The 55,125-nt window shown below is 56.5% G+C and carries 58 protein-coding genes; 27 read left to right on the plus strand and 31 right to left on the minus strand.

The window, feature by feature from the left end:
- Positions 1-145 precede the first annotated feature (145 nt).
- Positions 146-436, plus strand: a complete 291-nt coding sequence (locus EST62_RS11220; protein ID WP_129052172.1) for a DNA-binding transcriptional regulator — start codon at positions 146-148, stop codon at positions 434-436.
- A 93-nt stretch (positions 437-529) separates the two neighbouring features.
- On the opposite strand, the gene EST62_RS11225 is transcribed toward EST62_RS11220, so the two are convergent.
- Complete coding sequence (locus tag EST62_RS11225; protein WP_167599328.1) at positions 530-748, minus strand: DUF2442 domain-containing protein; 219 nt, start codon at positions 746-748, stop codon at positions 530-532.
- A gap of 406 nt (positions 749-1,154) precedes the next feature.
- On the opposite strand from EST62_RS11225, the gene EST62_RS11230 reads away from it, so the two are divergent.
- Positions 1,155-1,442 carry a nucleotidyltransferase family protein gene (locus EST62_RS11230; RefSeq protein ID WP_129052173.1) on the plus strand — a complete coding sequence of 96 codons (288 nt, stop codon included), beginning with the start codon at positions 1,155-1,157 and terminating at the stop codon, positions 1,440-1,442.
- The gene (locus tag EST62_RS11235; RefSeq protein ID WP_129052174.1) at positions 1,435-1,812 is read left to right on the plus strand and encodes a DUF86 domain-containing protein; all 378 of its coding nucleotides are present in this window, start codon (positions 1,435-1,437) and stop codon (positions 1,810-1,812) included. Before EST62_RS11230 ends, EST62_RS11235 begins: the two co-directional genes overlap by 8 nt.
- Positions 1,813-1,866: 54 nt before the next feature.
- Here EST62_RS11235 and EST62_RS11240 read toward each other — a convergent pair whose 3' ends face one another.
- The 4 genes from EST62_RS11240 to EST62_RS11255 form a co-directional block, all read right to left on the minus strand.
- The gene (locus EST62_RS11240) at positions 1,867-2,067 is read right to left on the minus strand and encodes a DUF2442 domain-containing protein (RefSeq protein ID WP_129052175.1); all 201 of its coding nucleotides are present in this window, start codon (positions 2,065-2,067) and stop codon (positions 1,867-1,869) included.
- On the minus strand, positions 2,064-2,564 hold the full coding sequence (locus EST62_RS11245; RefSeq protein WP_129052176.1) for a GNAT family N-acetyltransferase: 501 nt from the start codon (positions 2,562-2,564) through the stop codon (positions 2,064-2,066). Before EST62_RS11245 ends, EST62_RS11240 begins: the two co-directional genes overlap by 4 nt.
- 8 nt (positions 2,565-2,572) lie before the next feature.
- Positions 2,573-3,001 carry a DUF1778 domain-containing protein gene (locus tag EST62_RS11250; protein ID WP_129052177.1) on the minus strand — a complete coding sequence of 143 codons (429 nt, stop codon included), beginning with the start codon at positions 2,999-3,001 and terminating at the stop codon, positions 2,573-2,575.
- 135 nt (positions 3,002-3,136) lie between these two features.
- Positions 3,137-3,541 carry a type II TA system antitoxin MqsA family protein gene (locus tag EST62_RS11255; protein ID WP_209019437.1) on the minus strand — a complete coding sequence of 135 codons (405 nt, stop codon included), beginning with the start codon at positions 3,539-3,541 and terminating at the stop codon, positions 3,137-3,139.
- 271 nt (positions 3,542-3,812) lie between these two features.
- Here EST62_RS11255 and EST62_RS11260 point away from each other — a divergent pair, with 271 nt between their 5' ends.
- The 3 genes from EST62_RS11260 to EST62_RS11270 all read left to right on the plus strand — a co-directional run bounded on the left by EST62_RS11260 (position 3,813) and on the right by EST62_RS11270 (position 5,615).
- Positions 3,813-4,586, plus strand: a complete 774-nt coding sequence (locus EST62_RS11260; RefSeq protein WP_167599329.1) for a cache domain-containing protein — start codon at positions 3,813-3,815, stop codon at positions 4,584-4,586.
- A gap of 70 nt (positions 4,587-4,656) precedes the next feature.
- On the plus strand, positions 4,657-5,103 hold the full coding sequence (locus EST62_RS11265) for a nucleoside deaminase (protein WP_129052179.1): 447 nt from the start codon (positions 4,657-4,659) through the stop codon (positions 5,101-5,103).
- A 53-nt stretch (positions 5,104-5,156) separates the two neighbouring features.
- Positions 5,157-5,615 carry a UPF0158 family protein gene (locus EST62_RS11270; RefSeq protein ID WP_245153613.1) on the plus strand — a complete coding sequence of 153 codons (459 nt, stop codon included), beginning with the start codon at positions 5,157-5,159 and terminating at the stop codon, positions 5,613-5,615.
- Positions 5,616-5,707: 92 nt separating this feature from the next.
- Here EST62_RS11270 and EST62_RS11275 read toward each other — a convergent pair whose 3' ends face one another.
- The 6 genes from EST62_RS11275 to EST62_RS11300 all read right to left on the minus strand — a co-directional run bounded on the left by EST62_RS11275 (position 5,708) and on the right by EST62_RS11300 (position 11,301).
- Entirely contained in the window at positions 5,708-6,427 is a 720-nt protein-coding gene (locus tag EST62_RS11275) for a cell division ATP-binding protein FtsE (protein WP_129052181.1), read from the minus strand.
- Positions 6,428-6,433: 6 nt separating this feature from the next.
- The gene (gene pdxA / locus EST62_RS11280; protein WP_129052182.1) at positions 6,434-7,435 is read right to left on the minus strand and encodes a 4-hydroxythreonine-4-phosphate dehydrogenase PdxA; all 1,002 of its coding nucleotides are present in this window, start codon (positions 7,433-7,435) and stop codon (positions 6,434-6,436) included.
- A gap of 2 nt (positions 7,436-7,437) precedes the next feature.
- Positions 7,438-7,902: a DUF4293 domain-containing protein gene (locus tag EST62_RS11285; RefSeq protein WP_129052183.1), complete on the minus strand. Its 465-nt coding sequence runs from the start codon at positions 7,900-7,902 to the stop codon at positions 7,438-7,440.
- 117 nt (positions 7,903-8,019) lie between these two features.
- Entirely contained in the window at positions 8,020-9,444 is a 1,425-nt protein-coding gene (locus tag EST62_RS11290) for a tetratricopeptide repeat protein (protein WP_129052184.1), read from the minus strand.
- Positions 9,441-9,704, minus strand: a complete 264-nt coding sequence (locus EST62_RS11295) for a hypothetical protein (RefSeq protein ID WP_129052185.1) — start codon at positions 9,702-9,704, stop codon at positions 9,441-9,443. Before EST62_RS11295 ends, EST62_RS11290 begins: the two co-directional genes overlap by 4 nt.
- Positions 9,705-9,909: 205 nt before the next feature.
- The gene (locus tag EST62_RS11300) at positions 9,910-11,301 is read right to left on the minus strand and encodes a 3-deoxy-D-manno-octulosonic acid transferase (RefSeq protein WP_245153615.1); all 1,392 of its coding nucleotides are present in this window, start codon (positions 11,299-11,301) and stop codon (positions 9,910-9,912) included.
- 48 nt (positions 11,302-11,349) lie between these two features.
- Between EST62_RS11300 and EST62_RS11305 the strand changes: the two genes are divergently transcribed.
- From EST62_RS11305 to EST62_RS11325, 5 genes are all read left to right on the plus strand, one after another.
- Complete coding sequence (locus EST62_RS11305; protein ID WP_129052186.1) at positions 11,350-11,751, plus strand: archease; 402 nt, start codon at positions 11,350-11,352, stop codon at positions 11,749-11,751.
- On the plus strand, positions 11,751-12,332 hold the full coding sequence (gene thpR / locus EST62_RS11310; RefSeq protein WP_129052187.1) for an RNA 2',3'-cyclic phosphodiesterase: 582 nt from the start codon (positions 11,751-11,753) through the stop codon (positions 12,330-12,332). Before EST62_RS11305 ends, thpR begins: the two co-directional genes overlap by 1 nt.
- A 326-nt stretch (positions 12,333-12,658) precedes the next feature.
- Positions 12,659-14,578 carry a DEAD/DEAH box helicase gene (locus EST62_RS11315; protein WP_167599330.1) on the plus strand — a complete coding sequence of 640 codons (1,920 nt, stop codon included), beginning with the start codon at positions 12,659-12,661 and terminating at the stop codon, positions 14,576-14,578.
- 155 nt (positions 14,579-14,733) lie between these two features.
- Positions 14,734-16,143, plus strand: coding sequence for an MBL fold metallo-hydrolase RNA specificity domain-containing protein (locus tag EST62_RS11320; RefSeq protein WP_129052189.1), 1,410 nt, complete (start codon positions 14,734-14,736; stop codon positions 16,141-16,143).
- A gap of 15 nt (positions 16,144-16,158) precedes the next feature.
- Positions 16,159-16,614, plus strand: a complete 456-nt coding sequence (locus tag EST62_RS11325; RefSeq protein WP_129052190.1) for a DUF2721 domain-containing protein — start codon at positions 16,159-16,161, stop codon at positions 16,612-16,614.
- A gap of 81 nt (positions 16,615-16,695) precedes the next feature.
- Here the strand turns inward: EST62_RS11325 and serS are convergent, their stop codons facing one another.
- The 3 genes from serS to EST62_RS11340 all read right to left on the minus strand — a co-directional run bounded on the left by serS (position 16,696) and on the right by EST62_RS11340 (position 19,359).
- Positions 16,696-17,979 carry a serine--tRNA ligase gene (serS, locus tag EST62_RS11330; protein WP_129052191.1) on the minus strand — a complete coding sequence of 428 codons (1,284 nt, stop codon included), beginning with the start codon at positions 17,977-17,979 and terminating at the stop codon, positions 16,696-16,698.
- Between the two features lie 21 nt (positions 17,980-18,000).
- Positions 18,001-18,459 carry a GatB/YqeY domain-containing protein gene (locus tag EST62_RS11335; protein WP_129052192.1) on the minus strand — a complete coding sequence of 153 codons (459 nt, stop codon included), beginning with the start codon at positions 18,457-18,459 and terminating at the stop codon, positions 18,001-18,003.
- Between the two features lie 165 nt (positions 18,460-18,624).
- Complete coding sequence (locus tag EST62_RS11340) at positions 18,625-19,359, minus strand: SDR family oxidoreductase (RefSeq protein ID WP_129052193.1); 735 nt, start codon at positions 19,357-19,359, stop codon at positions 18,625-18,627.
- A gap of 147 nt (positions 19,360-19,506) precedes the next feature.
- Here EST62_RS11340 and EST62_RS11345 point away from each other — a divergent pair, with 147 nt between their 5' ends.
- Positions 19,507-19,800, plus strand: a complete 294-nt coding sequence (locus EST62_RS11345; protein ID WP_129052194.1) for a cold-shock protein — start codon at positions 19,507-19,509, stop codon at positions 19,798-19,800.
- Positions 19,801-20,006: 206 nt separating this feature from the next.
- On the opposite strand, the gene radC is transcribed toward EST62_RS11345, so the two are convergent.
- The 9 genes from radC to ilvD all read right to left on the minus strand — a co-directional run bounded on the left by radC (position 20,007) and on the right by ilvD (position 30,581).
- Positions 20,007-20,675, minus strand: coding sequence for a DNA repair protein RadC (radC, locus tag EST62_RS11350; RefSeq protein ID WP_129052195.1), 669 nt, complete (start codon positions 20,673-20,675; stop codon positions 20,007-20,009).
- A 152-nt stretch (positions 20,676-20,827) separates the two neighbouring features.
- A complete protein-coding gene (cimA, locus tag EST62_RS11355) occupies positions 20,828-22,432 on the minus strand; it encodes a citramalate synthase (protein WP_129052196.1) in 1,605 nt (534 codons plus the stop codon).
- Between the two features lie 8 nt (positions 22,433-22,440).
- Positions 22,441-23,013: a 3-isopropylmalate dehydratase gene (locus EST62_RS11360; protein ID WP_129052197.1), complete on the minus strand. Its 573-nt coding sequence runs from the start codon at positions 23,011-23,013 to the stop codon at positions 22,441-22,443.
- 37 nt (positions 23,014-23,050) lie between these two features.
- Positions 23,051-24,346 (minus strand): 3-isopropylmalate dehydratase large subunit, encoded by a 1,296-nt coding sequence (locus EST62_RS11365; RefSeq protein ID WP_129052198.1) that lies wholly within the window; start codon positions 24,344-24,346, stop codon positions 23,051-23,053.
- A 164-nt stretch (positions 24,347-24,510) separates the two neighbouring features.
- Positions 24,511-25,566, minus strand: coding sequence for a 3-isopropylmalate dehydrogenase (gene leuB / locus EST62_RS11370; RefSeq protein ID WP_167599336.1), 1,056 nt, complete (start codon positions 25,564-25,566; stop codon positions 24,511-24,513).
- 11 nt (positions 25,567-25,577) lie between these two features.
- Positions 25,578-26,570 (minus strand): ketol-acid reductoisomerase, encoded by a 993-nt coding sequence (gene ilvC, locus EST62_RS11375; RefSeq protein WP_129052228.1) that lies wholly within the window; start codon positions 26,568-26,570, stop codon positions 25,578-25,580.
- A gap of 43 nt (positions 26,571-26,613) precedes the next feature.
- Positions 26,614-27,093: an acetolactate synthase small subunit gene (ilvN, locus tag EST62_RS11380; protein ID WP_129052200.1), complete on the minus strand. Its 480-nt coding sequence runs from the start codon at positions 27,091-27,093 to the stop codon at positions 26,614-26,616.
- A 9-nt stretch (positions 27,094-27,102) separates the two neighbouring features.
- Positions 27,103-28,824, minus strand: coding sequence for a biosynthetic-type acetolactate synthase large subunit (gene ilvB, locus EST62_RS11385; RefSeq protein WP_129052201.1), 1,722 nt, complete (start codon positions 28,822-28,824; stop codon positions 27,103-27,105).
- A 74-nt stretch (positions 28,825-28,898) separates the two neighbouring features.
- Entirely contained in the window at positions 28,899-30,581 is a 1,683-nt protein-coding gene (ilvD, locus tag EST62_RS11390; protein ID WP_129052202.1) for a dihydroxy-acid dehydratase, read from the minus strand.
- Between the two features lie 500 nt (positions 30,582-31,081).
- Here ilvD and EST62_RS11395 point away from each other — a divergent pair, with 500 nt between their 5' ends.
- From EST62_RS11395 to ybgF, 8 genes are all read left to right on the plus strand, one after another.
- A complete protein-coding gene (locus tag EST62_RS11395) occupies positions 31,082-32,665 on the plus strand; it encodes a DUF92 domain-containing protein (protein ID WP_167599331.1) in 1,584 nt (527 codons plus the stop codon).
- A gap of 21 nt (positions 32,666-32,686) precedes the next feature.
- Positions 32,687-33,346: a protein TolQ gene (gene tolQ / locus EST62_RS11400; RefSeq protein WP_129052203.1), complete on the plus strand. Its 660-nt coding sequence runs from the start codon at positions 32,687-32,689 to the stop codon at positions 33,344-33,346.
- A 14-nt stretch (positions 33,347-33,360) separates the two neighbouring features.
- The gene (gene tolR, locus EST62_RS11405) at positions 33,361-33,780 is read left to right on the plus strand and encodes a protein TolR (RefSeq protein WP_129052204.1); all 420 of its coding nucleotides are present in this window, start codon (positions 33,361-33,363) and stop codon (positions 33,778-33,780) included.
- A gap of 15 nt (positions 33,781-33,795) precedes the next feature.
- Positions 33,796-34,704, plus strand: coding sequence for an energy transducer TonB (locus EST62_RS11410; RefSeq protein ID WP_129052205.1), 909 nt, complete (start codon positions 33,796-33,798; stop codon positions 34,702-34,704).
- Between the two features lie 187 nt (positions 34,705-34,891).
- Positions 34,892-36,196, plus strand: coding sequence for a Tol-Pal system beta propeller repeat protein TolB (gene tolB, locus EST62_RS11415; protein ID WP_129052206.1), 1,305 nt, complete (start codon positions 34,892-34,894; stop codon positions 36,194-36,196).
- Between the two features lie 36 nt (positions 36,197-36,232).
- Positions 36,233-36,688 carry a peptidoglycan-associated lipoprotein Pal gene (pal, locus tag EST62_RS11420; RefSeq protein ID WP_129052207.1) on the plus strand — a complete coding sequence of 152 codons (456 nt, stop codon included), beginning with the start codon at positions 36,233-36,235 and terminating at the stop codon, positions 36,686-36,688.
- A gap of 214 nt (positions 36,689-36,902) precedes the next feature.
- Positions 36,903-37,271, plus strand: coding sequence for a peptidoglycan-associated lipoprotein Pal (pal, locus tag EST62_RS11425; RefSeq protein WP_371414697.1), 369 nt, complete (start codon positions 36,903-36,905; stop codon positions 37,269-37,271).
- 154 nt (positions 37,272-37,425) lie between these two features.
- Positions 37,426-38,178, plus strand: a complete 753-nt coding sequence (gene ybgF, locus EST62_RS11430; protein WP_245153617.1) for a tol-pal system protein YbgF — start codon at positions 37,426-37,428, stop codon at positions 38,176-38,178.
- Positions 38,179-38,296: 118 nt separating this feature from the next.
- On the opposite strand, the gene pscD is transcribed toward ybgF, so the two are convergent.
- Entirely contained in the window at positions 38,297-38,728 is a 432-nt protein-coding gene (gene pscD, locus EST62_RS11435; protein WP_129052210.1) for a photosystem P840 reaction center protein PscD, read from the minus strand.
- Positions 38,729-39,024: 296 nt separating this feature from the next.
- Here pscD and EST62_RS11440 point away from each other — a divergent pair, with 296 nt between their 5' ends.
- From EST62_RS11440 to EST62_RS11470, 7 genes are all read left to right on the plus strand, one after another.
- Positions 39,025-41,472 (plus strand): DUF4062 domain-containing protein, encoded by a 2,448-nt coding sequence (locus tag EST62_RS11440; protein ID WP_129052211.1) that lies wholly within the window; start codon positions 39,025-39,027, stop codon positions 41,470-41,472.
- A gap of 41 nt (positions 41,473-41,513) precedes the next feature.
- Positions 41,514-41,966: a C-GCAxxG-C-C family (seleno)protein gene (locus tag EST62_RS11445; RefSeq protein WP_129052212.1), complete on the plus strand. Its 453-nt coding sequence runs from the start codon at positions 41,514-41,516 to the stop codon at positions 41,964-41,966.
- A 282-nt stretch (positions 41,967-42,248) separates the two neighbouring features.
- The gene (locus EST62_RS11450) at positions 42,249-42,635 is read left to right on the plus strand and encodes a hypothetical protein (protein ID WP_129052213.1); all 387 of its coding nucleotides are present in this window, start codon (positions 42,249-42,251) and stop codon (positions 42,633-42,635) included.
- A 73-nt stretch (positions 42,636-42,708) separates the two neighbouring features.
- A complete protein-coding gene (locus EST62_RS11455) occupies positions 42,709-44,034 on the plus strand; it encodes a DUF389 domain-containing protein (RefSeq protein ID WP_129052214.1) in 1,326 nt (441 codons plus the stop codon).
- Positions 44,035-44,081: 47 nt separating this feature from the next.
- Entirely contained in the window at positions 44,082-44,447 is a 366-nt protein-coding gene (locus EST62_RS11460) for a hypothetical protein (protein WP_167599332.1), read from the plus strand.
- A 99-nt stretch (positions 44,448-44,546) separates the two neighbouring features.
- Entirely contained in the window at positions 44,547-44,840 is a 294-nt protein-coding gene (locus EST62_RS11465) for a type II toxin-antitoxin system Phd/YefM family antitoxin (RefSeq protein WP_167599333.1), read from the plus strand.
- Entirely contained in the window at positions 44,819-45,100 is a 282-nt protein-coding gene (locus tag EST62_RS11470; protein WP_129052216.1) for a Txe/YoeB family addiction module toxin, read from the plus strand. The genes EST62_RS11465 and EST62_RS11470 overlap by 22 nt, the downstream gene beginning before the upstream one ends.
- 624 nt (positions 45,101-45,724) lie before the next feature.
- Here the strand turns inward: EST62_RS11470 and EST62_RS11475 are convergent.
- The 7 genes from EST62_RS11475 to EST62_RS11505 form a co-directional block, all read right to left on the minus strand.
- Entirely contained in the window at positions 45,725-47,716 is a 1,992-nt protein-coding gene (locus EST62_RS11475; protein ID WP_129052217.1) for a DUF3732 domain-containing protein, read from the minus strand.
- A complete protein-coding gene (locus EST62_RS11480; RefSeq protein ID WP_129052218.1) occupies positions 47,716-48,204 on the minus strand; it encodes a three component ABC system middle component in 489 nt (162 codons plus the stop codon). Before EST62_RS11480 ends, EST62_RS11475 begins: the two co-directional genes overlap by 1 nt.
- Entirely contained in the window at positions 48,201-49,388 is a 1,188-nt protein-coding gene (locus EST62_RS11485; protein ID WP_129052219.1) for an ABC-three component system protein, read from the minus strand. Before EST62_RS11485 ends, EST62_RS11480 begins: the two co-directional genes overlap by 4 nt.
- Before the next feature lie 349 nt (positions 49,389-49,737).
- Positions 49,738-50,304 (minus strand): molecular chaperone, encoded by a 567-nt coding sequence (locus EST62_RS11490; RefSeq protein ID WP_129052220.1) that lies wholly within the window; start codon positions 50,302-50,304, stop codon positions 49,738-49,740.
- 76 nt (positions 50,305-50,380) lie between these two features.
- The gene (nrfD, locus tag EST62_RS11495) at positions 50,381-51,304 is read right to left on the minus strand and encodes an NrfD/PsrC family molybdoenzyme membrane anchor subunit (protein WP_129052221.1); all 924 of its coding nucleotides are present in this window, start codon (positions 51,302-51,304) and stop codon (positions 50,381-50,383) included.
- 17 nt (positions 51,305-51,321) lie between these two features.
- Positions 51,322-51,921: a 4Fe-4S dicluster domain-containing protein gene (locus EST62_RS11500; protein WP_129052222.1), complete on the minus strand. Its 600-nt coding sequence runs from the start codon at positions 51,919-51,921 to the stop codon at positions 51,322-51,324.
- An 18-nt stretch (positions 51,922-51,939) separates the two neighbouring features.
- Positions 51,940-54,729 carry a molybdopterin-dependent oxidoreductase gene (locus EST62_RS11505; protein WP_129052223.1) on the minus strand — a complete coding sequence of 930 codons (2,790 nt, stop codon included), beginning with the start codon at positions 54,727-54,729 and terminating at the stop codon, positions 51,940-51,942.
- Positions 54,730-55,125: the final 396 nt, after the last annotated feature.

A 55,125-nucleotide genomic window follows, 5' to 3' on the forward strand; every position in this document is an offset into this window, starting at 1 on the left:
CAAGGTCGAGAAATTGAGTATAAAAAGTTGCATTCACAGCAGCTCCAACTCTTCTAAATACCTCGAAGCTCTGCTTCGAGGATCCTTTATTTGAGAGAAATTTTGGGCTCGATTGCCGAGGCCTATAGAGTTGGAGTGAAACGCAATGTCAGAGGCAGGAAGTAAACTGATCAGTTCGGCGCGGCAAGCACTGGCCTATGCCCGTGGCGAAGCAAAGGAAGGTTTTGTCGCGCATGTGCCGGAAGAGGTGGATGTTAAGGCGATCCGCAAGAGTCTCGGATTGACGCAACCGGAGTTTTCCTTGCGTTTTGGTTTCGATATTCGTGCCGTGCAGGATTGGGAGCAGAAACGCCGCAAACCGGAACGCTCGGCGCGAGTGTTGCTGACGGTCATCGCCCGCGAACCCGAAGCCGTCAGCCGGGCATTGTCGGAGTGAACGCCTGATTGATGTTTTCAGCGGTTCCGAGACGTTGAGCCTTTGCCATACTTCCTTTGTTGATCCTTCGGCGATCCCACGAAAACCCACAATTCATTGCCGCACCCCACATTCCCGGTTTTGTTCTTTTTGCAGGAGTTGTTCGTAGAGGGATTCGGGAGCAACATCCGCTCCGTTGGGCCAAGCGACGCTTCCGCCGTCGATAAAAGCTTTTCTGAAAAAGCCAGGCTCTTTGAGAGTAGCGAACACCGGGCCTTTTTGCGGGTACTCTGAAAAATCGACATCACCAAGCCAGTTCTCTCCTCGAATCACGAGAACTCGTCATAGCGAGTAACGACCTGTCGGGATGTGGCGATCCATCTTTTACTGCCTTCGCCGATTCCGCATGGATTGCCACGTCGCTACGCTCCTCGCAATGACGGGATAACGATAATCGCAGAAGTACGTTATCCCGATCACATCATTCAGGTTCCAAATGGTGCACTCTTCAGTTTAAAGGTTCGCCAGGCATCATCTCCTTGCTCGATCCGGCAAGCTCCCAATCTGCCAAAAGCTCGTTGGTATCACTGAATATCAGGGCCGTTAATCCGTTGCCGCAAATTTTTTCGTTGATCCTTCGGCTCATCGGGCCATGCCTGAAAGATATTGCAAAGAATGAATGGCCGTCATATACTTCAAAAGAGCAACCTCAAACTGCATTTCAGCAACAGGCAGAACAATGCAAAAGGAACAGGTACTACAGATTATCCGTGAACACAAGCAAGAGCTTGCTGATAAATATCACGTAAAAAAAGTCGGCATCTTCGGTTCCGTCGCCAATGACACTGCCAAGCCTGACAGTGATATTGACATTGTTGTTGAAATGGAGCCTAACCTGTTACTCCAGGCAGAATTACAGGCGACTCTCGAATCGCTTCTGATGAGAAAGGTTGACGTGATTCGCTACTGGAAACGCATGAACCAGTACCTCAAAGCGCACATTGACGAGGAAGCGCTTTATGTATAACACGCGCCTTCTTGCTGAAAAACTCAGTCAGATCGATGAGGCGCTCGGCAGAATCGAGCGGCGAGCCGCTTCGATCAAAACGGTTGACGATTTTCTCGACAGCGAACACGGTCTCGACATGCTCGATTCGATTGCCATGATGCTCATTGCGGTTGGCGAAAATTTCAAGAAAATAGACAAGGAAACTGACGGCAACCTGCTCAAGGATTACCCGAACATCAACTGGACAGGCGTGAAAGGTATTCGGGATGTGCTTTCACATCAATATTTTAACATCGACGCTGAAGAAATATTCAATATCTGCATTCATGAACTCCCGGAATTGCGACAAGCTGTACTCTCCATGATCGAGACGACTCAACGTTTGTAGTCCCATGCCGAAAGTCCTCGGAACTCGGGATTGATGCACGACACCTTCCCGCTTTCATTCTTTTTGCAGGAGTTTTTCGTAGAGGGATTCGGGAGCGACATCCGCTCCGTTGGGCTGAGCGACGCTTCCGCCATCGATAAAAGCTTTTCTGAAAAAGCCCGGCTCCTTGAGAGGCGCGAACACCGGGCCTTTCTCCGGGTACTCTGAAAAATCGATCTCACCATGCAACCCATCGTCGAAGGTGACATGTCTCACAACTTCCCAATGGTTCCCAGCGGCAGGAAGAGGGTTTGAGGTCTGCCGAGACAAGGGATGAAACCGTGGTGCTGGTAAAATGCCGTGGCGTTGTGATCTTTTGCATCGACCAGCAACGCATAAACCCCCATCGCGGTGTTCGACGATTTTTTCAGGGCATCGGCAATAAGTACGCTGCCAAGACCTCGTCCCTGATAGCGTTCGTCAACCGCCAGCCGCCCGATTCTCGACGCGGGGATAGCGTCGTAACGAGGCATCTTTCTGGCAAGCTGATCGGGCACCTCCAGCAACGGAATCTGAGCTGCGGAAAGCGTGTAATATCCAGCTATTCTCTTTTCTTCATTGTCGATAGCTACAAAGCAGCGGGCGAGATTTCGTTTGATATCCTGACCGGCGCGTTCAGCAAAATAGCGGTCGAGGAGTTCAACTCCGCAGCAAAATCCGGCTTTCGCGTTTTCGCGGCTGAAGGAGACTATCGAGAATGGCGAAGTGCTCATGATCTCGTTTAGCCGTTGTTCCCGATCAATTCAGCGTGTTTGTCAAACGCTTTTTTCAGCGCTTCATTCGGCTCCGGCGGGTTCAGGAGCGCCTCCGCAAACGCCGTTTGCCCTTCAATCGACAACTGGATAACGTGGCTCCCCTCAATCGTTTTGGTAGCGGCTTCGAGCGCGGCATGAACGACAAAATCGGTCACCGTCCTTCCCTGAATTTCGGCGGCTCGCTTGATCGTCGAATGAACCTGACTGCTGATTCTCGCTTCAAGCCGAGCTTTGCTATCGGCTTTTTGTTTTGAGGCTTTTTGAGGTACTGTGAGGAGACATTTTACACTTGTGGCTTTTTTAAATGACGATTCTCCTTTTCCGGACTTGTTCCAATTCGTTTTGGAAAGCGTATCGGTTACCGATTTATTTTTTGGATTGAGCGTCGTTTTCATAATGAGTCAAGTTTTGTACGGCAATTTACCGGAATATAAGAAAAAGATCGGTTTGAGTTAGCAAGGGTAAAGCTTTTATGGTAGCTTCGTTCAGGGCAAGTACTTTGGATTTCTCCTTCGAGGCGCTTCCGCTCATCACAACTTCTCAATCTCCTCAAGCAAATCTGGATGCCGGTCGATGAGTTTGAGCAATTTGAGAAGCGGCGCAGGCGGTTTGGTTTCTCCGCGCTCGTAACGCGAGAACGCAACTTTGCCGACGCCGAACGATGATGCGAGTTTTGCTTGGGTCAGCTTCAGCTTTCTGCGGATGCGCCGGATGTCTGCCGCCGGGTCGCCTTTGATTGCCCGTACCAAACCTTCCTGAGCCTCCGTATAGCGTCGGTAGCTCTCTTCATCCCAAATCCCTTCGCCACATTCCGGGCAGAACTGGCCGTGCATGTCATGCAACGTCATCGATTTGCCGCCATACGTGAGCGTTTCCTCCAAAACCTTGTCGATCATACCGCTGTGACCGCAAGAGGGACATTTCTTCGTATTCATAATCACCCTTGTTCCTTTTTCATTTATACTTATCAATTTGATAAAATTATCCAATTATATGTCAAATAAACTTCACTTAACAGTAGATCTGAATTGTTTTGCGCTTGCAGGGGCACTATTTCTTTCCACTTCCTTGATTCTCACCCCGGATATTCTGAACTTTAAAGAGGCGGCTCGGCTGGTGTGGCGCGGCTGCATGTTCCTGTTCTGTTGAAGTGTTGGGGTCTTGTAGTTCATGGTGTTTCTCAAACAACTTGAAAGGAGGTCTCGCATGTCCAGGTTCATTTCAATTTTGATGTCCGCCGCGCTGGCGCTGTGTCTGCTCACGGTTCGCGCGGAAGGAAAAGGGGTTTCGGTCAAGCTTGAACCCGAGGTCGCACTTGGCGCGTTCACCGGGCTGGTCGAAGATCATCTCGCGGGCATTCTTCGCACAGAAAAAGCCATTGCCGTTTCAAAAGAGGCGAAGTCGGCCAAATGGGACGAAGTCAAGCCATTGCTCGACCGCTTCAGTCAGGATCTGCCGACCAATGCCACGGTGTGGTTCATGATGCCCGATGGCAGCTACTACTCCACCGCGAAGGGCGGACTCGCTGAACAGAGTCTCCGTGACCGCGCCTATTTCCCGAAACTCGCGGCGGGCAAGGAGGTGCTTGGCGAGCTGGTCATCAGTAAATCGACGGGGCAGCGCTCGATTATCGTCGCCGTTCCGGTGGTCGCCAGCGGCAAGGTGATTGCGGCGGTTGGCGTTTCGGTCGATGCGGTCAAGCTTGCCGAACTTGTCGAATCCCGCATGACGCTGCCGGACAACGCCTACTTCTACGCGCTTGATGCCAAGACCAAAGTCACGCTGCACCGCTATCAGGCCCGGACGTTCAAAACGGTTTCCGAAATCGGCAACGAAAGCCTTGGCGACGCTTTCAAAAAGGTGATGGGCAAGGATCGGGGCGTTTTCAATTATTCGCTCGACGGCAAGAAGATGACCTCGATTTTCCGCAAATCCGAGCTTCTCGGCTGGTACTTTTTCATCGCCCGGCAATGCAAATAACCGGTCACGCTGTCATTTTTCGCTTCGCCCAGAATGACCGTCAGGCGTAATCTGAAATATTATCGATACTATGGACAGAGACCGTGAGTTTATGGCGCTGGCCCTCGAACAGGCCCGGAAGAGCTACGAAGAGGGCGGCGTGCCGGTCGGGGCGGTGATGGTCGAAAATGGCGAGGTGATCGCCGCCGGGCACAACCAGCGCGTGCAGCAGGGCGACCCGATCGCTCACGGCGAGATGGACTGCATCCGCAAGGCGGGCCGCCGCGCCCGGTACAGCGACGTAACGCTCTACACGACGCTCTCGCCGTGCATGATGTGCGCGGGCGCAATCGTCCAGTTCGGCATCGGGCGGGTCGTCGTGGGGGAGGAGCGGAACTTCCGAGGCAACGCCGGATTCCTGCGCGAGCACGGCGTCGAAGTCACGCTTCTCGACGACGCCGGATGCCGCAGCCTGATGGACGCATTCATCGCCGAACGCCCCGACCTCTGGGACGAAGACATCGCCGGGAACGGGTGAGGGCGCTTCCGGCATCCATCAAAGACTCCAACCATTTTATGAAGGCAACGAATATGAGCTTGATTATCCGGCTGAAAGATGTCGTTGAGGCTATAGGCCAGGCTGATGAAGAGCAGCGGGCGTTTCTGAATATCGGGACGGGACGGATTGTGACGTTTAGCCGCGATGCGCTGGATGCGGCGGAGTTGGGCAGCGCTGTCCGGGCGGGGGAGGAGGCGATGGTGCGGGAGGCCGGCGTGGCGCTGAATTCCGGCGATTACCGCGAGTTGCCCGATCAGTTCGACATCGATGACTGTTCGATCATGCGGCGATTCTGCCAGACGGTTGAAAACGACGAACTGCGGCGCGGGTTGCTGCGGAGCATTCAGGGGCGCGGAGCATCGATGCGCATCAGGAGCACGGCGGAGGCGTTCGGGGTTTCGGAGGCGTGGAGCGCCTTTCGCGACAAGGCGTTGCGGGCCATCGCCATCGATTGGCTTGAAAAGCAAGAGATTTCCTACGCCGGGGAGTAGCCAAAAAAGGCGCGGTTCACAACAGCATGAACTTCACATCGCTCCGCCATCCCGTCCACCTCCTCCACGCTGTCCACCTTCAGCCGTAAACCTCACGACGCCTGCGCTTCCGCCTTCGGCACTGGTCGCCAGCAGGTGTCGGCGGGGGCGGTCTCGATGGTGCATTCTACCAGATTCATCTCCTTGATCATGAGTGTGCGCGAAGGGTGGTGGCGCACCAGCTCGTAGTCGTGCGTGCCGACGATGACGCTGATGCCTTTGGCGTTGATCTTCTTGAGGTATTCGAGGATTTCGAGCGAGGTTTCCGGGTCGAGGTTGCCTGTCGGCTCGTCGGCGATGATGGCGAGCGGCTCGCCGACCAGCGCGCGGGCGATTACCACGCGCTGTTGCTCGCCGCCGGAGAGGTTCTGCGGCATCTCTTTGGCGGCCTGTTCGAGGCCGACCTCCTTCAGCGCGGTCATCACCTTCTCCTTGATGAGCGAGTGCTTGGTGCCCGTCACCTTGAGCACGAAGGCGAGATTGTCATAGACGCTGCGGTCTTCGAGCAGCCGGAAGTCCTGGAAGACGATGCCGAGCTTGCGCCGGAGCATCGCGATTTTGCCCTTTCTGATCTTCCGCGAGCTGTAGCCGTTGACGACGATTTCGCCCTTCACCGGCCTCGTCTCCATGTAGAGCGACTTGAGCAGCGTGGTCTTGCCGCTGCCGCTCCGGCCCACGATATAGACCAGCTCACCCGGCTGGATCGAAAAGTTCAGGTTCCGGAAAATGGGTTTTTTCCTGATGTCGATATCGGCGTTGACGAAGGCGATCATGGGTTTCTAAGTGGTTTGCGTTCTGTTCGTTGCGATGGTGGCGGCAAGCTTTGCCGCTTCGAGAAAACTGCGTTCGGAGGCCGTGCCCTTGCCCGCCTTGTCGAAGCCGGTGCCGTGGTCGGGCGAGGTGCGCACAATGGGCAGGCCGAGCGTGACGTTGATGCCCGTGTCAAACGCGAGCACCTTGAAGGGCAAAAGCCCCTGGTCGTGGTACATGGCGACGACGAGGTCGTAGTCGCGGTAGCGTTTCGCGCCAAAAAAGCCGTCCGCCGGAAACGGGCCGTCGATCTGCATCGACGCCGCCAGCCGCTCGATAGCCGGGCGGATCACCGTGGCCTCCTCGCTGCCCATGACGCCGCCGTCCGAGGCGTGCGGGTTGAGGCCAAGCACGGCGATCTTCGGCGCGTCGAGCCGGAAGTCGCGCCGCATCGACGCGGCGAGCGTGGCGAAAAATCCGTCGAGATCCATCGCCCGCACCAGCTCCGGCACCTTTGCGAGCGGCTCGTGAATCGTCGCCAGCGCCACCTTGAGGCCGGAGACGGGATCGACAAAGAGCATGATCTGCGACGAGACGCCGAAAAAGTCGGCCAGAAAATCGGTGTGGCCGGTGTTGCGGTATCCGGCAAGTGCAATCGCCTCCTTGTGCAAGGGCGCGGTGACGAGGGCGTCGCAGAGGCCGCTACGGCAGAGCGAGGCGGCGGCTTCGAGCGAGCGCATGGCGATTTCGCCCGCGCTTGCCGAGAGTGCGCCCGGCTGGATCGCCTCCGGCTCGGCGACGCTCAGCACGTGCAGCACACCCGCTTCCGGCACGATCTGCGCGATGTCGCCCGGACTGTCAATCCGGCGCAGCTCCACCGGCAGGCCGAGCCGGTCGCGGTAGAATTCGAGCGCCTTGAGCGATCCGGCGGCGACGTAGCACTCCTCTCCCGAAGGCAGCGCGAGGAGGCTTTTCAGGATGATCTCCGGCCCGATGCCGTGAATGTCGCCGATTGAAAAGACGATGCGCATGGTCAGAGCCTCTTGTACGCGGTCGCGATCTTTTCGTCCTTCTTCACGCCAAGCGAGGCGAGCCAGAAGAGCACCGGTTCGGGCAGCAGCATGAACAGCCCGCTGCCGGGCGCGAAGCTCACGGAGGTTGACTGCGTTTCGAGGTACTGCTTCAGGAAGTGCCCGCCCGCAAGCCCGGCAAGCAGGTCGGCCACGAACAGCACAACGCAAAGCGAGATCAGCGTTTGCTGGAGTTTGCGCTTCGAGAACATGAAGATGGTCACGAGCGCCACGATGCCGGTAAGCGGCGAGAGAATGCCGCCAGCGACGCTTCCGGCGGTGACGATCACGCCCGCGCCCTGCACGTCCATGAAGTCACCGAAAAGAATGAGCGTGTCGGTCGTGAAGCTCCAGAACGGAAAGGCCATGCTGCCGAACGCGAGCAGCGCGGCAAGGAAGAGGTAGAGGCTTTGGATTCTGCTTAACATGATGGACGAGGTTTAGGTTCGTTGCATGATATGCCCTGAATATACGGAAATCAGGAATTCGGGGCAGGGTTCTTTGTTGGCAGGGGTGGATGAATCGGCTTGCCGCGATGGTGAGGCTCACTGCTTTTTCTTCGCCAGCAAAGCGTTCAGATTGTTTCTGTATAATACTGTAGTTGGATGATTGGGGCCAAGCGCTTTTTCATCGATAACGAGAGCGCGCCGAAAGAGCGGTTCAGCGTCGTCATACTTGCCCTGACCATAGAGTAAGCTTGCCAGATTGTTCAGGCGAGTGGCAACGTTTGGATGATTTGAGCCGAGAGCTTTTTCATCGATAACAAGAGCGCGTCGATAAAGCGGTTCGGCTTCAGCGTACTTCTCCTGATCAGAGAGCAAAAGCGCCAGATTGTTTAGGTCTGTAGCAACATCAGGATGATTTGAGCTGAGAGCTTTTTCATCGATGGCGAGAGCGCGTCGATAAAGCGGTTCGGCTTCAGCGTACTTCTCCTGATCAGAGAGTAAAAGCGCCAGATTGTTTAGGTTTGTAGCAACATCAGGATGATTTGGGCCGAGAGCTTTTTCATTCATGGCGAGAGCGCGTCGGAAGAGCAGTCCAGCCTCGTCATACTTGCCCTGAGTTTTCAGCAAAAGTGCCAGATTGTTTAGGTCTGTAGCAACATCAGGATGATTTGGGCCGAGAACTTTTTCCCTGATAGCAAAAGCACGACGAAAAAGTGGTTCGGCTTCGGTGTAGTTACCCTGATCAGAGAGCAATACCGCCAGATTGTTCAGGCTTGCGGCAACATCGGGATACTCTGGGCCAAGAGTCTTTTCTCCGATAGAAAGAGCGCGTCGAAAGAGTGGTTCAGCTTCGGCGTAACGCCCCATTTTCCAGAGTATTCCAGCATGGGTATTGAGATAGAGCGGGTTCTCGTCCTCGATGGCGGCGGCTTTTTTGTAGTAGCGCTCGGCTTCGGGGTAGTTGATTTGCAGCTCGTAGGTCTGGCCTTGCAGATAATGCACTTTTGCAAGGTCTTGCTGCAAATCGTTGTGTTTGTTGCGGAACTCGGCGAGCAGGCGATTGACCTCGTCGTAGTTGAAGTTGTCTCTGGCGGCTTCGATTTTTGGAATCAGCGCTTTCAGTTCAGCGCCGACGGAGCCTTGCTGAAACAGCTTTTGCGCGTCGGCATCCGCCTGCACCACCTTGTCGAGGAAGTTTGAGAGGTCTTCCCAGAATTTCGCCCGGCTGTAGGCATCGAGTTGCTCGACCTCCTTGCCGCCATGAGCGGCGCGAACCAGCTTCCTGAACGCGGGATTCTCTTTGGTCGCCTCCCAGTCCTGATGCTGGATGGATTTTCTGTACTCGGCCAGTTGCTTTGGACTCAATCCGCGATAGACTGTAACATTCCCGTCAGCAACGATGTTTTCATCTCCGTTGATGGTGGTTTTCACCTGGGCGGCAGACAAAGAGGGTTGCGCGGTGAGCGTGAGAATGGTGATCCCGGCAATGACGGTGCCCGCGAAACGATGTATGGTTGATCTCATCTTTGCTCTTCTCCCTGAATCGTGACGTTGCCACCAGCACTGATGTTGTTGTCACCGTTGATGATCGTGACGTTTCCTTCATTCTTCTCAACGGATTGTGACGGCGGCGTAGCAGGCTGTGTTGCAGGAGCCGTTACGGCAGGTGCGACCGGAGCGGGTTCCGTTTTCCTTGAGTTCAGATAACCGAACGCGCCGGTTATGACTGCGACGATGATCGCGACAATGCCGCCGATGATCGCCACTTTCACTTCTTTTTTCATTGGCAGTGGGGATGGGGGTGAAACTGCAAAATCTGTATGCCGAAAGATACTGCGGAAATAGTGCCGGGGCAATTGGTTGGGAGCGATTACAGGGGTTGAGAAGAGGGCTGGCCCGATGGGTCGAGAGCATCCCGACGAAAGATTGTTCAGGAATCAGAATATGCCGAGCAGGCGCTCGGCGTTCCCAGGGTGTTATCCCGCTCCGTCACTTTCTGCGGCAATGCTGCGCTATATCTCTGGCGATAATCACGGTGGCGCCGAGACGGGCGTTGACGAATCCGCTTGCCTTTTCTCCGGCCTTTTTCAGTTGCCCGGCATTTTCGACAAACGCGGTCAGCGCCTCACGGAGTTCCGGCTCGCCGGTGACCACCGTGGCCGCTCCGGCTTCGACGAGGCCGGTGGCTTCGGGCGAATTGCCGTAGATCGGGCCGAAGAGCACCGGAATGCCATGCGCGGCCGGTTCGATGGTGTTGTGCACGTTCACGCCGAAGCCGCCGCCGACGTAGGCGATCGAGGCGATGGCGTACAGCTCGGCGAGGTAGCCGGTCTGGTCGATCACCAGTACCTGCCGGGCCGGGTCGAAGGTTTCGTCCATCTCTGAAATGGTCACCGCTTCGATGTCGCGCTCCCGCAGATTCTCCAGCAGCCGCCCGATGTTCTGCCGATCCACCTTGTGCGGCACCAGGACGAGGCTGAGTTTCCGGCGGAGAGAAAGCCACGCGGGAACGAGGATCGCCTCGTCCGGCTCCCAGGTGCTGCCGCCGACCAGCACCATCCGGTCGCGGAAGAGCGGCTTGAGCCGCGCCGCCCGTTCGTCGCTTTTTTTCCGGCGCTCGACAACCTGGTCGAATCGCGGATCGCCCGCCGTGATGACGTTCTTGCAGCCGAATTGGTTCAGAAACGTTTCACGGCCTTCGGCGTCGATGGTGTAGATGACGTCGAAAAGCGAAAAAAGGTCGCGGTAAAATCCTCTCAATCCGCGCTTGAGGTAGGGTGATCCGGGCGGGAGGGCGGCGGCGGCGAGGAGCATTCGCGCCCCGCTTCGCTTGATCGCTTCGAGATGGTTCGGCCAGAAGTCGTAGCGCATCAGCATGAAGATGTCCGCGCCGACGAGTGCCGCGAGTTGCCGGGCGTTCTCCGGCGTGTCGAGCGGCAGGTAGAAGACCGCCGCCGCGTCGGGGTAGTGCTTCCGCGTTTCGTAGCCCGAGTCGGAGAAGAACGACACCACCACATCCATCTCCGGAATCTGCTCGCGCAACTCCGCAATGATCGTGCGGGCCTGCTCGAACTCGCCGACCGACGAGGCGTGAATCCACAGTCGGCACGACGGTTCCGGCAGCGCGGCGAGGCGCGATTCAAGCTCCTCGAACAGGTTCGTCCGCGCCTCCGCGAAAGTTTTCAATCTCGGCTTGCGCGACGCCAATAGCCGGAGCAGATGCGGCTGGAGCGGAGAGAGCAACCGGTATGCGGCCAGGACGAGTGAGACCATGATTTTGTTGGGCGATGAAGAGCTGTCGTTGTCGAAAATAATAAAAAATGAGACAAGAGTCGCCGTGCGTTCCGGTCGGGCGGCATCGTTCATTTTCGTTGCGTACATTGTCTGTATGAAGCTCTGCCGAACGATTCATCACGGAGATTCCGGAACATGCCGTACCGCCAGCTCGACCATACCGCCGACCTCTGCTTCGAGGTGAGTGCCGCGAGCTTCGCGGAGCTGGCGGGCGAGGCGTTGCGGGCGATGATGGCGTGGACTGGCCCGGAGTGGACGGATGTGCGGGTCGAGCGTCCGTTTCGCGTCGAAGCGCCCGACCGCACGGCGCTGCTCATCGATCTGCTCAACGAAGCGCTCACGCTCTCGCAGATTCACCACGAAGCCTACGACGCGCTCGCAATCCGCTCGGTCAGCGACGAGTTCGTCGAAGGCTCGTTTCTCGGCAGGGCGATTTCCGGCGCGAGGGATGAAATCAAGGCGGTCACGTATCACGGCGCGACGGTCGAAGAGCGGGCTGACGGTTCGTGGGTCGCAATCTTGTTGATGGACATCTGATGGAGGGCACGAGAGTTTTTGTCGGCCTGCCCGCTTGCCGCGAGCTTGTTGAAGCAACTCAGGCGTATCGGCGGGCGCACGCCGGGCTGACGGTACGGTGGGTGAGGCCGGAGAACCTTCATCTGACGCTGGTTCCGCCGTGGCAATGCCTCGATGTCGATACCGTCTGCCGCGCATTGAGCGAGGCGGCGGCGCGGCAGTCGCCGTTCGAGGTCATCTTCGAGCAGATATCGTTCGGCCCCGACCCGCGCCGCCCGAGGCTCATCTGGGCGACCGGCGCGGCTCCTGCCGGACTGCCGGAGTTCGCGCGGGGGCTCCTTGCCGCGACCGGAGCGCCGGGCGAACCGCGCAAATCATTCCTCCTGCACCTCACCATCGCCCGCTTCAACTCCCGTGATCTCGATGCGATGGGCCAGCGCAAACTGCGCGAACCGGTGTCGTGGCGCGGAACGCTCGACGCGCTCTGCCTCTACGAATCGCTGCTCAAGCCCGGCGGCGCACAGTACCGCGAACTGTGCCGGATCGGGCTTGGGCGGGCGGCTGATCTCTGCGCGGTTGATGCAAGCGCTTGTCATCATTGAAAAATAAATTCGTCTTTGGTCAGATAAAATCGTACTATTCAAATCAATTTTTATTGTGGTGATGATGCCAAGAAAGAGTCAGAAAATATTGACGGCTGATTGAGCCGCGTTTTTCTGCTGATTGTGATGGATCGATGGCCGGCCTTTGGCTGCCTCAGGACTGACGTGAGACTTCCCCCCTTCATTTCTCTTCTTTCCAGCATTGCGACCACGTGCGCCCCGACAGGGTTTTTTCGTGTACCGTTAACGAATAATGCCATCGTTCCGATTGCTGTCGGGATCGCCGGTTATTGACGGTGCTTTCAACAATGACATGGAAGGAGACTATGAGCGAACAACAGCAAGATCAATCTTTGAATTTCCGCAGCCTTGCACTGGCTGAACCGCTGCTTCAGGCCCTCGAAGCGGTGGGCTATGAAACCCCGACGCCCATTCAGGCCAGCACCATTCCGCTGCTTCTCGAAGGGCGTGACCTGCTCGGCCAGGCGCAGACCGGCACCGGCAAGACGGCGGCGTTCGCTCTGCCGATATTGTCTAACATCGATCTCTCATTGACCGATCCGCAGGCGCTCGTGCTCGCGCCGACCCGCGAGCTGGCGATCCAGGTTGCCGAGGCGTTCCATACTTATGCCGAGTTCATGCCTGACTTTCATGTACTGCCGATCTACGGCGGCCAGGATTACGGCGTGCAGATACGCAATCTCAAGCGCGGCGTTCATGTGGTGGTCGGTACTCCGGGCCGCGTGATGGACCACATGCGCAAGGGGACGCTGAACCTCGACAGCCTGAAGTGCCTGGTGCTCGACGAGGCCGACGAGATGCTGCGCATGGGCTTTATCGACGACGTCGAGTGGATTCTCGAACAGACCCCCGATAACCGCCAGGTGGCGCTCTTTTCGGCTACCATGCCGCAGCCGATCGTGCGCATCGCCCGCAAGTACCTGAAAGCGCCTGCCGAGATTTCCATTCAGAGCAAGACCACGACGGTCGAAACCATCCGCCAGCGCTACTGGATGGTCGGCGGCCACCACAAGCTCGACGCGCTGACGCGCATCCTCGAAGTCGAGCCGTTCGATGGCATCATCATCTTCGTGCGCACCAAGACCGAAACCGTGGCGCTGGCCGAAAAGCTTCAGGCGCGCGGATATGCCGCCGCCGCGTTGAATGGCGACATGGTGCAGTCGGCTCGTGAGCGCACCATCGAGCAGCTCAAGGATGGCACGCTGAACATCGTCATCGCCACCGACGTCGCCGCGCGCGGCCTCGATGTGGAGCGCATCAGCCACGTCATCAACTACGACATTCCGACCGACACCGAGTCCTACGTGCACCGCATCGGGCGCACGGGTCGCGCCGGACGCAGCGGCGAGGCGATTCTGTTCGTCTCTCCGAGGGAGCGCGGGATGCTCTTCGCCATCGAGCGGGCCACCCGCAAGCGCATCGACAAAATGGAGCTGCCCTCGACCGAGACGGTCAACGACAAGCGCATCGCCAAATTCAAGCAGCGCATCACCGACGCCATCGCCGCCGAAGACCTCGAATTCTACATCGGCCTGGTGGGGCAGTACTGCCTGGAGCACAACGTCTCCGAACTCGAAGCCGCTGCCGCTCTGGCCCGGCTCTTTCAGGGCGACGAACCGTTTCTGCTTTCCGCCAAGCAGGAGCGAGAGCGTTCAGAGCGCCGGGACCAAGACCGGGAACCTCGTCGCGATTCGTTCCGTGACGACGACCGCCGGGAGCGCGAGCCGCGCAGACAGAGCAAAGGCGGCCTCTATTCCGACGAGAAGAAGGAGACCTACCGCATCGAAGTGGGCAAGATGCACGACGTCAAGCCGGGCAACATTGCCGGTGCGATCATCAACGAAATCGGCCTCGACCCGGAAGCGGTTGGCAAGATTGTCATCAACGACCAGTACAGCACCGTCGAGCTTCCTGCGGGAATGCCGAACGATGTGTTCCAGGAACTCAAGAAGGTCAGGGTTTGCGGACGCCAGCTCCGGGTCTCGAAAATGGATGGCAGTCAGGGTGGCTACGGCGACCGTCACGACCGTGGATTCGGCGGTGATCGCGGCGGCAATCGCAGTTACGGAAGTGACCGCGGAGGCGAGCGTGGTGGCGACCGTGGATTTGGCGGCGACAAAAAGAAGAGCTACGGAAAACCCTCCGGTGAAAAGCGCAAAAAAGATGCCGGCGGTTTCTTCACCGGCTTCTCTTCCGGCAGAAAAAAGAAGCGGATGGGTGACTGATTCGCTACTCGTTTCACGATTTGAAAGCCTGACGCGATGGTTCCCGTTGCGTCAGGCTTTTTTGGTTTTCATCCGGCAGCGTCTAAATTTTGATTACGTGCATCTGACTTATCCGGCTGGTTGCGATACCGGTTCACCAAAATACGGGGGCGATCATGGAAATTGAATTCTACGGGGCGACGCGGCGGGTGACGGGTTCCTGCCATATTCTCAGGGCGAACGGGTTGACGGTGCTGCTCGATTGCGGACTGGTGCAGGGGAGCCGGGAGGTCGAGGCGCTGAACCGCGAGCCGTTTCCGTTCGAGCCGTCCGAAATCGACGCCGTGGTGCTCAGTCACGGGCACATCGACCATTCGGGCCGCCTGCCGCTGCTGGTGAATCGCGGCTTTCGCGGGCCGATTTTCACGCATCACGGCACCATCGATTTGTGCCGGATTCTGCTGCGCGACTCGGCGATGCTTTCGGAGAGCGACGCGCGGTTCATGCAGAAGCACGGGCAACGCAACGCCGAGCCGCTCTACACGGTCGAAGAGGCCGAGCGGTGCGTCAGCTCCATGACGGGTCTCGGCTACGGCGAGCGGCGGGAGATTCTGCCGGGCATCGCCGTGACGCTTTTCGACGCGGGCCACATCCTGGCCTCGGCGTTCGTCAAGCTCGAAGTCACGGAGGGCGAAACCACCCGCACGCTGGTGTTCAGCGGCGACCTCGGGCAGTACGATTCGCCGATCCTGAACGATCCCGAAGCGATTGGCCAGGCCGACACGGTGATCGTCGAAAGCACCTACGGCGACCGGCTGCACCGCGATTTCGAGAGCACCCTGGACGAAATCGGCGAGATCATCAAGACCTCGCGGCGCGACTGCGGCAACATCCTGATTCCCGCCTTCTCGATTGGCCGCAGCCAGGAGCTGCTCTACCTGTTCGGCGAGCACTACCATGAGTGGGAACTCAACAAGTGGCAGGTGTTCCTCGACAGCCCGATGGCCATCGAAGCGAGCCGTATCTACTGGCATCACGAGGAGTTATGGGACGACGAGGCGCGCCTGTTCCGACGCCAGATGCGCAAAATGCCGCCCGTCGGCAACCTGCACCTGACGCGCAGGGTGGAGGAGTCGATGAAGATCAACGAGTTCCACGAAGGCGCGATCATCATCGCCGGAAGCGGCATGTGCAACGGCGGGCGCATACTGCACCACCTGAAGCGCAACATCGGGCGGCCCGAATGCCACATCATCATCACCGGATTCCAGGCCGAGGGCACGCTCGGACGGGAGATCGTCGAAGGGCGCAAGGAGGTGTGGATGCACGGGCGGCAGTTCGCGGTGCGCGCCCAACTGCACACCGTCGGCGGCCTGTCGGCGCACGGCGACCGCAACGACCTCTTGCGCTGGCTGAAGAGCCGGGAAGGCTCGCCGCAGATAGTGATCGTGCACGGCGAACAGAGCGTCAAGGAGTCGTTCAGAGGAGTTCTGCGCGACGAGATTGGCGCCGATGCGCTCATTGCCCAACCCGGCGACCGGCTTAACCTTGTGTCGAACGAACTGCGAAAGGCAGAGATAGAATAACAGTAAAAAAAACGTATGATTATCAAGACTATCCACGAGCTTGTGCCCGTCCTGCAAACCGCCATCGGCCCGGTGATCCTGATCTCCGGACTTGGCCTGCTTTTGCTCACCATGACCAATCGCCTGTCGAGGGTCATCGACCGCTCGCGCGAGCTGCTCGACGAGAGCGACAAACTCTTCGGCGTTGACCGCACCCGCATCGACCGCGAGATCGACGTGCTCTGGCGGCGCGCCCGCTACGTGCGCAACGCGATTTTGCTGGCGGTAGCAAGCTGCCTCGGCGCGGCCACGCTCATCATTCTGCTCTTCCTCACCAGCTTGTTGCACTTCGATTTACCGCTGCTGGTTTCGACGGTGTTCATCATCAGTATGCTCTGCCTGATCGGCTCGCTCGTGCTCTTTCTGTTCGACGTCAACCTCACGCTTTCAGCGTTGCGCATCGAGTTCGAGGGGCACAGGAAGAAGAATTGATAATGAAAGAGGCGCGGTGTTTTGCCGCGCCTCGTTTTTCTGTCCTGTCCACGTTGTCCACTCAGTTTACAACGTCCACTCTCACCCGATCACCTCGAAACCGGTGTAGGGCCGCAGCACTTCCGGTACCATCACTTTGCCGTCGGCGGTCTGGTAGTGTTCGAGCAGCGAGACCATGAGTCGTGATGTCGCCAGCCCGGAGCCGTTCAGCGTGTGCACGAACTCCGGCTTGGCCTTGCCGCCGGGCTTGAAGCGGATGTTCGAGCGGCGGGCCTGGTAGTCCTCGAAGTTCGAGACGCTCGATGCTTCGAGATATTTGTTCTCGGCGGGTGACCACACCTCGATGTCGTAGCACTTGGCGGCGTTGGCGCTGATGTCGCCGCTGCACAGCGTGATGACGCGGTAGGGAATCCTGAGTGCGACGAGGATCGCTTCGGCGTGGCCGAGAATCTCTTCGAGCGCTTCATACGACTCTTCGGGACGGGTGAAGCGCACCATCTCCACCTTGTTGAACTGGTGCACCCGCAAAAAGCCGCGCGTGTCCTTTCCGTAGCTGCCCGCCTCGCGCCGGAAACAGGCCGAGTAGGCGGCGTAGGCGATGGGCAGGTTCGCCGCGTCGAGCATCTCGCCGCGATGCAGGTTGGTCACCGGCACCTCGGCGGTCGGGATGGCGTACAGCCCGTCCTCCGGCATGTGATAGACCTGGTCGGCGAACTTCGGCCATTGGCCGGTTCCCCGGAGCGACTCCTGGTTCACCATGAAGGGCGGGAACACCTCGGTGTAGCCGTGGCTGGTGCTGTGGGTGTCGAGCATGAAGTTGATGAGCGCCCGCTCCAGCCGCGCACCTTTTCCGACATAGACCGGGAAGCCAGCGCCGCTGATCTTCGCGCCGCGCTCGAAATCCAGCAGACCGAGGCTTTTGCCGAGTTCGAGATGGTTCTTGACCGGGAAATCGAGATCGTGCCCGAACGAAACCGGCCCCTTGCAGAGCACGTTGTCATCTGCCGAACGCCCTTCCGGAACGCTTTCGTGCAGGCGGTTGGGCAGGGTGAGCAGCAGCTCCTCCATGTCGGCTTCGAGGGTCGAGAGCGCCAGATCGAGATCGGCGATCTGGTCGGAGACCTCCTTCATCTGCCGGATCAGCTCCTCGCCTGAACCCTGTCCGGTGCGCTTGATGTTGGCGATCTCTTTGGAGACGCGGTTGCGCAGCGCCTTGAGGTCGTCGGTGCGCTGCACCATCGCCTTGCGTTCAGCGTCGCGTTCGAGCAGGCGGTCAACCTTCGGCGCGTCGTCACTTTGCTGGCGACGGCGCAGCATCTCTTTCACATCATCCGGATTCTGGCGGATGTACGTAATATCGAGCATAAATCGTTTAAAAAATGATGGTTAGGCTGAGAGGAGCGATTTGACGAGGTTCTGGACTTTGCCGCCGTCGGCTTTGCCCTTGAGCGCTTTCATGGCGAGGCCCATCACCTTGCCCATCTCTTTGATGGATGTCGCGCCGGTTTGCGCGATGATTTCACGGATGGCTGCTTCAACCTCTTCGTCCGGGAGCTGCTGCGGCAGATACTCTTCGAGCACCTTCAGCTCGGCGGCCTCGGTTTCGGCGAGGTCAGGGCGGTTGCCCGCCGTGAACTGCTCGATGGCGTCGCGACGCCGCTTGGCCAGCCCCATCACCACTTCGAGTTCCTGTTCCTCGTTCAGCTCGGCCTTGCCGCCGACCCGGATGGAAACCTCTTTTTCGAGCAGCGCGGCCCGGATAGAGCGGATCGCGTTCAGGCGAATCTTGTCGCCGCTTTTCATGGCTTCTTTCAGTTCGCGGTCGATTTTTTCCTTGAGGCTCATGGTAGTAAAATGGTGCGGTTCGTTGGTGGTTTTTCAAGAACCGGAAGATAAGAGGAATAGTTGATAATTGATAATTGACAATTGACAATGGATAGTGAAGAAGAAGCCTCAAAGGCTCACAACCGTTCTTGCAACTATCCATTATTCATTAGCAATTATCCATTGCTACTCCTCCTGCAAATCGCCGCTGGTTGGCCGCAGCACGATCGCTTCGACCGTGGTTCTCGCCGGTTGAAGGTACGCCTGCACCACCGGGACGGCGATGTCCTCCGGCATCATCATGAGCGCCTGCATTTCGTCGTTCACTTCACCCCACATTGGTGTCATCGCTGCTCCTGGCTGAACGTCGGTGACGCGCACGTTGCACTTCCTGGCGTACAGGCGCAGGGTTTCGACCAGGCCTCGCTGGCCGAATTTGGACATGCAGTAGAGCGATGAGTGTTTGAACGCTTTCGTTGCGGCCACCGAGGTGATGAAGAAGATGTGTCCCGAGCGCTGACGTTCCATGACGGCGAAGAGTGCTTGCGTCAGGAAAAAAGTGCCCTTCAGGTTGGTGTCCATCGTGTAGTCGAAATCCTCTTCGCTCATGTCACCCAGCGTTCCGAAGCGGCCAACGCCCGCGTTGTTTACCAGACAGTCGATGCGCCCGTGGCGCTCGGCGATGTGAGCGGCGAGCCGCCGTACATCGGTTATGTCGGAGATGTCCGCAGTAATGGTGTCGGTCAGGGCGCCTTCGGCGCGGCATTCGAGCGAGATGGCGTCGAGGTCTGCCGCTGTGCGCGAACAGAGAACGAGCACCGGCTCGAAATCAGGATGGTGCCTGACGGCCCTGGCGAATTCAAGCGCGATCGCCTGGCCAATACCTTTGCCTGCGCCCGTGACAAGAATAATATGTTTCATAACTACGCCATGAAAATGGTTACAGGTTTTCTATTGAGTGTATTTAATGCGAAATGGTTTCAACTATTGCGCCATTTGACGAAATAATCTATATTAAAAATTAAAGTTAAGTTTTCATTTTTTTAACCCTAACCTTCAGGTGTCATCATGGCTAAAAGCAAGGTTAAATGGTTTGATGGCAAAAAAGGGTACGGTTTTATTCTGAACCCTGATGGCGGCGAAGACATCTTTGTTCATTTCTCGTCGATCATTTCCGACCAGGGATTCAAGGTACTCAATCAGGATGCTGAAGTCGAATATGATCTCGAAAAAACGCAGAAAGGCTATCAGGCCAAGAGTGTTCGTGAGTTATCAGCTCCTTTGGACGCGGTTATTCCCGGCGTCGTCAGTTCCACGGTAAGGGGGGTGGTGCAAAACGAGTTCAATACGGCGCATCACTAAGCCGGTTTCAGGCGATTCTTTTCCAGTCGTTTCCAACAATCTCTCTCATGATTCAATAACCCCGCAGCAAGCTACGGGGTGCGAATTTATCTTTTATCGATGCTTTTCCGAAGCAGCGTTTCGAGGAGTGTCTTCATACGTTTTGATGCCGGAATTCCGGTTTCGGGATCGAACTCTTTTCAACAGCGCTTAACGCGCAATACCGGTCAAAGCAGGGAGTGATCCCTGAAGCTGAACCAGTCACTGTTTCCAACAATCACATGGTCGAGCAGTTCGATCTGGAGGAGGTCTCCGGCCTTTTTCAGGATCGAGGTGACCTGCTTGTCGGCGTTGCTTGGCTGCACGTCGCCCGAAGGGTGGTTGTGCACCAGAATGATCGAGTGCGCGCTTTCGCGAATCGCCGCCTTGAATATCTCTCTCGGATGGATGAGCGATGCGGTGAGGGTGCCGATGGTGATGGTTTCGTGACGCAGAATCCGGTTTTTCGTGCTCATGAACAGCACGAACAGATGCTCTTTGGTTTCGTCGGGGACGCGCCCCTGCATGTACTCGAAGACGTCACGCGCACCCTGTACCTTCCGGTTCAGATTGCGCGCAAAGCGCAGCCGCCGCTGAAGCTCGAAAATCGCGGCGATCTGCATTGCCTTGGCCTCGCCGATACCGGGCGTTTGCTGCAACTCTTGAATCGACAGCTCGGCGAGGCGTTCGAGGCCGTGCTCCGAAATAAGGCTGTTGCAGGTGTCGATGATGTTGAGTCCGGCGGTGCCGGAACGCAGGACCAGCGCCAGCAGCTCCGCCGGGCTGAGGGACTCCTTGCCGGAACGCAGAAAGCGCTCCCTCGGCCGGTTGTCCGGATCGATGTCGTGAATGCGCATGAAGGGTATCCTGTTAGGGGTCAGGTTTGCAAGAGTTGCAAGTTACAATTTTGTGGGGAGTTTTCTGCTTTCTGCGAAGTGAAAGCCTATAGGACTTATAGGTCGTATAAGTCCTATAGGAAAAAGAAAGAAGAGGCTTGCAGCCCTGCGATTTATCCGTTTAGCGTCTCGCTGGTTGAGGCTTGTTCTGCGGCTTTCGACTGGTTGTTGAACAGGTAGTAGTTCAGGCTGTCTTTGAGCGCCTGGAGGCTGGCTTCAATGATGTTAGTCGAAACGCCCACCGTGCCCCAGGTGGTTTGCCCGTCGCTGGTTTCGATAAGCACCCTCACCTTGGCGCTGGTTCCCTGCTTCTCTTCGAGTACGCGAACCTTGTAGTCGATCAGTTTGATGGTTCGGATTTCCGGATAGAAAGCCACGAGCGCCTTGCGCAGCGCCTTGTCGAGCGCGTTGACCGGGCCGTCGCCGTCCGAAACGGTCATTTCGAACTCCTCGCCTACAGCCACCTTCAATACGGCCTGATCGACCGGTTTGACATCCTGTCCGTTCTGGATGACCACCTTTGATTCAAGCACCTCGAAGTAGGGGGTGAACTCGCCAAGTTCGCGGCGCAGGATCAGCTCAAAGGAGGCTTCGGCGCCATCGAACTGGTAGCCCTGGTGTTCGAGCTTCTTGACGTGGTTGACCAGATTCCGGAACAGCGCATTGTCCTCCGGCAGCGGAATGCCAAGCTCCTTGGCCTTGTAGCGAATGTTGCTCTGCCCGGCCAGCTCCGAGACCAGCACCCGCTGGCGGTTGCCGACCAGCGCCGGATCGATGTGCTCGTAGAGCGAACTCTCCTTCATCACCGCGCTGACGTGAATGCCGCCCTTGTGCGCGAAGGCCGATTTGCCCACGAACGGTGCTTTGGTGTCTGACGGGAGGTTCAGAATCTCGAAGACGAATTTGGACATCGAGGTCAGCGCTTTCAGGTCTTTGACATGGCTGAACTCTTCGCCGAGCTTGAGCATGAGGTTCGGGATGATGCTCACCAGATTGGCGTTGCCGCACCGCTCGCCAATGCCGTTCATTGTCCCCTGCACCTGCGTGGCTCCGGCCCTGACCGCCTCGACAGAGTTGGCCACGGCCAGGTCGCCGTCGTTGTGCGCGTGAATGCCCACCGGCACGGCAACGAGCTGGCGCACCCGCTTGACGATCTCGGCGATTTCGTGCGGCAGCGAGCCGCCGTTGGTGTCGCAGAGCACGACCCGGCTTGCGCCGCCATCGACCGCCGAGGCGATCATCCGTTCCGCGAATGCGGCGTTGTCCTTCCAGCCATCGAAAAAGTGCTCGGCGTCGAAGAAGACCTCGCGGCCAGCCTCGACGAGGAAGCGCACCGAGCGATGGATCAGCTCGGCATTCTCGTCGTCCGAAATGCCGAGGCTCTTGACGGAGTGCGCTTTCCATGTTTTGCCGAAAATGGTGATGACCGGCGTTTCGGATCGGACAAGTCCGAGCAGATTCAGATCGCCCTCGATATTGTCGAGCGAACGCGCCGTCGAGCCGAACGCCGCCATGCGCGCGTGACGCAGGTTGAGCTTTTTGGCCTTGAGGAAGAACTCCTCGTCCTTGGGATTACTGCTCGGCCAGCCGCCTTCGATGAAGTCCACGCCGAACTCGTCGAGCCGTTCGGCGATCAGAAGTTTGTCCTGGACCGACAGATTGATGTGCTCACCCTGCGTACCGTCGCGCAGGGTGGTGTCATACAGTTCAATTACCATGCTGTTGCTTATGCCTCGCTGGAAGCCATGAGGTCGTTTTTCCTTGCGTATTCAAAGATGCCGCCCGCCTGCACAATGTTGACGACGTCGCCCAGAGGCCGCAGCTCCCAGGTGATGTTCTGCGTGAGGTTGGTCAGCGTGTTGTTTTCCATGTCGAGCGAAAGCTCGTCGCCCGTCATGATCGATTTGTTGAGCGGCTGCGCGGTCTCGAAGGGAATGACAAAGCCGCCGTCCACGCAGTTGCGGTAGAAAATCCTTGCGTAGGATTCGGCGATGATCGCCTTTGCGCCCGCAACCTTCAAGGCGAACGGAGCGTGCTCCCTCGACGAGCCGCAACCGAAGTTCGGCCCGGCCACGATGATCGTGTAGGGCGAAGCGAAATCTCCCTCCTCGACGAACGGAACTCCTCCCTCCGGCAGACCGGCCTGGTCGATCGGAACGCCGGAGAGCGCGTATTTGCCGTACATCTTCACCTCTTCCGGATCGGAGAGGCTATAGACCAGGTGTTCGGCGGGAATGATCTGGTCGGTGTCGATATTCTTGCCGAGAACGAAGGCTTTTCCCTTTATGATGGTTTCCATGATTGTCTGTGTTTTCCTTTTCAGTTGCTTCGTTCGATCAGAGGAAATCCCTCGGATCGGTGAGTTTGCCGGTCACGGCCGAGGCCGCCGCGGTCAGCGGAGAGGCCAGATAGACGCCCGCGAACTTGCTGCCCATGCGTCCGGGGAAGTTGCGGTTGGTGGTCGAAACGACGACGTCGTTATCGACCGAACGTCCGACCGTGTCCGAAGGGCCGCCGAGGCACGCCGCGCACGACGGCAGGGCGATGCTGCAACCGGCCTCCTCGAAAATATGGCGCAGGCTCTGGCCGTCATACATCTCGGTTTCGAGCTGCGAGGCCACGAGCACGGTCGCCGGGACGATGTTGGTCGTGACCGACACCTTCTTGCCCTTGAGGATTTTCGCCGCGAGCCTGAAATCGGTGAGCTTGCCGCCGGTGCAAGAGCCGATGTAGGACTTGGTGATCGGCGTTCCAGCCACGCTGCGCACGGTGGCGCGGTTGTCCGGGCTGTGCGGCTGCGCCACGACCGGCTCCATCTGCTCGACGTTGTAGCGGTACATGCTGTGGTACTGCGCGTCGGGGTCGCTGTGAAAGATTTCGTACGGCTTGCTGGTGCGCGCCTTCACGAAGGCCTCGGTGAGTGCATCGGCGGCGATGATGCCGTTCATGCCACCGGCCTCGATGGCCATGTTGCAGAGCGTCATGCGCTCGTCGATGGGCAGCGAATAGACCGCTTCGCCATCGAACTCCATCGAGCGGTAGGTCGCGCCGTCGGTGGTGATGTCGCCGAGGATCTGCAGGATCAGGTCTTTGGCCGTCAGGTACTCTGGCATCTGCCCCTCGAAGGTGAACTTCATCGATTCGGGCACCTTCTCCCAGAGCTTGCCGGTGCCGAGGATGAAGGCCGCATCGGTGTTGCCGATGCCGGAACCGAACATGCCGAATGCGCCCGAGGTGCAGGTGTGCGAGTCGGTACCGAAGAGCACCGTGCCGGGGAGGTTGAATCCCTCTTCGGCCAGCGCCACATGGCAGACGCCGCGATAGCGGTCGGTGCCTACATCGTAGTAGTTCGGCAGACCCTGCTCGGCGGCGAACTGGCGCAACAGGTCGATGTTGCGGTGCGCGTGCTCGTTTGCCGTGAAGATGTAATGGTCGGGAAGCACCACCACTTTCGACGGATCCCACACTTTGGCGTTCGGGCCGAACTCCTGTTTGAAGATGTCGAAAGTCGGTGGCCCGCAGACGTCATGCGTCAACAGGACATCGACATTGAGCCATACGCTCTGGCCGGGATCGACGAACTTGCGGTTCGCGGCCCTCGAGAAAATTTTCTGGGTTATCGTTTGTGCCATGATCTGAAAGATTCCGTTATCGGTAAAATCTTGTCTAAATTTTTTCCGGGCTGTATGGCCCTGTGAAAAGCCGAAAAGCCGGTGGCCTACAGAGCCCCGGCTTTTCAGTTGACGGTCGTTTTGCCGTCAGACTCGCTCTGTTACTTTTTCGACGCCGTTACGACTCAAATTCGGGCGACGATGGCCGCCGTCATTTCGGTGGTCGAACAGACGGCTTCGCCCGGTGCGGCGATGTCGCCCGTGCGGAAGCCGGCGGCAAGCGCGTCTTCGATGGCGGCGTAGATTTCGCCCGCCACTTCCGGCCTGTCGAAGCTGTTCTCGAACATCATGGCAACCGACGCGATGGTCGCAATCGGGTTGGCCTTGTTTTGGCCCGCGATGTCGGGAGCGCTGCCGTGGATCGGTTCGTAGAGCGCGTGCTCCGAGCCGACGCTGGCCGAGGGCAACATGCCCAGGCTGCCGGTAATCATGCCAGAGATGTCGCTCAGAATGTCGCCAAAGATGTTGCCGGTCACGATGACCTCGAACTGCTTCGGGTTGCGCACCACCTGCATGGCGGCGTTGTCCACGTACATGTCCACCAGCTCGATTTCAGGGAAATCCTGGTGCACTTCGTGCACGATGTTGCGCCAGAACTGCGAGACTTCGAGCACGTTTGCCTTGTCGATGGAGGTCACTTTGGCGTTGCCGCGCTTCCGGGCATACTCGAAGGCGAGCCGGGCGATGCGCTCGACCTCGTAGCGCTCGTAAACCATCGTGTTCCAGCCGCGATTCTCGTCGTAGCCTCTCGGCTGGCCGAAGTAGATGCCGCCGGTCAGCTCGCGGAAAACCATGAAGTCGGTGCCCTGCACCACTTCGGTCTTCAGCGTCGATGAGGCCACCAGCGCGTCGTAAACCTTTGCCGGACGCAGGTTCGCGAACAGGCCGAGCTCCTTGCGGATTCTCAGCAGCGCCGCTTCGGGTTTTTGCTCGTGCGGCAGGTTCTCCCACTTGTAGCCGCCGACCGCGCCAAGCAGCACGGCATCGCAGTTCTTGCACGCTTCGAGCGTCTCGTCGGTCAGCATGGAGCCGTGCACGTCGTATGAAGCGCCGCCGAAGAGGTGCTCCTCGACCGTGACTTCAAAATCGTGCTTTTTCGCAACGGCGTCGAGCACTTCGAGCGCACCGGCTACCACTTCGGGGCCGATGCCGTCGCCGGGTATGGAGACTATTTTGTACATCATCCTCCCGCTCATTTCTTTTTCAGCCAGCTCATCATGCCGCGCAGCTTCGCGCCGACGACTTCGATGGGGTGGTTGCGGTTGCTCTCGCGCAGCTCGTTCATCTTCTTGTAGCCGGAGTTGCACTCGTCGATGAACTCTTTGGCGAAACGGCCATCCTGGATCTCTTCGAGAATTTTCTTCATCTCGGCTTTCGCGGCGGAAGCGACAACACGCGGGCCGCGGGTCATGCCGCCGTACTCGGCGGTGTCGCTGACCGAGTAGTTCATGCGCGACAGGCCGCCTTCGTAATAGAGATCGACGATGAGCTTCAGCTCGTGCATGCACTCGAAGTAGGCCAGCTCTGCCGGGTATCCGGCTTCCGTCAGGGTCTCGAATCCGGCCTTGATGAGTTCAGCCGAACCGCCGCACAAGACGGCCTGCTCGCCGAACAGATCGGTCTCGGTTTCGTCCTTGAAGTTGGTTTCGATGACGCCGGCCTTGGTGCCGCCGATGCCGCGCGCCCATGCGAGCGCCTGCGCCTTGGCCTCGCCGGTGGCGTCCTGGTGCACCGCGATGAGGCACGGTACGCCGTTGCCTTCGGTGTAGGTGCGGCGAACGAGGTGGCCGGGGCTTTTCGGGGCGATCATGATGACGTTCACGTCAGCCGGAGGCACGATCTGGTTGTAGTGAATATTGAAGCCGTGGCCGAAAGCGAGCGTCGCGCCCGATTTCATGTTCGGCGCGATCTCATTGTCGTAAACGCTTTTCTGGGTCTGATCCGGCAGGAGCACCATGATAATATCGGCCCACTTGACCGCTTCGGCGACGGTATCCACCCTGAGACCGGCCTCGCGGGCTTTGTCGCAGGAGGCGCTATCGGTGCGGAGGCCGACGCAGACGTTCATGCCGCTGTCCTTCAGGTTCAGCGCATGGGCGTGGCCCTGACTGCCGTAGCCGAGAATGGCGATATTCTTCTGCTGCAGTACCGCGAGATCGGCATCCTGCTCGTAATAGACATTCATTGACATATTCGTGTTGACTTGATTTGGACGTACATAAAAAAATTCAGCTCTCGCCGCGATGGATGGCCACCGCGCCGGAGCGGGCGAGTTCCCGTATGCCAAAAGGCTTGAATAGATCGATAGCCGTGTTGATTTTGTCGGGTGAACCGACGAACTCAATAGTAATGGATTTTTGCTTTATATCCACGACTTTTCCCTTAAAAACATTGGCCAGCTCGAAAATCTCGTGCTGGGTGGATTTGCTGAGTTTCAGGCTCAAAAGCAGCAGTTCGCGCTCCACGTGCGGCTGATGGGTCAGGTCGGTCACCTTGATGGTATCGACCAGCCGGTTGAGCTGTTTCAGTACCTGGCTGATGATGCGGTCTTCGCCCCGCGTCACGATGGTCATGCGCGAAATTTCGGGGTCTTCGGTCTCGCCGATGGAGATGCTTTCGAGATTGAAGCCGCGTGCGCTGAACATGGCCGCAACCCGGTTCAGCGTGCCGAACTTGTTCTCGACCAGAACGGATATAAGATGTTTCATAGAAGTTGCTTAAACCATTGTTTTCGGATTCAGCCGGGCCAGCAGCATGTCGGAAATCGACCCGCCGGCCGGCACCATTGGAAAAACCATGTCCTTGCGGACGACCCTGAAGTCAACCAGCACCGGCCCGTCGTTGTACGCGAGCGCTTCGGTGATGGCGTTTCGCGCCGATTCGGGATTGCTTGCCGACATCGCCTTGCAGCCAAACGCTTCGGCGACCTTGACGAAATCGGGGTTGCTCGCGGCCAGGTCGGTGAAGGAGTACTTCTCCTGGTGGAACAGCTCCTGCCACTGGCGCACCATGCCGAGATAGCTGTTGTTGATGAGGAATATCTTGACCGGCAGCTTGTTGAAAACCGCCGTGACCAGCTCCTGGATGTTCATCATCAGGCCGCCGTCGCCGCTGAAGAGCACCACCGGCCGGCCGGTGACGCCGAACGCCGCGCCGATGGCCGACGGCAGGCCGAAGCCCATCGTGCCGAGACCGCCGCTGGTGATGATCGAGCGCGGTTCGGTGAACTTGTAATATTGCGAAGTCCACATCTGGTGCTGGCCGACGTCGGTGACGACCACCGCATGACCCCTGGTCTGCTTCGAGACCTCGTCGATGACGAACTCGGTCTTGAGCGACTCCGGCTCGATGGTGTAGTCGAGCGGGCATTGCTTGCGCCACGCCTCGATTTCCGAGAGCCAAGCGCTGCGATCCTCCTTCGTTTTCGGCATCGCTTCGAGGAGCGAGGCGAGGAAGTCTTTCGAGTCGCCGACCACCGGCAGATCGACCTTGATGTTTTTATCGACATTGGTCGGGTCGATGTCGTTGTGAATCTTGTAGGCCTGCGTGGCGAAGGTATCGACCTTGCCGGTGACGCGGTCGTCGAAGCGCGCGCCGACGGCGATCAACAGATCGCAGTTGCTCACCGCCTGGTTCGACCAGTAGGTGCCGTGCATGCCGAGCATCCCCATCGAGAGCGGATGGTCGCCGGGGAAGGCGCCAAGCCCCTGCAGGGTCATGGTGACCGGAATCTGCAGGTCGATGGCCAGCTTGCGCAGCTCCTCCGAAGCTTCAGCCGTGATGACGCCCCCGCCGATGTAGAAAAGCGGACGCTTGGCCTTCGAGATCATTTTCGCCGCTTTCTGCACCTGGTTGGCGTGGCACTTGATGGTCGGCTTGAAGCCCCGGATTTCGACGCTCTCCGGCCATTCGAAGGTGCATTCGGCGTTGAGCACATCCTTCGGCATATCGACCAGCACCGGGCCGGGCCGTCCGTTGGTGGCGAGGTAAAAGGCCTTGCTGATGGTCGTGGCCAGCTCCTTGACATCCTTGACCAGGAAGTTGTGCTTGGTGATTGGCCGCGTGATGCCGACGATGTCCGCCTCCTGGAAGGCGTCGTTGCCGATCAGCGAACTCGGCACCTGGCCGGTGAAGACCACCAGCGGCGTGGAGTCCATGTAGGCGTTGGTGATGCCGGTGACGGTGTTGGTCGCGCCGGGGCCGGAGGTGACCAGCACCACGCCGGGTCTGCCGGTGGCGCGGGCGTACCCCTCGGCCATGTGGGTCGCGCCCTGTTCGTGGCGCACCAGAATATGTTTGATGTCCTCGACATCGTGCAGGGTTTCATAGACCTTCAGCAACGCCCCGCCGGGGTAGCCAAAGATGTACTCGACCTGTTCACGCCTCAGACACTCGAAAAATATTTCGGATCCGTTCAGTTTCTCTCCGTTGTTGTGCATGGTTCAATCCTGTTGATTGATGGCAAAGCCGGGCAGTAACCGGAATGTTATCGCCCCGCCCTGTTTCATTTCAGTTAAAAATCTGTTGTCAGCACCGCGCCGGTGTTGGCCGACGTGACCATTCGCGCGTATCGCGCCAGGTACCCTTTTTTGATTTTCGGCTCGAACGTCGGCAACGCCTCGATGCGCTGGCGGATCGTTTCGTCATCGAGCGCCACCGTCATCGAACGCGCCGGAATGTCGATGGTAATCAGGTCGCCGGTACGGAGCGCCGCGATCGGGCCGCGGTCGGCGGCTTCGGGCGAAACGTGGCCGACGCAGGCGCCGCGCGATCCGCCGGAGAAGCGCCCGTCGGTGATGAGCGCCACCGAGTCGCCGAGGCCGCGTCCCATGATGGCGCTGGTCGGCGAGAGCATCTCCGGCATTCCGGGGCCGCCGCGCGGGCCTTCGTAGCGAATCACCACCACGTCGCCGGACTTCACGTCGCCCTGCATGATGCCCGCGATGGCGTCGTCCTGGCAGTCATAAACCTTTGCCGGGCCGGTGTGCTTCATCATCGACAGGCTGACCGCGCCGGTTTTGACAACCGCGCCGTTCGGCGCAAGGTTCCCGTAGAGCACCGCCAGACCGCCGGTGGCCGAGTACGGGTCGCTGACCGGGCGGATCACCGTGCGGTCGAGTACCTCAGCGCTGGCGATATTTTCGCCGAGCGTCTTGCCGGTGACGGTCGGGGCGGAGAGATCGAGCAGCCCCTCGACTTTGGACAACTCCTTGAGAATCGCGGAGATGCCGCCCGCGCGATCCACATCCTCGATGTGCACCTCGGTGGTTGCCGGGCTGACCTTGCAGATGTAGGGCGTTTTCGACGACAGGTTGTTCAGCTCCGAGAAGTCAAAGTCGAGTTCCGCCTCGCTGGCGATGGCCAGCGTGTGCAGAATCGTGTTGGTGCTGCCGCCCATCGCCAGGTCGAGCGCGAAGGCGTTGAGCATCGCCGCGCGGGTCAGGATGCTGCGCGGACGCACATCCTCATTGACCAGAGCGACGATGCGGCTTGCGGCGGCCTTGACCAGCTCGTTGCGGCGCGGATCGGCGGCCAGAATCGTGCCGTTGCCGGGCAGGGCGAAGCCGAGCGCCTCCGAGAGGCAGTTCATCGAGTTGGCCGTGAACATGCCGGAGCAGGAGCCGCAACCGGGGCAGCCGCACTCCTCGATGGTCTGGAGTTCGTCTTCGGTGATTTCGCCGGTGCTGCACTTGCCGACCGCCTCGAAGACCGAAATGAGATCGACCGTCTGGCCGGATGGGGTGTGGCCCGCCGACATCGGCCCGCCGGAGACGAAAATGGCGGGGACGTTGGTGCGGAGCACACCCATCATCATGCCGGGGGTGATCTTGTCGCAGTTCGGAATGCAGACCAGGCCATCCAGCCGGTGGGCTTCGACGACGGTCTCGACCGAATCGGCGATCAGCTCGCGGCTGGCCAGCGAGTAGCGCATACCGACGTGGCCCATGGCGATGCCGTCGCAGACGCCGATGGTGTTGAACTCGAACGGCACGCCGCCCGCCTCGCGCACGGCCTCTTTGGCGATGCGGCCCAGCTCCTGCAAGTGCGCGTGGCCGGGTATCAGCTCGTTGAAGGAGTTGCAGATGCCGATGAACGGTTTCGAGAAATCGTCTCTTGACGAAACACATCCGGTTGCCTTGAGCAGGCTGCGGTGCGGAGCCTTTTCAAATCCTTTTTTTATGGTGTCGGATCTCATAAATGATTGAATGTTTGGCAATTGAAAAACAACAGTCCGGGCTTGCCTGTCCCGAAGCCGTTGAGTCTGATGGTATTGATGGAATATACGCTGGACCTGGGAACGGGCTGACGGCGGGTCAGGCTACGATAATTCGTACGTGTACGAGCGGTACCGATACGGTAAGGAGAGTGTCGGAGAGGAGAGTGGAGTGGTGTGCCGTAAAGCTGCTTGCTGCGGGGGCTGCGGGGCGTGAGGCCTCCGTGCGCCCTGAGGCTGCGGTCATGGAACGATGTTTGGTCTGAGACGGCATTGCAATGGATTCGGTTGTCGCACCAGTTTATGAAAAATTGCAAGCAAGTTACATTTTCCCGGTTATTAAATCAAGAGCGTAAATGCTCACCTTTACAAAAATTCGTCAATTATTTTCATTTGTTCGGAGTGGTGTAAAAAGTTAATAATTGTATCTTTGGGCATAGAGAACTGTTTATGTTCCACCTATCAAACAAAAAGTCAGTACCATGGTGAATATCCAGTCTCCTTCCCCGCAGGATGTGCCCGCTTTTTTTCTTCTTTTGACTCTTGTCGGTTTTTTTCTGGTGCTTGGCGAGCTTTTGACCAGGAAATTCAGTGTTACTCCGCTTGTCGTCAGAAAGGTGATTCACCTGTGCATGGGGGTGGTGATGTTCTTCATTCCATCGTACTTCAATTCGAATTTCTATCCGCTCGCCGCCGCGCTCCTGTTTACCGTCATCGGGCTGGTGAGCCTCAAGGCCGGGATTCTGCAATCGTTGCATGGCGAGCCGGTCGTGACGCAGGAGGGCGAGACGGTCATCAGTTATGGCCCGGTGCTTTTTCCGCTGGTCTTCGCGCTGCAAGCGCTCTTTCTCTGGGGTGAGCATGTCTGGATTCTCCAGACCTCCATGCTGGTACTCGGCATCGGCGACGCCCTGGCCGCGCTGGTGGGTACGGCAGCCGGCGGGCGGCATATCGAGAACCTGACCAAAAGCCGGAAGAGCATGGAAGGATCGATGGCGATGTTCATCTCCAGCCTCGTCATTCTCTCCGTCTCCCTCTTTGTTTTCCGCGACGCCTTCAGCGGCGGACTTGCCGGGCAGCCGGTCTGGAAGCTGCTTGCTCTCGCGCTGCTTCTCGCGCTGCTCTCCACGGCGGTCGAGGCGCTGCTCTCGTGGGGTCTCGACAATCTGTTCATTCCACTCTCCATCGCCTACGTGCTCTACTTGATCGATGTCAACCGCATGGTGACGGTCGATGCCTTTCTGCTGGGCGGCCTGTTCGCGCTGTTCATGGCGCTCTTTTCGATCAAGGTCAAGTTTCTCAACAACAGCGGCGCTACGGCCACCTTTCTGCTCGGCGCCAATATTTTCAGCGTCGGTGGCGTGGTCTGGACCGTGCCGCTCCTGACCTTCTACTTGCTCTCCTCGATTCTCTCCAAGCTCGGTCACAAACGGAAAGCGAAGTTCGACCTGGTGTTCGAAAAGGGTTCCCAGCGCGACGCCGGTCAGGTCTATGCCAACGGCGGCGTGGCCTGGATCATGATGGTGATCTACTCGCTGACTGCCGATCCCTACATTTTCTTCGCCTATCTCGGCACGCTGGCCGCCGTGCAGGCCGACACTTGGGCGACCGAAATCGGCACCATGTGGCCCAACGCCAAAGCTCGGCTCATCACCACCTTCAGGGATGTGCCGGTCGGAACCTCCGGCGGCGTTTCGATCCCCGGAACGTCGGCATCGTTCGTTGGCTCGTTGCTCATCTGTTCGAGCGCCGTGCTTCTGAACGTATCGTGGATCGATCAGGTTGGTATTGCGCAGTCGATGCTGGTCATCGGCGTCTCCGGCCTTATCGCCGGTCTGGTGGACAGCTTCTTTGGCGCGACGGTGCAGGCGCAGTACTTTGACCCCATCCGGCAGAAGGTGACGGAGCGGACGCACAGCATCGCGCCCGACGGCAGCCGCGTGTCGAACGAGCTGCTCAAGGGTTATCATTTTGTAAACAACGATCTGGTCAATACATTGTGTGCTATATCGGGTTCAGTCGTAGCCTATACGGTTGTGCGGAATCTTTTCTCTTTATCTATGTGAACCTATCAGAGGGAATCGAACATGTTTGAACATGCAGGTGGTGGAATTGTGACGCTGATTGCCGGAGCCGGACCGGTGGTGCTGCTGGTGCTGCTGGTGCTCGTCGTGTTTTCCATCATTTCCTGGGCGATCATCGCCTGGAAGTTCGGGTTTGTCAGAAAGTCGATCAGGGAGTCGCAGGATTTTCTCGAGTCGTTTTTCGACCTCCAGAATGCCGACAAGCTCTTCGCGGTGAGCGAAAATTACCGGAACGGTTCGCTTCCGAGAGTGTTTCGCGCCGGTTACATCGAGTTCAGCGGAATCCGTGACCGCGCCGCCGCGTCAAATATCAAAGAGCGCATCAGACTCTCCGTCAAGCGGGAGGTCAACGCCGAGAGCAAGCGCCTGACCCGCATGGTGCCGTTTCTGGCCACGGTCGGCAACACCGCGCCGTTCATCGGACTATTTGGCACCGTCTGGGGCATCATGAGCGCGTTCCAGAATATCGGCCTCATGAAATCGGCATCGCTGGCCGCGGTCGCTCCGGGCATCTCGGAGGCGCTCGTGGCCACGGCGACCGGCCTGGTGGCGGCCATTCCCGCCGTGATGGGCTACAACTACCTGACTCATCAGATCGGTCAGATCGAACGTGATATGGAGGATTTTGCGCCGGACTTTGTCGATTCATTTTTCAACCAGTAAGCGGGAGCACGTCGATGATGACCGGTCAGAAAACCAGGCTCATGAGTGACGTCAACGTAACGCCTTTCGTTGACGTCATGCTGGTGTTACTCGTCATTTTCATGGTGACCGCGCCCATGATGACCAGCGGCATGAAGGTGGAGGTGCCGCAGACTACGCATGAGCGGATGGATATCGATCCGAAAGGGCTGGTGGTAAGCGTCGATGCGTCGAGGAAGATCATGATTAACGACTATCAGCTCGACGCCTCGGAGATCGCCGGGCGGCTGCCGAAAATCCTTGAATCGATGAAGGCTCAGGAGGTCTATCTCAAGGCCGACAAATCACTGCCGTACGGTTTCGTCATGTCGGTGATGGCCTCGATCAGGGAGGCCGGGGTGGAAAAGATCGGCATGGTCACCGAGCCGGTGACGCCTGATACGCAAGAACGCTGATTCGACACGCAAGGTATGCAGAGCAGAGATGAACTGAAGCAGGAAGAACGGCGGTTTTACGTCTGGATCGGCATTGCCGCGGCGGCGCACGTGGCCGTTGTCGTGGCTGTCGTAGTGTTTCAGCTTCTTTACGTCCGGATGCATCCTCCGCTGAAGATCGTCAATGTTTCGCTGGTGCAGATGCCCGGCCTGCCCGGCCCGGCAGGCGGGCCGAAAATTCCCGAAGCGCCGCCAGCCGACGTCGAGGGGGAGCCGGAGCAATCTGAACCCGTCGCCGTAAAAAAGGTTTCCGAACCGGCGCCGAAAGCTGAAAAAAAGGTTCCCGAACCGGCAGTAGCCAAAAAGATTCCTGAAAAGCCTCCGGCCAAAGCTCCGGTCAAGGCTCCCGAACCGGCGCCGAAGAAACCGAGCGCTGTGGATGAACGGAAAAATCTCCAGGCGGCGCTTGAGAAGCTGAAAAGCAAATCGTCCGCCGAGAAACCGGAAACAGGCAAATCCTCGGCAGCAAGCAATCTCAGCAGTACCCTGGCCAATCTTCAGAAAAAGGTGGCCTCCGGGGGATCGGGAAGCGCCTACTCCGGTTCTGGTTCAGGCGCGGGCGGGGGCCGTTACGGCAGTGGAGGCGGAGGAGCGTTCGATCCTTACGCGGCAAAAATTGCCGGTATCATCCAGAATAACTGGTCTTTTTCCAGCCAGATGGTGCGAAGCGCCGCCGGGCTGGAGGTCTATGTATCTCTTCTGATTCTGCCGGACGGGTCGGTCAGCGAGATTCGTTATGACCGGAAATCATCGAGCGAATACCTGAACAATTCCGTCAGGGTCGCCCTTGCCAAATCAACGCCTTTTCCGGCACTCCCCAGGGATCGGGCCACCAAAGGCATCTGGATCGGGTTTGTTTTCACCCCGGAAGGGATCAAGCCCTGAAGCGCCTCATGTTACAGGATTTTACCGTTTCGTGAAGGCTTTGCATGAAATGGTATAGCTGTTTCGTGTATATTTCGGTGTATTGATTTTGGTCGCTGTTTGCCGTGGCTTCCGCGCGCCAGGGGTTGCCGGTCGGCTGTTTCCGTATTGCAAGCTGTTCAGAAAACGTCAATTCATTCAGGTCACCATGAGAAACACCAGGATTCCGTTTATTCATATCGCCATTGCGCTGTGCTGCATACTGCTGCTTCCGCTCAGGCTCAGAGCCGAAGATGCCGCTGAATACATCGCGATTCGCAAAGAGGGAGCCAGCAGGATCGCCATCGTCCTCGACAAAACGGCTTCCGATGGAGCCAGGCAGGCGGAGTGGGCCAGAAGCCTCGACAACACCATCAACAAAGGACTCGATTTCACCGGTCTGTTCAATCTGCTGCCAGCCCCGCTCAATATCAGGAATGCCCAGGGCGGCGCGCTCAATCTCGCCTCCATCGCTTCCGTCGGCGGCGATATTTACGCGGGAGGTTCGGTGACGAAGAAAGCGGGCAAGCCCGTTCTCGAAATGCACGTTTATGACACCTCCGGCAAGTCGCTGCTCGCCCGCGCCTATACCGGGGACGAAACGCAGCTCCGGGCAATCGGCTTGCGTTTCTGCGCTGATCTGGTCGAACTGCTCACCGGCAAACGCTCCGTCTTTGGCACCAAAATCGTTTTTGTTTCCAACCGTACCGGCCACAAAGAGGTTTATACGTGTGATTTCGACGGAGAGAACGTCGTGCAGCTCACCAATTCAAACTCGATCTCTCTGACGCCGGTCATTTCGCCCGACGGCAACTACATCGCATGGACGGATTATACAAGCGGAAGGCCCGATCTCTATATCAAGAATCTTGCAACCGGAGCGAAAGTCTCGGTCAACAAGCACGGCGTGTGCATCAGCCCGGCATGGCGGCCAGGCACCAACACGCTGGTCACGACGCTCTCCTACCAGGGCGATCAGGATTTGTATCTCATCAGGGCTGACGGCACGGTCGAGCGCCGGTTGACCAAAGGCGGCGGCATCGATGTTTCACCCTCCTTTTCGCCTGACGGGTCGAAAATGGCGTTTGTTTCGACCCGTCAGGGCGGCCCCCAGATTTTTATCCAGGATATGAACAGCGGCCAGGCTCGGCGTCTGACCTATAGCGGCACCTACAATACCCAGCCCTCATGGTCTCCATCCGGGGATAAAATCTTGTACTCCTCAATGCAAAAGAGTGGTGAAATCAATATATTTATGATAAATGCCGACGGCTCACGTCTGCTTCAACTGACCAGTGGCGCGGGTAACAACGAGTACCCGTCGTGGTCGCCCGACGGCAGCATGATTGTTTTTTCATCGACCAGGGACGGGAAACGAAAGCTCTATGTGATGAATGTGGATGGCGCCAACCAGAAGCCACTGCTTCGCATGGCAGGTGAACAGCAACAGCCCTCATGGTCTGGGAGCAAGTAACGTTTTTTTGTCAACCTTTAAACTTGAGAGGGATTTATGACAAACGTTAAAAAAATCACCAGAAGGGCGTTGTCTATTCCAGCGATGCTGCTTCTCGGCGCATGCTGCACTGCTCCTCCGCCGCCGCCATCACCGCCGCCGCCACCGCCGCCGATACCAAAAGTTGAATTGGGCGATGTTTTCTTTGATTTCGACCGCTCCGCCATCACTCCGGCAGGCGAGGATCAGCTCAAGACGAATGCCGAGTGGATGGCTGTCAACAAGGGCAAGAGCCTGGTCATTCAGGGCCATTGCGACGAACGGGGCACCTCGGAGTACAATATGGCGCTCGGCGAACGCAGAGCGGAGTCTGCCATGAAAGCCATGATGGGGCTTGGCGCTGATGAAACTCGCATGAGCGCGGTCAGTTACGGCGAAGAAAAGCCGTTCGATACCGGCCACGACGAAGCTGCATGGGCCAGGAACAGGCGGGCGCATTTTGAAGAGAAGTGAATGTATTGTGATGATCCGGATGGTTTTCAAGCCATCCGGGCTGTTTTGATTATATCAACGTAACGAGGGCAATCCCATGAGACATACTTTACCAGGATTTATCGGTGCTGCCATGATTATTTTGGCTGGCTGTTCTTCGAAGAGCGCAGTATCAACAGATGACACCTCCGGAGCCGGTTACGGATCGGGAAAAGGAGACGGAGCAGGAGCGGGCGTGAGCGTCGAAGACATGGGGCAGGGGGGAAGAGCCGGTTCAGTTGTCGGCGACATCTTCTTCGATTTTGACAGTTCAGCCCTGAGCTCCGAAGCACAGGAGCAGTTGAGTCAGAATGCGGCCTGGCTGCAAAAACATCCGGGTTCTGCCGTGACTATCGAGGGCCATTGCGATGAGCGGGGAACAGACGAGTACAATATTGCGCTTGGCGAGCGCCGCGCCGATGCGGCCCGGAGTTATCTGGTCAACCTCGGCGTAGCCGACGGCAGTCTTTCCACTGTCAGCTTCGGTGAAGAGAGGCCATTCGACCCCGGCCACAACGAAGAGGCCTGGGCAAAGAACAGAAGAGACCACTTCGTCACGAAGTAAGCCTTCCGATCGAATGAGCACAATACCGGAAGCCGGGTAATGTCCGGTCTCCGGTTTTTGTTATTAATGAACCAATTATCGATTCATGATGAAAACCAGGCGCTTTTTATTTATTCCAGCGGTTCTGCTTTCGGCATGTGCATCGCAGAACGATATGAACTATGTTCAGGGAGAGGTTTCACAGCTCAGGCAGGAGTCGAAGGTCATCAAGCAGCAATCAGCCGGCTCCTATTCCGAAATGACCCAGTACCGTGAAGAGGTCGCTTCTCTTCACGGGAAGATCGATGAACTGCAATACGACTATCAGAGCTCGAAGAGAAGGCTCGATATGGAGGATTCGCTGCTGGTCAGAAAAACCGATGATCTGGAAAGCCGGATTGAACGGATTGAGCAGTACCTCGGAATCGAGAGCGCCAGAACAGGCAAGTCTGCTGCACCGAGAGTCATGCCACCCCCGCAGCAGCCTTCGGCATCGGGAGCCGCTCCCGCCAAAGAGGCTGGTCAGTCGAAGGCAGAGCCGCCAGCGGAAGCACCAGCAACCGGCGAGGTGCTGCTCAACGAGGGGCTTATCAAGATGAAAAAAGAGGATTTTAATGGTGCTCGCGAGAAGTTCAGTGCATTCATGGCCGCCAATCCCAAATCTCCGAAGGTGGCCGATGCCCAGTTCTACGTGGCGGAATCCTATTTCAACGAAAAGTGGTACGAAAAGGCCATTCTCGAATATCAGGTCGTGATCGCCCGCTACACCAAGAGCGCCAAGCGGCCCGCCGCCTTGTACAAGCAGGGACTCTCTTTCTCGAAAATCGGAGACGAGGCCAACGCGAAAGCGCGATATAAGGATGTGGTCAATCTCTATCCGAAAGCTCCGGAAGCGAAGCTCGCTCAAAAGGGTCTCGAAAAGAAATAATCAGTCGAAAAAGCCCGGATTATCACCGGGCTTTTTTCATGCACAAAAAAAGAGCCTCTGCTATTGCAGGGCTCTTTTTGAACAGATATGCCTGAGAGAGGTGCTGAAACAAACCTGTTTATTTGAAGAACTGGTCGAGAGTATAAATCTTGTTGTCGAGTTCCACGCACAGACCCTTGCCTTCGCGGTAGAAAACGGGAATGTCCCTCATGGTCCATTTGACGCCGCGCTTGTCGAAGTCGATGACGTAGCGGTTCTCCATGTCGATCACCTGTTTGCCAATGTTAATGGCGATGTCGGGCTGGGTGGTGAGGACGTAAATTTCGATTTCGCCATCGATGAGCCTGCGGATCATCTCCGGGGTCGGCGACAGCTTGCGGCGGCCCGATGAGGGGACGAGCTCAATCTGGAGCCTGTCGTTGCGATCACGCTTTGCTGATGTGATGAAATACTTTTCGGCTTTGTGTGCCGCATTTCCTGACCAGGGGCCGGAAACAGAGTTGCGAACCTGGTTGGTCGCGGTTTGCGGACGGCTTAGCTGAGGCTGCATGGTTCTGCTCGGTTTGATTGGCTGACTGGGCACCTCTCGGTGGTGTAAACCTTAGATGAGTTAAGTTAGCAAAAGGTCTGCAAATAAAAAAAGATTTCGTCGCTCCGCCAGCCTCCTTTGCGGAAAGTTGTGCGTCACGATTTTCCGTTTTTTCAGGCTTTCGGCGCAGTTTCAGCCATAGCATTGCTGTTAGCGAGATGTTGTGAATCTGGCACTATGCCGTAACTGTTCAGTTGTTGCGTATATTTACATCTCAAGCGATCTTTTTGACGGCTGCTGAATCAAGAGAATCAAGCATGAAAGTCTTCATCAGTTCGACCTGGATGGATTTGATCGACTACCGCGCCGCAGCGATTCGCGCCGTGGAGGGGACGAATTATCAGGCGGGAAAAATGGAGGTCTTCGGCGCACGTCCGGATGAGCCGACGGTTGCCTGTCTGAAAGAGGTTGAGGAGTGCGAGATATTCATCGGGATTTATGCCCTTCGCTACGGGTTTGTTCCTGATGGTTCGGATAGTTCCATCACCGAGCTGGAATATGTTCACGCGAAAAAACTGGGCAAGGAGATTTATTGCTTTTTGCTGGATGAGGAAAATCAGGGTTGGTTGACAAAATGGATTGAAGATGAACCGGGAAAATCAAAGCTCAAGGATTTCAAAAAGGGCGTCCAAAAATTGCATGTTTGTGACTATTTCACTACGCCTGACGATTTGAGAGCCAAAGTTGCCAACGCTCTCAGTCATTTCGTTGCTAATCACAACGGATCGTCGGCATCCGATCAAACCTGTCCATTTCCAAAACCAACCGGCAACTCGCTGCCGCGTGAGGGCTTCTTCGTCGGGCGCGAGGCGGAGCGCAAGACCATCGCGGCGGCGCTTTCGCCGGAGTCACGGACGTGGGGGGCGTTGATCGATGGACCGGGCGGGATCGGCAAAACGGCGCTGGCGATCAAGGCCGCGCACGAAGCGCCGGAGGGTTTGTTCGAGCGCAAGATTTTCATATCGGCGAAGGTGCGCGAACTGACGTCGGATGGCGAAAAGCCGCTGACCGACTTTACCCGTCCGACCTGGATTGCGATGCTCGATGAGCTGGGCAGGGAACTCGGCGAAGAGAATCTGGAACGGCTCGCGCCCGACGAACGCCCGAACGTGTTGCGTCTTGCGCTGGCGGGCAAGAGGGCGCTGATCGTGTTCGACAATCTGGAAACCCTGCCCGAAGAGGAGCGCACACGCCTGTTCCAGTTCCTCTCGCGCCTGCCCGACGGCAACAAAGCCATCGTCACCTCGCGCCGCCGCACGGACGTGGACGCCCGCATCGTGCGCCTCGACCGCCTTTCGCGCGACGAAGCGATGGAGCTGATCGCCGAGCTTGCGAAAAAATATCCGCGCCTCGAACGCACCTCGGAGAAAAAGCGCGACGACCTGTACAGCATGACGCATGGCAATCCTTTACTTATCCGCTGGATTGCGGGGCAGTTGGGACGCGAAGGTTCACAATACCGCACTATCGCTGACGCCTGCGCATTTATCGAAAAAGCGCCAAAAGGCAATGATCCGCTCGAATATATCTTCGGTGATTTGCTGGAGAGCGTTACTGAAAACGAAACGCTCGTCCTCGCTGCGCTGACCTATTTCACCACACCAGCCAAGCTGAAATGGCTGGCTCAGATGACCGCCTTACCCGAACGTGCCGCCGAAACCGCACTTGAAGATTTGACTAATCGCGCAATATTGATTTCCGATCTCGAATCTCAGACATATTATCTCCCACCTCTTGCATCGAAATTCATAAAAACCCGCCGTTCGGAAGCTGTGAGTCAGATCGGCGATGAAATGGCAAGCCGTGTCTATGCTCTTGTGATGCAATACGGTGGTGATACCAATTACGAGGGTTTCAGTACGCTTGATGCCGAATGGGGATTCATTTCCGCAGCTCTTCCGAGTTTATTGGCGAGCGATAATGATCGATTACAAACTGTGTGCGACCAACTTGACCAGTTTCTTGATTTTACAGGCAGATGGGATGAACTGCTTTGGTTACAGGAATACGCAGAGGTACGCGCTGTCGATGCTAACGATAAAGAGAATGCCGGTTTGCAGGCATTTCGGGTAGGATGGGTTTATTATATTAGAAATCAGCCTACCGAAGTGCTGGCGTGTGCCTCTCGTTCTTTTGAGTATTGGCAACAGAATTCTTCGCCAAATAAAGCAAAGGCTATCCGTTTGCGTGGTCTCGGTTTCAAACTGAAAAAAAACTATCGCGCTGCAATTGCAGCATACCATGAAGCATTGGAGCTTTTTCGTTTATATGCTCCCGAAAGCGAAAATTATTCTATTGCGCTAAATTCTCTTGCAGAAGCTGAGCGAGAAAACGATGATTACTCCGCTGCAGAGAGACATTACCTTGAAGCCTTGTGCATTGCAAAAAAAATCAAAGATGATGAAGGTGTTGCTACCTATACCGGCAATTTGGCAGAACTCGCTCTCGACCGTAAGCAATGGGCGGAAGCCGAAAGACTTGCACACGAAGCATTCACTGTCGCGGAAAAAGTTGGGAGGCAGAAATTGATCGCTCGTGATAGCCACAGCATCGCTAAAGCCTTGCTCAAGCAAAAACAAAATCTTGAAGAAGCTTTATCTTTTGCCCGTCGTGCCGTTGAGATTTTGACTCGTCTGCGTCATTCTGATTTGCCCGAAGCCCAGCAAACCCTCGCGGAGATCGAAAAGGCAATGAGCGGCGAGTGAGCGTTTTTCTATCATCCATCATAATCCTTTACCGTAGTTCCATGCACAGAAAAGAAAAAGCGCTCCAGTTGTTCAGCAACCGTTGCAATTGCAGCCAGGCGGTGTTCGCGGCTTTTCGGGAGGCGGAGGTGCTTGACGAAGCGAGCGCTTTGCGGCTTGCAACAATGTTCGGTGGCGGCGTGGCCGGGTCGGGCGGCGGGATGTGCGGCGCGGTTACCGGGGCGCTCCTGGCGTTGTCGATGCGCTACGGCATGGGCGGCATCGGGGAGCTGGCGAACAAAAAGAGGACGTACGAGCTTGGGCGGCAGTTCATGGAGGCGTTCGAGAAGCGCATGGGTTCATGCCGTTGCGAGTCGATGCTCGGTCTCTGCATCGGCGAACCGGACAGCCTGCAACAAGCCCGCGAGCTGAAACTGTTTGAAACGGTGTGCGTCGATGCGGTCGGCGCGGCCTCGGATATTCTGGAGGAGATGCTCAGCGCCGACGTTCCGTGACGGGTTGAGATCGCCGCCGGGCGCTCCGTGATTTCGGCAGCAGATGAAAAGCGGAGGATTGTCTGATCACGGGCAATCTGATTGTTCAGCCGTGTAGCCGGAGAGGCGTTCGTAAACCTGACGGCGGCATCACCGGCAGTTCGGCTGCAAGAGCGGTTCTCCGGAAACTGCGCGAAAATCCCTGCGCTGTTGCCGTTGCAATTGTTTTATTCACGGGTTATGGCGTATGTTGTTAGTCACAACAGATTTCGATTTACTGAAAACGAAACCATCCGAAGCGCCATGAAAAGCTTTGTAACAGCCATTCGTAACGGCCAGACGGGGTTTGCCGTCCGCAACTCCGTGTTTCTTCCGTTTCACTGCGAAATTATCAGTATCTGGATCGGCAAGGAGATGTCGCTGCTCTCGGTGCCTGATCAGATTACCGATCTTGGCGATGCCGAACAAATCAGCGTCAGGGAGGGGGAGTCCTATACCAATCTCGTGTTCAGGAAATGGGGCGATCTTGCCAAGGAACTGGGCAATCACAAAGGCCATATCATTTTGCACGCCACCGAGAAGGGCGAGGATATTTTCAGAGAAGAGAACCGTTGCTATATAAAAATCGGGTTTCATGACCATCGAAAGGAGCTCTCGTTCGATATCGTCAACAATCCGTTCGAGTTATAGGGGAAGGTCAGATGGCTTTCGTGCGCTCTGTTCGATTTTATGATGCCGTTTTCGATCAACTATTCTGTCCGACATGCTCAAATCTTTTTTGCAAATCCTCAGCCTGCGCCAGGATGCGGAAGCCTTCGATGCCGTCCATAATGCCGTCGAAGCCGATATCGTCTTCAAGGGCGCGCGGATATGGGTGCTGATTTCGGCCATCATTCTGGCTTCGGTTGGTCTCAACATGAACTCCACGGCGGTCATCATCGGCGCGATGCTCATTTCGCCGATCATGGGGCCGATCAACGGCATGGGCTACAGCATTGCGACCTACGACTTTCCCCTGCTCAGGAAATCGTTCAAGAACTTCTCGTTCGCCGTGGCGTCGAGCCTGCTCGCCTCGACGCTCTATTTCGCCATCTCGCCGCTCGCCAGCGCGCACTCCGAGCTGCTGGCCCGCACGAGTCCGACCATCTACGACGTGCTGATTGCGCTGTTCGGCGGCCTGGCCGGGGCGATCTCCCTGACCACCAAGCTCAAGGGCAACGTGGTGCCGGGCGTGGCGATCGCCACGGCGCTGATGCCTCCGCTCTGCACGGCGGGCTTTGGCCTGGCGACCGGTCAGTTCAGCTTCTTTTTCGGCGCGCTCTACCTGTTCGCGATCAACAGCGTCTTCATTGGTCTGGCCAACGTCGGCTTTGCGCGCGTGATGCGGATTCCCCTGCGCTCCTCTCTTGAAGATGAGAAGCGTAGCCGCATCAACCGCATCATCACGGCGGTCATTCTCGTCACGCTGATACCGAGCGTCTATTTCGGCTACGTGCTCGTCAAGAAAGATCATTTCATCGATACGGCCACCAGATTCGTGCGAACCGTCAGCCTGTTCAAGGGTGATTTTCTGCTTCGGTACGAAATCGATGGCGACGCCCGCTCGATTGCGATGGTCTATGGCGGCCATCCGCTCACCGCCAGCGACAAGGCGGAGCTGAACCGGCGGGCCGAGGCGTTCGGTCTTGAAAAGGCGACTCTGAAGCTCGAACAGGGGTTGGTGATCGATAACGGCCAGGTATATCTCGACAAGCTGAACCAGATGGAGACGACCGACCGCCAGAAGCTCGAAATCGCCCGGCTCAACGCAGCGTTGCAAGCGAACATCCGGCAGCAGGACAGCATTCGCCAGGTGCGCTACACCGGCCTGAAACTGCTCAGAGAACTCAAGCCGCTTTTTCCCCAGATCACGAGCAGCCTGTACGCCGAACCCTATCTCTTTTCGGACAGCACGGGAGCGAAGCCCCAGCAAAAGAGCTACGTGCTTCTCTCGGCCTCAAAACCGATCGACCGGGCTGACCGCGCCAAGGTCGAGCGCTGGCTCAAGGCAAGGTTACAGAACGACAGCCTGCGGGTGGTGTTCGAGTGAGAAATCGGGTGGGGGGATGAGGGTCGATAAGGGTCGATTTTTCAGGCGTGGATTTTCGGTTCGCCGGTGTCGCGCCAGCTTTCAGTTTGGCGATGAGCTGCGGCATCCAGCGGCGGCGAGGAGGGTTCAAGCTTGACGGGATGCAGCTCGACGCGCTCCTGATTGTCGCTTGGCCGGATATAAAACCGGTGATGTTAAGTCAAAACATCGATCTCTCCCGGCTCGCCTCAGAAGACAACCGCCTCGCCCCCGCCATAGCCTCCGGCAACCGCCACGAACTGCAAGGCTGGCAGATTGTACGGAGAAGCTCGACGGCGTATGCGGGCGAGCGGGTGATTCACGACTGTTTGGCGGTGAGGGGGAGAGGGTGGGGGGGAGAAATAGCGGCTGAATGCGAGTTGGTGCATTGCTAGTCTGATAATCAGCCTCGACGTGATTTTCGTCAGTCAAACTAATTTTCTGATGGCGCTGTTCTTTTTGTAGATTGAAACTTAACCATGATCATTGACGCCATGATAGAGATTACTACCACAGAACTACGCAAAAATATTGGCAAATATCTGACGCTTGTCATTGAGAAGAAAGAGCAGGTTCTCGTTCGTTACCGGGATAAGGGCGTTTTCGCATTAACCCTGACCAGCCAGCCGGAAAAAGCTCATCGTCCTAAGAAAAAGGAGAAGCGCGACAGCTATTTCGAGCAACCAGAGGTACTGCAATCGATACGCCAGGGAAAAGCTGACATCGAAGCCGGAAGGTGTATTACGATCAATGATCCTGAAAAGATATGGGAAAGTATTCTCTCGTAATTTCGATCGAAGCAAAGACGCAAATAGCGTCATTGTACAAAACCGGCAATGCGGCGCTTATCAGAAAACTTCAACAAATCCTGCGTGAACTCATCGAGCACCCGAAAAGTGGTACAGGCAAAGTTGAAAAATTAAAAGGTGATCTTCACGGCTACTGGTCAAGAAGGCTCAACAGGCAGCACCGGATTGTTTATGAGATTATCGAAGAAACCGTAACGGTTTACGTGATTTCTGCCAAAAGCCATTACGGAGATAAGTGACATTTTCCTGAATCTTCCGATACGAGAACTTTTGTTTTCTGAACCCGTTTTTGGACATATAAAAGAGCTTTTAAATATATCCTTAAGCATCCAATACCTCTGTTTTTTTTGTGGATTTTGATTGATATTTTGCAGTTATAATTTCAGGCAAAAGATATAAACGCTCAAGGTTGGTAGATTGCGCGGAGGAGCGCAATCGAATTTGCGGGGGAGTGGGTGATTCAGAATATTGATTTCAGTGAAAAGTGAGTTTAGTTAACAGACTGTATTGAGATGAATTGCAAGTTTTCCGACTTATCAGTAGAGAAAAGCATACATTTTAAATGACATTATGATAATCATTTTTTGTTTATAGCCCATAGAGGAATAGCCAATAATCCAACAGCAAAAATCGAGATTAAAAAAGAACATACACCTACCTTCCAAGTACTCATTTTGGGATATGTAGCTACAAAATATGGTTTAAATATTAAATCTGCTAAGCCAGTAGGCCGAAACTTCAGAAAAAGACCCATTTACGGGTTTTTTTCTATTTTATCCGTTCTCAAAGCAACGTGCTTTTTGTTTTGACGACTTCTTGCAAAACACAATAGTTCAGCCGATTGCCTCTGCGTAAGTAATGATTTAAGTAGTAGTCTCGCAATCTATCCACGTCTTCGGAATTAGGAAGTCGTCATATCCTTCACGCCAATTTTCTACTACATGAATATTTACTAATCCTCGCCATGTAATGGAACCTGCGTGTTCAGTAACAATGATTTGAAAGGGATATGGCAACGACTCCAAGAACTTTGAAAGAGCCTCAAAAATCCGATGTACGCCATCGATGTCCGCAGATTTTTCGCATGGAGCTTCGTCTAAACTTGGCCATGCTTCTGGAAAATAGACCTGACTCGGTTGATCGATTACCAGAAATCGCGGAACTGGACTGTTGGAAAGATCAATAAAATGTTCATGGAGCGCAAGCAAACACGCGACGTGGTAACCGACCCAATTCTGCCCACTTCCGACTTCCCAAAGGAAATCCGTTCGACCCGAAAGAGAGGTGAATTGGAGGCTCAATTCCCGAATATTAAGCCGCACATTCTCCGCTGCGTGTTCAAGTTTAAGATCGCGTGCATAGTCATGAATCCTTGATGAAACAGACTCAATAGCAGATCGCTCTCGCTCCCGCTGTGCTTGCGGGTCTAATTCATTTTGTAACTCTTTGATACGTATGTGCAGTTTCTCCACGCGATCCTTGAGATTTTCAACGTTTTTACTTGCTGACAGATTTTCAAGCGCTTGCTCTACCCGCCCGACAAACAAGTAAACCTGTCTCACGCGTTGGCGCTGCTCAGACAATTCTTCGGTCTGGGACTCAAGAAATTGCCTTTTCTTTCGAGTTTTTGAGATTTTCTGTTCAAGGGAACGCAGCTCGTTTCGAAGATCAGCTAATTCCTGCTCTAATTTGGAGGGTGCTTGAGCTACTGAGTTGGACAGGACACTGAGTTCATGTGCAAGTTTTTGCAACACTCCGAGTTGTTCATTTTCCTTTTCATGAACAGCACAACAAACTGGGCACTTGTGCTGAGACTGCAACTTCCTTTCAAGCCATCCAAGTCCGCTAATTCGATCTTTTTGTTCGGTGAGTGTCGAACCATATTCATTGACAGATACGGAAAGTTGATCCAATTTTGATAATCGTTGCCTAACCGATCCGATTTGCCGTGCAAGACTATCCTCCTCGCCCAAAAGTTCAGTAAGCTGGGTAACTGCCTCTTCACTAGTCCCTTCCTTGATCTCTGGAATATCTAGATTCTTGACATTATCTGGAAGTGGCAATAATTCGTGCACGAATCTATCTAAGTTCCAAGTCATATCCGGATATGGAGAGTCGGGAAGCAAACCAAGTGCTTTCGCTTGGAGGTAGTAGCTCTCAATCTCTGCCTCCCACGCTTTTGCTGCGTCTAAACGTGCGTTTAGCTCGCGCTTCAACTTTTCGTACTCTTTCGTAATATCTTTCAATTCACGCTGTTTTGCCAAAGTAGTTGCATTGATGGCTCCGAGCACCAGCGGAAATATAGCTCGGAGTTTTTCGCGATGCTCGGTCGTATCCGCCTTAAAGAAAAGAGTGTATGGATTCGCAACGATGTGTTGAGGTTGATAGTTAAATGCGGCCATATCACGGAAGCTTGGTCGAGAGGCGTATCCGACGGATTCATCACCGCTTAGTTCTAAATGAGGCAACTGAGCTATTTGATTTAGACGGTTCTTTAGGTCTTCGACACGGCCGTTCTTTTTAATTCGATTTGGAACCTCCAGATTAAGGCCTTCTATCCAATACAAATCAGTAATTGTTTGTTGGTCTCCCGGGTTTTTCCGAGCACAAATCATTTCGGTGTTTGCCAGCTTTACATGAAGCCCAAACCATTCAGTAACATTTCGAATCAGTCCGACAGGAATTGCGCATTTGCCGCTTCCTAGGCAGTAATCGATGATAGCCGTTAACGAAGATTTTCCTGTCGCGCTCTCTCCAGTGATGATGTTTATTTTATCTGGTAAGAAGGAAATGATACGGGGCGGCAATACATTTTTCTTCGGCCAGAGAATGATTTTTAAGATGGCAATTTTCATTAGAATCGAATGTTAAGGTGTGTCGCAATTTGTGCCATTGGAATTTCACTGATCGCTTGCCCAACACGCTTGGCCGCAGAGAGTAGAGTTTTCACTTCCTTAGTGGCGTGAACAACCGGTGGAGTTTTTATGCCTGGTATCAATTGGGGTTCCTCCGCAGGATCAAGAAGTAATAAGTCTGTGGAAAATGCAATTGATAGGGATTGAAGTGTGCGGTCGGAAAGAGCTTGCATCCTTTCTTGAAAGCCAAGCGTTATTTCACGATCACTTGCAATGGCTTTGTAAAGCGCACCGGGTTTCGTTTTTGAGGCCAATGCGGTTGCCGAGCGCCTATGGAATACCAGAGGAAGGACAATAAAAGCCAATAGTAATGGAAATCCTTCAGTCTTGTTTTTTTCTTGGTAGGCTGTATTGACCGCATACCAAAGCGCTTCGGCTCCTAATCCAGGATTTTGCACTATCTGCTGCTCAAATAGAACGTCAATCATTCTTTTCCTTCTGTTTTCATTAATTCAACAAAACGAGGATGCCAACCAATGGCTAATCGATCTGCCATTCGGTGATATGTGCCGGAAGTCAAGTAAATCTGCTCTGTTTCCATACCAGCAAGCCTTTCTCTGTGCTCATCAGTTGTCTCTGTCAAAACTCTGAAACCAACATCCTCTTCAGATTCATCTCGCCGGAGTCGCTTCCATCGGCTGAATATCTTATTCCATCTTGATTTGAGATTTTCTTCAAAATCAATCCAATCCTGATCAGTGACATTGCCATCAGCCGAGAGCCGATTTTTTTCAATTTTGCATCGGATGAATTCTCTGATCGCATCCTCAACTCGACTGTCATCATCAGTAACCAAGTATAGTTGTTTGACAAAATCACGGCCCTTTTCCCGGCCAAGTTGCTCATCAAACACAGGAATGAGATTCGCAGCTCTCTCCCTTGTCTTTTGCCGCTTATGTCTATCCAGGATAGCGTGAAATTGATTGACAAAATAATCTCTTGATACCCAAGCTGGTTGTCGTGTTTGCCAAAGAGCCAAGACCTGCTTATGTACCCAGCCGAGTAATTCGTCAGTTATAGAGATTGCGTCATTTTTAAATGCCTCTGGAATTTGAAGGCTTGCAATTGTTGTCTGTCGTAGGTCACTGCCACTGGTTCCGCTTGCCTCGTCAAGCAATTCGCAATTCAAGATAACTACTCGCAAGTATTTCTCTGATGACGTAGCCAGCACCTTTTCGGTGAATGCACGAATTGTTTCTGATGGTTTTACAGCAGCTTTTGTGAGTGCACTCACGCACTTATCGATTTCTTTTTCTGTTTTTGCGTTTGAGATTTGTTTCCCGATGCAGTCAGGCAAGGTTTTGTTTGTTACCATCAGGAACTTAGTATTTCTACTTTCTAATTCTCCGTTGTCAAGTGCAGTAACCCATATTGACAGTGTATTCCACAGGTCCTTCGAGCGATCTCCGAACGGTGCAGCCTGATCCTGAACGGAATGTTTATTCTGTTCAAGCATGAGTGATCCATCTTGAAGCTTAATAGCAACATCATCCGCAGTTTCAATTCCAATCATCGAACCCGAGGGGCTTTGCGAAAGCCAGTAAAGGACTCGTTCAAACTGAAACGCATAGCCTGCTGCTGGCCCTGGTGCTGCATGATTTTCAAGGCTCATGGCTTAAACTTGCCTTATTGTTGTTTGGCCGATCTGAACTTTATTTGGAAGCTGAATCTTCGCGCTCATCAATTCACAATGAACCGTGTGGACAAACTCCCCGCATCCGCCCCAGCTTTGATCGCTCGACAGCAAGCTTGCGATCCAGAGCTTTTGCGTGGTTTATCATTTTCTTGTGCTCGATTCAATACGGTTTTGGGATGGGGAAACCTTTCAGTCGAGTAGCGTTGACTTGTCAAAGTAGGTAATTCCCTGCTTTTTTCAGCATTTCTGAGCGAAAAATCACGGAAGGAGGGTAATTGACTGTCTCGATGGGACGCCTTTGAAAAGTCGTCCCGCTTTGCCAGACTCAGGATTTGGGGCGCAGTGGCGTGAGGGTATTTTCCATCACCTCCCCCAGCATCCGGTACGCATCCAGCTTCGCCCCGGCTTTCAAATCGGCGACAAACTGCGGCGTCCAGCGGGTCAGGTGCTGTTGCGTGAAGCTCTCCGAGGCTTTGCGGGCGTCCGCGCTCATGCCGCCGTCGAGCGATTCGGCGGAGACGAGGAAGGCCAGGAATTCGAGTTCGGTGGCGAGGTGGTCGATGAGGCCCGGCTCGACCGACATCTCCCATTCGGCGTAGGCGGCGGCGACGGCTACGGCGGCGTCACCGTGCATCCGTTTTTCGAGATAGACCGACTCGTACGGCGGGCAGATGGTGCGCGGGTAGCCGTTGAGAAAGAGGCGGGTATATTCGGCTTGCAGCGGCTCGGTCTCCTCCCGCTCGAAGGCGGCGACGAGGGCGAGCAGTTCGTCGCGATTTGCCTCGATCTTTTCGAGCGCTTCGTTCAGCGCGGGGATGAACGCCTCGTTCGGGAAGGCGAGGCATTGGCTCATGAATTTGAAGCGGTGGGCTTTCTGGAGTGGCGTGGTCATGATTGGTCAAACGATGGACGCCCGGCGTTCCGTTGTTTCGGATGCCGGGCGTCGGGATTGTCGGGTTCTGGCGGGCTTACCAGGGAAACTGGAACATACCGGCCTTGAGCACGTAGATACGCAAAAGGTAGCCGCCGACGAGCACCAGCGAACTGGCGACCAGAATCGGCAGGGCGGACTTGCGGCCCTCGTTGCCGTGCCCTCTGAAGAAGATGCTGTAGGTCTCGATGGCCAGCGGCACGATCAGGCCGGCCACGAAGAAGCCGGCGATGAAGACCGGGCTGTGGAACAGGAACTCGGCGGAGGCTCGCGCGCCGGTGGGCAGGAACATCGCGAAGTTGAAGTACGCGCCGAGGATAATCAGCTCGGTGACGATCAGCACGGCGTCGAGCTGTTCGAGCCTGGATGCGATTTTGTGCGCCCCCTCGTTATCGGAGAAGGTGGAGAGCAGCAAGAGGAACGCCGCGCCGGTCGAAAATCCGGAGATAACGAAGAGCAGGGGCAGGGCGGGCGTGTTCCAGAAGTTGATGGCCGGGGCCGCCGAGATCAGCAGGCCGGTGTAGATGGCCACCAGAAAGCCTGCCGCCGAACCGCCGAGGGCGGCCAGGTTGTTGAAGCGCTCCAGGAGGCCGAGGATCGGTTCCGGAATTTTCCGGATGAACGGCTCAAGCTTCGGCCACGCTTCGAGCAGCGGTATCACATAGGTGATGGCCGCAATGAAGTAAAAGTTGATGAAGACCACGCCCCAGAAAATCCACGATTTTGGATTGGTCAGGGCATAGATCGCTTTCAGCGGCTGGAGCATGTCGGCGAGCAGGAAGACGGTGCCGATGACCAGAAACGCGATCGATGACATGACGGCCACGGAAACCATTTTGCGGTCGCACCCCTCGAAGAGGTGGATTATCGCGCTGATGGCGAAGGTGGCGCCTCCCAGACCTCCAAGAAACAGGTAGGTCGCGATTTGCCAGTGCCATACTTCCTGATGTACAAACGTCATAATGAGTGCCCTCCTTGCTATGATGGGATGTAGAATACTTTCGGAGAGGTGCCAAGGCCCTGGTTCAGCGGTTGAGCCTTGCCACTCCGGGCGAGTTTATGCACCTCGCTCTTGCTGTCGTCCAGGTCGCCGAAGATTCTCGTGTGCGTCGGGCAGGTCGCCACGCAGGCAGGCTCCAGCTTTTCGGCCAGGCGCTGCACGCAGAAGGTGCACTTGTCAACATGCGGCATTTCGTGCGAAACGTTCTTGCCGTACAGCTCGCGCTCCTTGTCAACATCCTCGCCGTCGTAGGCGTAGCGGGCGTCGTAGGGGCAGGCGATGCAGCAGGCGTAGCAGCCGATGCAGCGGTCGTAGTTGACCAGGACGATGCCGTTCTTGTCCATGTGCGTCGCGCCGGTCGGGCAGGCCGACAGGCACGGCGTGTTTTCGCAGTGCATACAGAGGCGCGGAAGCTGCACCCGGCGCACATCAGGGAAAACGCCCTGCTCCTTGTCTTCGACATGCGTCCGGAACTTCTCGCTCCAGAACGGCGTCTGGTTTTCGGTCGAACATGCCGCCATGCAGGCCTGACAGCCGACGCAGGTACGCATATCCATTACCATTCCATAACGGGCCATAGATACTTACTCCTCCAGTTAACTGTTTACAGGCTTGACGCTTACGGTGAACTCCTGCGACATGAACGACGCCGCGATCGGCTCGATGCTGTAGGGCATCAGTTCGTTCAGCGCGGTGCCCTTGCCTCCGGCGACGCTGAGCTTTTTGTTCCTGCTGCCGTAGGCCGAGGGCAAAAAGACCGTGTCGGGCCGGATCATTTCGGTGGTGAAGAGCGTGGCTTTCACCTTCGGCCCGTAGCGGAGGTTGGTGACTTCGACCTCCTGGCCGTTCGACAAACCGAGCGTTTTGGCCTTCGTCGCGTTTATCCACAGCCCCATGAACTGGCCTTTTTTCGGTTCGGTGACTGCGGCGAGCAGCGCGTTGTTGTTGTTGGTCGAGGCGTGCGAGACCACCGGTACCTTGCCGTAGGTGAAGTAGAACTCGTCCGCGCCGAGATTGTTCTTGTCCCCCTTTTCGGTGAGGACGCGCGGCACGTAGCCAAGCACGGGGTTGAAGATCGGCTGCGCTCCCGCTTTTTGCGCGAACGATTCGAGAATCGGGCTGAACAGCTCAAGCCTTCCCGACATGGTTGGCACGGGAATCTTGCGCGGCAGATTCATCTCCTCGACCACCTCGTCGGCGTTTTTGAGCAAGAGCAGGCCCTTGTCCCTGATGGCGGCCTCGACCTCTGCGCCGGTCATCTCCTTGCCGGTAAGCTTGCCGGAGAACTTGCCCATCGCCACGTAGGCGGTTTTGAGGAACGCCTCGTTGAGCGGCTTTTTGGCCTGTTGAGCGGCTTTCACTTCGCGCTTGAGCATGTCGGCGTCGAGGCCCGCGTAGTTGGCGATGCCGTCGAGGTACGGCTCCAGCTTGCCCATGCGGCGCGTGATTTCGCAAAGCATGTCGGTGGTGTCGCGCGTGTCGTAGAGCGGCTCGATGGCCCGCAGGCGCGTTGTGTAGCCGATGCCGGTTTCGGGGCCGAGCGGGTAGAGCAGCGGCTCGTTGCGCTCCAGATAGGTGTGGTTCGGCAGAATCACGTCCGCGTAGAGCGTCGTGTCGGACGGCAGCACATCGATGGCCACGACGAGGTCGAGGTTCGGGCTGGAAAGCATCTCCTCCCACCGTTTGGCCGGGAAGTAGTGGCGGATCGGGTTGGCGGCGTTCATGATGAGCGCCTTCATCCGGTAGGGTTCGCCGTTGAAGGTCAGCTCGCCCCTGACCGCTTCGTACAGGCCGGTGTCGGCCATCGCGGGCAGGAAGGCCGAGGGCTTGCCCTGCTTCTCTTGCTCCATCGCCCAGGCGAAGGACAATGCGGGCTTGCCGTGCTCCCACGCTTTCGGGTTGGCGAAGATGTCGAGCAGGCCGTGGGCGAAGCCCATGCCGGGGCGCTCGACCGGCGGCTCGTGGCTGCTGTCGATGCCGTGCTGAATGTTGTGCCACGCCTTTTCGGAGCGGTGGTGGTACTCGCCGCTCATCATCCAGCCGCCCGGCTTGTCGATGCCGCCGACCAGCGTCTGGATGATCGCCTGCAAACGGCGCTGGCCGATGAGGTGGTGGTAGCGCGCGCCCATCCAGCCGGGATCGACCATCGCTGGTCGCGCCTGGCCGAACTCGATCGAGATGCGCCGGATCGTTGAGGCCGGAATGTCGGTGATCGTCGCCGCCCATTCGGGGGTGAAGGGTTCGGACTCCTCGACGAAGAGGTCGAACACCGTCGAGACCTTGCGCCCTTTCCAGGCGAGGCCCGCCGGCGCGTTGAGCGCGGGCTGGATGCGTCCGCCGCCCGCCGCTTTATCGTTGCTGTTTGTGTAAGCCGGAACCGGGCGAATGCCGCCGCCAATGGCGTCGTAAACGTAATAGTTTGAAGGCTTTCCATCCTTGCCCGCGTCGGCGGCGAGGTGCACCGAACCGTTCTCGTCCCGATAGGCCAGGAACGGCGCGTTGGTGTGCTTCGAGACGAAATCGGCGTCGTAGAGCTTTTCGCGCAGCAGCGTGTGCAGCATCGCCAAAAAGAAGGCGTGGTCGGTGCCCGGCTTGACCGGAATCCACTCGTCGGCCTTCGAGGCCAGCTCGCCCATGCGCGGGTCGAGGCAGACCACCTTGGCGCCATTCTTCTTGGCCTCGCCGAAGCGCACGGCGCGGGCGGTCGAAATCGCCGCCACCGAGGCGTTGTTCAGGCTGAAGAGAATGTAGCGGGCGTTCTCGAAGTCGGCGAGGATTTCGTCGTGCACGTTGAAGTTGCCCGTGACGAGGTCGGTGCCAAGGTGGCCCGCCGTCACGCAGTGCTGCAACGGCGAGGCGACGATGTTGGGAATCTGCATGGTCTGGCAGAAGGGGAGACTGAAGTGCATGTACGACACGCACGCCGTCCAGCCGCCGATGAGGCTCACCTCCCACGGGTTGACCTTCTGGAGGCGGCTCACGATGTAGCTGTACGCCTCGTCCCAGGTGGCCGCGCGGAAATTCCACTCGCCGCGCTTGCTGCCCGCGACGCGGATCAGCGGCTGCTTGAGCCGGTCGGGGTCGTAGGTCTGGTGGAGTCCGGCCTGGCCGCGAGCGCAGATGCGGCCCCGGTTCAGCGGGCTGTCCACGTTGCCGTCGATCTTGACGATCCGGCGTACGCCATCGCTCTCCTTGGTTTGCACCTTGATGTCGCAGAACGAAGAGCAGAAGTTGCAGATGCTCGGCACCCAGGTGGTGGTAACGCTCGCCGCCGCCTCTGCGTTTGCGCCCGTGGCCAGGCCCCAGATCGGGCGAAGCAGGGACATGCCGCCAAGTACGCCAGCCGCCGTGAGAAACTGACGACGTGAAATGATTGTTTTATGCATAAAACTTCCCTTCAGACAGATGGTTAATGCCGTAATTCCCAAGCGGGAAACAAGAAGATAGCTGGATAGGGAGTATATCCGCCGAGTATACTTCAATAGCAGACGAGCTGGCAATATAGCGTGACCCGGAAAAGGTTGCAAAACTTATTTTTCCGGTAACTGGTTTGATAACAATTGTTTATTGTATTTTCGGGTCACTATTGAAGTGTGCTGTGCCGTAGTTTATTTGTCAACAATCGTTATTTTTCCGGCAGGAAAAATGATATGATCGTTATATCTTTTTGTTATGAACGCTGGCGTATAGCGCTATACATAAAAACAGAATAGATGGCGCGATTTTTATGCTTTCACTCGTAGCGGCGCGTCAAGACAACATAACGGATGAGTGTTTCCGTT

Origin of the sequence: Chlorobaculum sp. 24CR, from assembly GCF_004118635.1 — a bacterium.
Taxonomy (GTDB): Bacteria; Bacteroidota; Chlorobiia; order Chlorobiales; family Chlorobiaceae; genus Chlorobaculum.

What these genes read in the sequence shown, in the direction of transcription:
- ilvB (WP_129052201.1), bottom strand. Translation starts at nt 28,824, where the DNA reads ATGCACAACAACGGAGAGAAACTGAACGGATCCGAAATATTTTTCGAG.
- nrfD (WP_129052221.1), bottom strand. Translation starts at nt 51,304, where the DNA reads ATGACGTTTGTACATCAGGAAGTATGGCACTGGCAAATCGCGACCTAC.
- EST62_RS11230 (WP_129052173.1), top strand. Translation starts at nt 1,155, where the DNA reads ATGCAAAAGGAACAGGTACTACAGATTATCCGTGAACACAAGCAAGAG.
- EST62_RS11220 (WP_129052172.1), top strand. Translation starts at nt 146, where the DNA reads ATGTCAGAGGCAGGAAGTAAACTGATCAGTTCGGCGCGGCAAGCACTG.
- EST62_RS11285 (WP_129052183.1), bottom strand. Translation starts at nt 7,902, where the DNA reads ATGTTAAGCAGAATCCAAAGCCTCTACCTCTTCCTTGCCGCGCTGCTC.
- EST62_RS11305 (WP_129052186.1), top strand. Translation starts at nt 11,350, where the DNA reads ATGCCGTACCGCCAGCTCGACCATACCGCCGACCTCTGCTTCGAGGTG.
- cimA (WP_129052196.1), bottom strand. Translation starts at nt 22,432, where the DNA reads ATGGTAATTGAACTGTATGACACCACCCTGCGCGACGGTACGCAGGGT.
- EST62_RS11245 (WP_129052176.1), bottom strand. Translation starts at nt 2,564, where the DNA reads ATGAGCACTTCGCCATTCTCGATAGTCTCCTTCAGCCGCGAAAACGCG.
- EST62_RS11270 (WP_245153613.1), top strand. Translation starts at nt 5,157, where the DNA reads ATGAGCTTGATTATCCGGCTGAAAGATGTCGTTGAGGCTATAGGCCAG.
- EST62_RS11365 (WP_129052198.1), bottom strand. Translation starts at nt 24,346, where the DNA reads ATGGCACAAACGATAACCCAGAAAATTTTCTCGAGGGCCGCGAACCGC.
- EST62_RS11500 (WP_129052222.1), bottom strand. Translation starts at nt 51,921, where the DNA reads ATGGCCCGTTATGGAATGGTAATGGATATGCGTACCTGCGTCGGCTGT.
- EST62_RS11250 (WP_129052177.1), bottom strand. Translation starts at nt 3,001, where the DNA reads ATGAAAACGACGCTCAATCCAAAAAATAAATCGGTAACCGATACGCTT.
- ilvC (WP_129052228.1), bottom strand. Translation starts at nt 26,570, where the DNA reads ATGAATGTCTATTACGAGCAGGATGCCGATCTCGCGGTACTGCAGCAG.
- pal (WP_129052207.1), top strand. Translation starts at nt 36,233, where the DNA reads ATGACAAACGTTAAAAAAATCACCAGAAGGGCGTTGTCTATTCCAGCG.
- EST62_RS11455 (WP_129052214.1), top strand. Translation starts at nt 42,709, where the DNA reads ATGCTCAAATCTTTTTTGCAAATCCTCAGCCTGCGCCAGGATGCGGAA.
- leuB (WP_167599336.1), bottom strand. Translation starts at nt 25,566, where the DNA reads ATGTACAAAATAGTCTCCATACCCGGCGACGGCATCGGCCCCGAAGTG.
- EST62_RS11255 (WP_209019437.1), bottom strand. Translation starts at nt 3,541, where the DNA reads ATGAATACGAAGAAATGTCCCTCTTGCGGTCACAGCGGTATGATCGAC.
- EST62_RS11445 (WP_129052212.1), top strand. Translation starts at nt 41,514, where the DNA reads ATGCACAGAAAAGAAAAAGCGCTCCAGTTGTTCAGCAACCGTTGCAAT.
- tolR (WP_129052204.1), top strand. Translation starts at nt 33,361, where the DNA reads ATGATGACCGGTCAGAAAACCAGGCTCATGAGTGACGTCAACGTAACG.
- EST62_RS11450 (WP_129052213.1), top strand. Translation starts at nt 42,249, where the DNA reads ATGAAAAGCTTTGTAACAGCCATTCGTAACGGCCAGACGGGGTTTGCC.
- EST62_RS11275 (WP_129052181.1), bottom strand. Translation starts at nt 6,427, where the DNA reads ATGATCGCCTTCGTCAACGCCGATATCGACATCAGGAAAAAACCCATT.
- EST62_RS11395 (WP_167599331.1), top strand. Translation starts at nt 31,082, where the DNA reads ATGGTGAATATCCAGTCTCCTTCCCCGCAGGATGTGCCCGCTTTTTTT.
- pdxA (WP_129052182.1), bottom strand. Translation starts at nt 7,435, where the DNA reads ATGCGCATCGTCTTTTCAATCGGCGACATTCACGGCATCGGGCCGGAG.
- EST62_RS11325 (WP_129052190.1), top strand. Translation starts at nt 16,159, where the DNA reads ATGATTATCAAGACTATCCACGAGCTTGTGCCCGTCCTGCAAACCGCC.
- EST62_RS11360 (WP_129052197.1), bottom strand. Translation starts at nt 23,013, where the DNA reads ATGGAAACCATCATAAAGGGAAAAGCCTTCGTTCTCGGCAAGAATATC.
- EST62_RS11505 (WP_129052223.1), bottom strand. Translation starts at nt 54,729, where the DNA reads ATGCATAAAACAATCATTTCACGTCGTCAGTTTCTCACGGCGGCTGGC.
- pscD (WP_129052210.1), bottom strand. Translation starts at nt 38,728, where the DNA reads ATGCAGCCTCAGCTAAGCCGTCCGCAAACCGCGACCAACCAGGTTCGC.
- radC (WP_129052195.1), bottom strand. Translation starts at nt 20,675, where the DNA reads ATGCGCATTCACGACATCGATCCGGACAACCGGCCGAGGGAGCGCTTT.
- EST62_RS11295 (WP_129052185.1), bottom strand. Translation starts at nt 9,704, where the DNA reads ATGAAAAAAGAAGTGAAAGTGGCGATCATCGGCGGCATTGTCGCGATC.
- EST62_RS11265 (WP_129052179.1), top strand. Translation starts at nt 4,657, where the DNA reads ATGGACAGAGACCGTGAGTTTATGGCGCTGGCCCTCGAACAGGCCCGG.
- ilvD (WP_129052202.1), bottom strand. Translation starts at nt 30,581, where the DNA reads ATGAGATCCGACACCATAAAAAAAGGATTTGAAAAGGCTCCGCACCGC.
- EST62_RS11315 (WP_167599330.1), top strand. Translation starts at nt 12,659, where the DNA reads ATGAGCGAACAACAGCAAGATCAATCTTTGAATTTCCGCAGCCTTGCA.
- EST62_RS11480 (WP_129052218.1), bottom strand. Translation starts at nt 48,204, where the DNA reads ATGATTGACGTTCTATTTGAGCAGCAGATAGTGCAAAATCCTGGATTA.
- thpR (WP_129052187.1), top strand. Translation starts at nt 11,751, where the DNA reads ATGGAGGGCACGAGAGTTTTTGTCGGCCTGCCCGCTTGCCGCGAGCTT.
- EST62_RS11335 (WP_129052192.1), bottom strand. Translation starts at nt 18,459, where the DNA reads ATGAGCCTCAAGGAAAAAATCGACCGCGAACTGAAAGAAGCCATGAAA.
- tolB (WP_129052206.1), top strand. Translation starts at nt 34,892, where the DNA reads ATGAGAAACACCAGGATTCCGTTTATTCATATCGCCATTGCGCTGTGC.
- EST62_RS11475 (WP_129052217.1), bottom strand. Translation starts at nt 47,716, where the DNA reads ATGAAAATTGCCATCTTAAAAATCATTCTCTGGCCGAAGAAAAATGTA.
- EST62_RS11465 (WP_167599333.1), top strand. Translation starts at nt 44,547, where the DNA reads ATGATAGAGATTACTACCACAGAACTACGCAAAAATATTGGCAAATAT.
- EST62_RS11440 (WP_129052211.1), top strand. Translation starts at nt 39,025, where the DNA reads ATGAAAGTCTTCATCAGTTCGACCTGGATGGATTTGATCGACTACCGC.
- EST62_RS11470 (WP_129052216.1), top strand. Translation starts at nt 44,819, where the DNA reads ATGGGAAAGTATTCTCTCGTAATTTCGATCGAAGCAAAGACGCAAATA.
- EST62_RS11485 (WP_129052219.1), bottom strand. Translation starts at nt 49,388, where the DNA reads ATGAGCCTTGAAAATCATGCAGCACCAGGGCCAGCAGCAGGCTATGCG.
- EST62_RS11340 (WP_129052193.1), bottom strand. Translation starts at nt 19,359, where the DNA reads ATGAAACATATTATTCTTGTCACGGGCGCAGGCAAAGGTATTGGCCAG.
- tolQ (WP_129052203.1), top strand. Translation starts at nt 32,687, where the DNA reads ATGTTTGAACATGCAGGTGGTGGAATTGTGACGCTGATTGCCGGAGCC.
- EST62_RS11345 (WP_129052194.1), top strand. Translation starts at nt 19,507, where the DNA reads ATGGCTAAAAGCAAGGTTAAATGGTTTGATGGCAAAAAAGGGTACGGT.
- EST62_RS11300 (WP_245153615.1), bottom strand. Translation starts at nt 11,301, where the DNA reads ATGTACGCAACGAAAATGAACGATGCCGCCCGACCGGAACGCACGGCG.
- EST62_RS11260 (WP_167599329.1), top strand. Translation starts at nt 3,813, where the DNA reads ATGTCCAGGTTCATTTCAATTTTGATGTCCGCCGCGCTGGCGCTGTGT.
- serS (WP_129052191.1), bottom strand. Translation starts at nt 17,979, where the DNA reads ATGCTCGATATTACGTACATCCGCCAGAATCCGGATGATGTGAAAGAG.
- EST62_RS11490 (WP_129052220.1), bottom strand. Translation starts at nt 50,304, where the DNA reads ATGACCACGCCACTCCAGAAAGCCCACCGCTTCAAATTCATGAGCCAA.
- ilvN (WP_129052200.1), bottom strand. Translation starts at nt 27,093, where the DNA reads ATGAAACATCTTATATCCGTTCTGGTCGAGAACAAGTTCGGCACGCTG.
- EST62_RS11235 (WP_129052174.1), top strand. Translation starts at nt 1,435, where the DNA reads ATGTATAACACGCGCCTTCTTGCTGAAAAACTCAGTCAGATCGATGAG.
- ybgF (WP_245153617.1), top strand. Translation starts at nt 37,426, where the DNA reads ATGAACTATGTTCAGGGAGAGGTTTCACAGCTCAGGCAGGAGTCGAAG.
- EST62_RS11290 (WP_129052184.1), bottom strand. Translation starts at nt 9,444, where the DNA reads ATGAGATCAACCATACATCGTTTCGCGGGCACCGTCATTGCCGGGATC.
- EST62_RS11320 (WP_129052189.1), top strand. Translation starts at nt 14,734, where the DNA reads ATGGAAATTGAATTCTACGGGGCGACGCGGCGGGTGACGGGTTCCTGC.
- EST62_RS11410 (WP_129052205.1), top strand. Translation starts at nt 33,796, where the DNA reads ATGCAGAGCAGAGATGAACTGAAGCAGGAAGAACGGCGGTTTTACGTC.